53 protein-coding genes and 5 pseudogenes are annotated in these 57,064 nt (G+C 62.3%); 39 read left to right on the top strand and 19 right to left on the bottom strand.

Annotated features, from left to right (window positions below; genetic code table 11):
- Positions 1–464: 464 nt before the first annotated feature.
- Complete coding sequence (locus BFD71_RS33810) at positions 465–1,856, bottom strand: aminotransferase-like domain-containing protein (RefSeq protein ID WP_069268589.1); 1,392 nt, start codon at positions 1,854–1,856, stop codon at positions 465–467.
- A 366-nt stretch (positions 1,857–2,222) separates the two neighbouring features.
- On the opposite strand from BFD71_RS33810, the gene BFD71_RS33805 reads away from it, so the two are divergent.
- The 9 genes from BFD71_RS33805 to scpA are packed head-to-tail and all read left to right on the top strand — an operon-like array spanning position 2,223 to position 10,903.
- Positions 2,223–2,705 carry an MSMEG_0572/Sll0783 family nitrogen starvation response protein gene (locus tag BFD71_RS33805; protein WP_069268576.1) on the top strand — a complete coding sequence of 161 codons (483 nt, stop codon included), beginning with the start codon at positions 2,223–2,225 and terminating at the stop codon, positions 2,703–2,705.
- A gap of 18 nt (positions 2,706–2,723) precedes the next feature.
- The gene (locus tag BFD71_RS33800) at positions 2,724–3,758 is read left to right on the top strand and encodes a Nit6803 family nitrilase (protein WP_069268575.1); all 1,035 of its coding nucleotides are present in this window, start codon (positions 2,724–2,726) and stop codon (positions 3,756–3,758) included.
- Entirely contained in the window at positions 3,709–4,830 is a 1,122-nt protein-coding gene (locus BFD71_RS33795) for an MSMEG_0568 family radical SAM protein (RefSeq protein ID WP_069268574.1), read from the top strand. The genes BFD71_RS33800 and BFD71_RS33795 overlap by 50 nt, the downstream gene beginning before the upstream one ends.
- Positions 4,827–5,366: an MSMEG_0567/Sll0786 family nitrogen starvation N-acetyltransferase gene (locus BFD71_RS33790; protein WP_069268573.1), complete on the top strand. Its 540-nt coding sequence runs from the start codon at positions 4,827–4,829 to the stop codon at positions 5,364–5,366. Before BFD71_RS33795 ends, BFD71_RS33790 begins: the two co-directional genes overlap by 4 nt.
- Entirely contained in the window at positions 5,363–6,358 is a 996-nt protein-coding gene (locus BFD71_RS33785) for a sll0787 family AIR synthase-like protein (RefSeq protein WP_069268572.1), read from the top strand. The genes BFD71_RS33790 and BFD71_RS33785 overlap by 4 nt, the downstream gene beginning before the upstream one ends.
- A gap of 20 nt (positions 6,359–6,378) precedes the next feature.
- On the top strand, positions 6,379–6,660 hold the full coding sequence (locus BFD71_RS33780) for an MSMEG_0570 family nitrogen starvation response protein (protein ID WP_069268571.1): 282 nt from the start codon (positions 6,379–6,381) through the stop codon (positions 6,658–6,660).
- A gap of 53 nt (positions 6,661–6,713) precedes the next feature.
- Positions 6,714–7,982 carry an MSMEG_0569 family flavin-dependent oxidoreductase gene (locus BFD71_RS33775; protein ID WP_069268570.1) on the top strand — a complete coding sequence of 423 codons (1,269 nt, stop codon included), beginning with the start codon at positions 6,714–6,716 and terminating at the stop codon, positions 7,980–7,982.
- The gene (locus BFD71_RS33770) at positions 7,966–8,847 is read left to right on the top strand and encodes a Pnap_2097 family protein (protein WP_256095025.1); all 882 of its coding nucleotides are present in this window, start codon (positions 7,966–7,968) and stop codon (positions 8,845–8,847) included. The genes BFD71_RS33775 and BFD71_RS33770 overlap by 17 nt, the downstream gene beginning before the upstream one ends.
- Complete coding sequence (gene scpA / locus BFD71_RS33765) at positions 8,840–10,903, top strand: methylmalonyl-CoA mutase (protein ID WP_069268569.1); 2,064 nt, start codon at positions 8,840–8,842, stop codon at positions 10,901–10,903. The genes BFD71_RS33770 and scpA overlap by 8 nt, the downstream gene beginning before the upstream one ends.
- Positions 10,904–10,975: 72 nt before the next feature.
- Here the strand turns inward: scpA and BFD71_RS33760 are convergent, their stop codons facing one another.
- From BFD71_RS33760 to BFD71_RS33730, 7 genes are all read right to left on the bottom strand, one after another.
- Positions 10,976–11,734: an ABC transporter permease gene (locus BFD71_RS33760; protein ID WP_069268568.1), complete on the bottom strand. Its 759-nt coding sequence runs from the start codon at positions 11,732–11,734 to the stop codon at positions 10,976–10,978.
- Positions 11,735–11,786: 52 nt separating this feature from the next.
- Entirely contained in the window at positions 11,787–12,977 is a 1,191-nt protein-coding gene (locus BFD71_RS33755) for an ABC transporter substrate-binding protein (protein ID WP_069268567.1), read from the bottom strand.
- A 52-nt stretch (positions 12,978–13,029) separates the two neighbouring features.
- Entirely contained in the window at positions 13,030–13,854 is an 825-nt protein-coding gene (locus BFD71_RS33750) for an ABC transporter ATP-binding protein (RefSeq protein WP_083245615.1), read from the bottom strand.
- Positions 13,851–14,954, bottom strand: coding sequence for an acyl-CoA dehydrogenase family protein (locus BFD71_RS33745; RefSeq protein ID WP_069268566.1), 1,104 nt, complete (start codon positions 14,952–14,954; stop codon positions 13,851–13,853). Before BFD71_RS33745 ends, BFD71_RS33750 begins: the two co-directional genes overlap by 4 nt.
- A complete protein-coding gene (locus tag BFD71_RS33740) occupies positions 14,951–15,517 on the bottom strand; it encodes a carboxymuconolactone decarboxylase family protein (RefSeq protein WP_069268565.1) in 567 nt (188 codons plus the stop codon). Before BFD71_RS33740 ends, BFD71_RS33745 begins: the two co-directional genes overlap by 4 nt.
- A gap of 105 nt (positions 15,518–15,622) precedes the next feature.
- Positions 15,623–16,582, bottom strand: a complete 960-nt coding sequence (locus tag BFD71_RS33735; RefSeq protein ID WP_069268564.1) for an AraC family transcriptional regulator — start codon at positions 16,580–16,582, stop codon at positions 15,623–15,625.
- 443 nt (positions 16,583–17,025) lie between these two features.
- Positions 17,026–17,790, bottom strand: coding sequence for an IclR family transcriptional regulator (locus BFD71_RS33730; protein WP_069268563.1), 765 nt, complete (start codon positions 17,788–17,790; stop codon positions 17,026–17,028).
- A 164-nt stretch (positions 17,791–17,954) separates the two neighbouring features.
- On the opposite strand from BFD71_RS33730, the gene BFD71_RS33725 reads away from it, so the two are divergent.
- From BFD71_RS33725 to BFD71_RS33705, 5 genes are all read left to right on the top strand, one after another.
- Positions 17,955–19,229: an aromatic ring-hydroxylating dioxygenase subunit alpha gene (locus tag BFD71_RS33725; protein ID WP_069268562.1), complete on the top strand. Its 1,275-nt coding sequence runs from the start codon at positions 17,955–17,957 to the stop codon at positions 19,227–19,229.
- A gap of 102 nt (positions 19,230–19,331) precedes the next feature.
- Positions 19,332–20,114 carry an SDR family NAD(P)-dependent oxidoreductase gene (locus BFD71_RS33720; protein WP_069268561.1) on the top strand — a complete coding sequence of 261 codons (783 nt, stop codon included), beginning with the start codon at positions 19,332–19,334 and terminating at the stop codon, positions 20,112–20,114.
- A gap of 14 nt (positions 20,115–20,128) precedes the next feature.
- The gene (locus BFD71_RS33715; protein WP_083245614.1) at positions 20,129–21,091 is read left to right on the top strand and encodes a PDR/VanB family oxidoreductase; all 963 of its coding nucleotides are present in this window, start codon (positions 20,129–20,131) and stop codon (positions 21,089–21,091) included.
- Between the two features lie 92 nt (positions 21,092–21,183).
- A complete protein-coding gene (locus BFD71_RS33710) occupies positions 21,184–22,449 on the top strand; it encodes an MFS transporter (protein WP_069268560.1) in 1,266 nt (421 codons plus the stop codon).
- Positions 22,450–22,551: 102 nt separating this feature from the next.
- Entirely contained in the window at positions 22,552–23,655 is a 1,104-nt protein-coding gene (locus tag BFD71_RS33705) for a porin (protein WP_256095023.1), read from the top strand.
- Between the two features lie 389 nt (positions 23,656–24,044).
- Here BFD71_RS33705 and BFD71_RS33700 read toward each other — a convergent pair whose 3' ends face one another.
- The gene (locus BFD71_RS33700; protein WP_256095022.1) at positions 24,045–25,304 is read right to left on the bottom strand and encodes a helix-turn-helix transcriptional regulator; all 1,260 of its coding nucleotides are present in this window, start codon (positions 25,302–25,304) and stop codon (positions 24,045–24,047) included.
- Between the two features lie 176 nt (positions 25,305–25,480).
- Here BFD71_RS33700 and BFD71_RS33695 point away from each other — a divergent pair, with 176 nt between their 5' ends.
- From BFD71_RS33695 to arsN2, 10 genes are all read left to right on the top strand, one after another.
- Positions 25,481–26,191 (top strand): hypothetical protein, encoded by a 711-nt coding sequence (locus BFD71_RS33695; protein WP_069268558.1) that lies wholly within the window; start codon positions 25,481–25,483, stop codon positions 26,189–26,191.
- A 40-nt stretch (positions 26,192–26,231) separates the two neighbouring features.
- Positions 26,232–26,915 (top strand): hypothetical protein, encoded by a 684-nt coding sequence (locus BFD71_RS40975; protein WP_141710888.1) that lies wholly within the window; start codon positions 26,232–26,234, stop codon positions 26,913–26,915.
- A 485-nt stretch (positions 26,916–27,400) separates the two neighbouring features.
- The gene (locus BFD71_RS33690; protein ID WP_069268557.1) at positions 27,401–27,724 is read left to right on the top strand and encodes an ArsR/SmtB family transcription factor; all 324 of its coding nucleotides are present in this window, start codon (positions 27,401–27,403) and stop codon (positions 27,722–27,724) included.
- 12 nt (positions 27,725–27,736) lie between these two features.
- Complete coding sequence (locus tag BFD71_RS33685; RefSeq protein WP_069268556.1) at positions 27,737–28,213, top strand: ArsI/CadI family heavy metal resistance metalloenzyme; 477 nt, start codon at positions 27,737–27,739, stop codon at positions 28,211–28,213.
- A gap of 23 nt (positions 28,214–28,236) precedes the next feature.
- Entirely contained in the window at positions 28,237–28,731 is a 495-nt protein-coding gene (locus BFD71_RS33680; protein WP_069268555.1) for an arsenate reductase ArsC, read from the top strand.
- 22 nt (positions 28,732–28,753) lie between these two features.
- Positions 28,754–29,824, top strand: a complete 1,071-nt coding sequence (gene arsB, locus BFD71_RS33675; protein ID WP_069268554.1) for an ACR3 family arsenite efflux transporter — start codon at positions 28,754–28,756, stop codon at positions 29,822–29,824.
- Positions 29,825–29,854: 30 nt separating this feature from the next.
- Positions 29,855–30,577 carry an arsenical resistance protein ArsH gene (gene arsH, locus BFD71_RS33670; protein WP_069268553.1) on the top strand — a complete coding sequence of 241 codons (723 nt, stop codon included), beginning with the start codon at positions 29,855–29,857 and terminating at the stop codon, positions 30,575–30,577.
- A 142-nt stretch (positions 30,578–30,719) separates the two neighbouring features.
- The gene (locus BFD71_RS42430; RefSeq protein WP_256095021.1) at positions 30,720–30,860 is read left to right on the top strand and encodes a hypothetical protein; all 141 of its coding nucleotides are present in this window, start codon (positions 30,720–30,722) and stop codon (positions 30,858–30,860) included.
- Entirely contained in the window at positions 30,857–31,069 is a 213-nt protein-coding gene (locus BFD71_RS42425; RefSeq protein WP_069268552.1) for a hypothetical protein, read from the top strand. The genes BFD71_RS42430 and BFD71_RS42425 overlap by 4 nt, the downstream gene beginning before the upstream one ends.
- Positions 31,066–31,503 carry an arsenic resistance N-acetyltransferase ArsN2 gene (gene arsN2, locus BFD71_RS33660; RefSeq protein WP_069268551.1) on the top strand — a complete coding sequence of 146 codons (438 nt, stop codon included), beginning with the start codon at positions 31,066–31,068 and terminating at the stop codon, positions 31,501–31,503. Before BFD71_RS42425 ends, arsN2 begins: the two co-directional genes overlap by 4 nt.
- 145 nt (positions 31,504–31,648) lie before the next feature.
- Here the strand turns inward: arsN2 and BFD71_RS33655 are convergent, their stop codons facing one another.
- Complete coding sequence (locus BFD71_RS33655) at positions 31,649–31,867, bottom strand: hypothetical protein (RefSeq protein ID WP_069268550.1); 219 nt, start codon at positions 31,865–31,867, stop codon at positions 31,649–31,651.
- Between the two features lie 575 nt (positions 31,868–32,442).
- Here BFD71_RS33655 and BFD71_RS33650 point away from each other — a divergent pair.
- The 5 genes and pseudogenes from BFD71_RS33650 to BFD71_RS33635 all read left to right on the top strand — a co-directional run bounded on the left by BFD71_RS33650 (position 32,443) and on the right by BFD71_RS33635 (position 36,026).
- Positions 32,443–32,703, top strand: coding sequence for a hypothetical protein (locus BFD71_RS33650; RefSeq protein WP_069268549.1), 261 nt, complete (start codon positions 32,443–32,445; stop codon positions 32,701–32,703).
- A gap of 109 nt (positions 32,704–32,812) precedes the next feature.
- Positions 32,813–33,667: a diguanylate cyclase domain-containing protein gene (locus BFD71_RS33645; RefSeq protein WP_069268548.1), complete on the top strand. Its 855-nt coding sequence runs from the start codon at positions 32,813–32,815 to the stop codon at positions 33,665–33,667.
- A gap of 287 nt (positions 33,668–33,954) precedes the next feature.
- On the top strand, positions 33,955–34,341 hold the full coding sequence (locus BFD71_RS33640; RefSeq protein WP_256095020.1) for an HU family DNA-binding protein: 387 nt from the start codon (positions 33,955–33,957) through the stop codon (positions 34,339–34,341).
- Between the two features lie 555 nt (positions 34,342–34,896).
- Positions 34,897–35,166: pseudogene (locus tag BFD71_RS39710) on the top strand (IS66 family transposase); the annotation flags it as partial.
- Between the two features lie 134 nt (positions 35,167–35,300).
- The gene (locus BFD71_RS33635) at positions 35,301–36,026 is read left to right on the top strand and encodes a hypothetical protein (protein ID WP_069268546.1); all 726 of its coding nucleotides are present in this window, start codon (positions 35,301–35,303) and stop codon (positions 36,024–36,026) included.
- A 691-nt stretch (positions 36,027–36,717) separates the two neighbouring features.
- Here BFD71_RS33635 and BFD71_RS33630 read toward each other — a convergent pair.
- Entirely contained in the window at positions 36,718–39,081 is a 2,364-nt protein-coding gene (locus BFD71_RS33630; RefSeq protein ID WP_069268584.1) for a hybrid sensor histidine kinase/response regulator, read from the bottom strand.
- A 277-nt stretch (positions 39,082–39,358) separates the two neighbouring features.
- On the opposite strand from BFD71_RS33630, the pseudogene BFD71_RS40970 reads away from it, so the two are divergent.
- Positions 39,359–39,520, top strand: a pseudogene (locus BFD71_RS40970) (type II secretion system protein GspG); the annotation flags it as partial.
- A gap of 358 nt (positions 39,521–39,878) precedes the next feature.
- Positions 39,879–40,619, top strand: a complete 741-nt coding sequence (locus tag BFD71_RS33620; protein ID WP_069268545.1) for a sulfite exporter TauE/SafE family protein — start codon at positions 39,879–39,881, stop codon at positions 40,617–40,619.
- 690 nt (positions 40,620–41,309) lie between these two features.
- On the opposite strand, the gene BFD71_RS33615 is transcribed toward BFD71_RS33620, so the two are convergent.
- Positions 41,310–41,804 carry a bacteriohemerythrin gene (locus BFD71_RS33615; RefSeq protein ID WP_069268544.1) on the bottom strand — a complete coding sequence of 165 codons (495 nt, stop codon included), beginning with the start codon at positions 41,802–41,804 and terminating at the stop codon, positions 41,310–41,312.
- A 96-nt stretch (positions 41,805–41,900) separates the two neighbouring features.
- Positions 41,901–42,869, bottom strand: a complete 969-nt coding sequence (locus tag BFD71_RS33610) for a PDR/VanB family oxidoreductase (RefSeq protein WP_069268543.1) — start codon at positions 42,867–42,869, stop codon at positions 41,901–41,903.
- A 236-nt stretch (positions 42,870–43,105) separates the two neighbouring features.
- Between BFD71_RS33610 and BFD71_RS33605 the strand changes: the two genes are divergently transcribed.
- The 5 genes from BFD71_RS33605 (at position 43,106) to nadC (ending at position 48,346) form a co-directional block, all read left to right on the top strand.
- Positions 43,106–44,452, top strand: a complete 1,347-nt coding sequence (locus BFD71_RS33605) for an MFS transporter (RefSeq protein ID WP_069268542.1) — start codon at positions 43,106–43,108, stop codon at positions 44,450–44,452.
- A gap of 46 nt (positions 44,453–44,498) precedes the next feature.
- On the top strand, positions 44,499–45,491 hold the full coding sequence (locus BFD71_RS33600; protein ID WP_069268541.1) for an ABC transporter substrate-binding protein: 993 nt from the start codon (positions 44,499–44,501) through the stop codon (positions 45,489–45,491).
- Between the two features lie 110 nt (positions 45,492–45,601).
- Positions 45,602–46,672 carry a porin gene (locus BFD71_RS33595; protein WP_141710886.1) on the top strand — a complete coding sequence of 357 codons (1,071 nt, stop codon included), beginning with the start codon at positions 45,602–45,604 and terminating at the stop codon, positions 46,670–46,672.
- 89 nt (positions 46,673–46,761) lie between these two features.
- On the top strand, positions 46,762–47,358 hold the full coding sequence (locus BFD71_RS33590; RefSeq protein ID WP_069268539.1) for a MarR family winged helix-turn-helix transcriptional regulator: 597 nt from the start codon (positions 46,762–46,764) through the stop codon (positions 47,356–47,358).
- A gap of 142 nt (positions 47,359–47,500) precedes the next feature.
- Positions 47,501–48,346 (top strand): carboxylating nicotinate-nucleotide diphosphorylase, encoded by an 846-nt coding sequence (nadC, locus tag BFD71_RS33585; protein WP_069268538.1) that lies wholly within the window; start codon positions 47,501–47,503, stop codon positions 48,344–48,346.
- An 89-nt stretch (positions 48,347–48,435) separates the two neighbouring features.
- Here the strand turns inward: nadC and BFD71_RS33580 are convergent, their stop codons facing one another.
- From BFD71_RS33580 to pdxR, 5 genes and pseudogenes are all read right to left on the bottom strand, one after another.
- Positions 48,436–49,614 (bottom strand): Gfo/Idh/MocA family oxidoreductase, encoded by a 1,179-nt coding sequence (locus BFD71_RS33580; RefSeq protein WP_069268537.1) that lies wholly within the window; start codon positions 49,612–49,614, stop codon positions 48,436–48,438.
- Between the two features lie 16 nt (positions 49,615–49,630).
- Positions 49,631–50,962: a Rieske 2Fe-2S domain-containing protein gene (locus tag BFD71_RS33575; RefSeq protein ID WP_069268536.1), complete on the bottom strand. Its 1,332-nt coding sequence runs from the start codon at positions 50,960–50,962 to the stop codon at positions 49,631–49,633.
- Between the two features lie 304 nt (positions 50,963–51,266).
- Positions 51,267–51,693: pseudogene (locus tag BFD71_RS33570) on the bottom strand (ferritin-like domain-containing protein); the annotation flags it as partial.
- Positions 51,694–51,926: 233 nt separating this feature from the next.
- Positions 51,927–52,610, bottom strand: a pseudogene (locus tag BFD71_RS42420) (NAD-dependent epimerase/dehydratase family protein); the annotation flags it as partial.
- A 178-nt stretch (positions 52,611–52,788) separates the two neighbouring features.
- The gene (gene pdxR, locus BFD71_RS33560; RefSeq protein ID WP_069268535.1) at positions 52,789–54,204 is read right to left on the bottom strand and encodes a MocR-like pyridoxine biosynthesis transcription factor PdxR; all 1,416 of its coding nucleotides are present in this window, start codon (positions 54,202–54,204) and stop codon (positions 52,789–52,791) included.
- Between the two features lie 87 nt (positions 54,205–54,291).
- Between pdxR and BFD71_RS33555 the strand changes: the two genes are divergently transcribed.
- Positions 54,292–54,723 carry a cupin domain-containing protein gene (locus tag BFD71_RS33555; RefSeq protein WP_069268534.1) on the top strand — a complete coding sequence of 144 codons (432 nt, stop codon included), beginning with the start codon at positions 54,292–54,294 and terminating at the stop codon, positions 54,721–54,723.
- Between the two features lie 5 nt (positions 54,724–54,728).
- Positions 54,729–55,190 (top strand): carboxymuconolactone decarboxylase family protein, encoded by a 462-nt coding sequence (locus BFD71_RS33550; protein WP_218108684.1) that lies wholly within the window; start codon positions 54,729–54,731, stop codon positions 55,188–55,190.
- Between the two features lie 568 nt (positions 55,191–55,758).
- Here BFD71_RS33550 and BFD71_RS33545 read toward each other — a convergent pair.
- Positions 55,759–56,769: pseudogene (locus tag BFD71_RS33545) on the bottom strand (aminotransferase-like domain-containing protein); the annotation flags it as partial.
- A 77-nt stretch (positions 56,770–56,846) separates the two neighbouring features.
- Here BFD71_RS33545 and BFD71_RS33540 point away from each other — a divergent pair.
- Positions 56,847–57,064: helix-turn-helix domain-containing protein (locus BFD71_RS33540; protein WP_141710885.1), on the top strand; the 218-nt coding region annotated here is incomplete at its 3' end.

Genomic DNA, 57,064 nt, shown 5'->3' with positions numbered 1-57,064 from the left:
TCACCAACACGAAAGCCTGAACGTCGGCTATGGCCGATTTGCGCGCGTAGCGAGTCCGTCAGGTTCCCAGAGTACTGCGGCTATTCCAACGGCAGGTTCCCTCGCGCTTGAGAAGGGTAGTGGCCGCTCTGAGACGGCGGCTCGCGAAAGCCATCGGATGTCTCAATAAATCGTCGCGGGAAATGGAGTCGGTATGCTCGTAGGCCGGAGTGTGTCATTCTCGGGAGTCAGGTGGCTCAGACCGCTATCAATACAAGAAGACTTATCCGAATAGCAGCGTTCTGTGTCGGTTTCGCAAACTCACTTTGACCCCGCCGCCCTGCGGGGCGGCAGCGGGAGGCCCGCTAGACGATTTTCAAATTTACTTGCGCGAGCGGCCGCGTGTGATTCAACCGATTGGCATTGAGCTGTCGGTTGCCCATGTCAAGAGGGTGCGGTGCGACCAGAGATGTAGCAGCCACGACTCACAGCATGGGGGAATGAAGATTGTCCGGATGATCCAGCATGTCTGCAACCAGATGCAGCGATTCCTCCATCGCAAACGCGTCACCGGGGCCACCCAGGCAGATGCGAACGGCATTGGGCGGATTGCCGTCTGTGCTAAATGCCGCGCCGGAGACCACGCCGATTTGCTTCGTGCGCAAATGCGAAGCGAGTTCGGACGCGCTCCAGCCGGTTTCGGCGGGCACCGTAAGCCACAGATGAAAGCAGTCTCTCGACGCTTCGATTTCGCGCGACGCGAAAATCTGCGCCGCCATGTGCTGGCGCACCTCGCACTCGCCCCGAATTGCCTTGAGCATTTGTTGCGCCACGCCGCTCTCGATCCAGCGTGCCGCCAGAAATGACATATACGGGCTTGCCATCACCGTGGTCGCGCGCAGCGCACCGGAGAGACGTTCGGCATGCCGGGCGCTCGGTGCGACGACGAAGGCCACACGCAACCCCGCGCCAAAGCACTTCGACATCCCGGTGACGTAGTAGGTCAGCTCTGGTGCGAGTGTGGCGAGCGCCACGGGCGGTGTTTCAGGGAGCATGCCATAGGCGTCGTCCTCAATGATCGGTACGTTGTAGCGCAGCGCGATATCGGCGATGTGTTCGCGGCGGTTCTGCGAGAGTGTGCGTGTGGTCGGATTCTGCAGCGTGGGATTGCAGTAGAGCACGCCCGGCTTGCGCGTCTTGCAAAGCACCTCGAACGCCGTGGCACTCAGACCCTCGTCATCGCGCGGCAGCGGCGCGAGCGGCATGCCAAGCTGATTCGCGATCACCTTCAAGCCCGGATACGCGAGGCAATCGGTGCAGATCGCTTCGCCGGACTTGACGAGCCTAAGCAGCAGCGCAACGAGCGCGTTGTGTATGCCGGGGCACACCAATAGCGCATCTGCGCGGTGCGAAGGCAGGGCGTGGCGCAGCCACTGGCTCGCCATGTTGCGCTCGAATTGCGAGCCGCCGAAATCCTGATAGCGCAACATCGACCACGGGTCGGCTGCGCCAATGATCTGTGCCGCCGATTCCGCGAGCCGCGCCGTCATTTCCGGCGGCTCCGGCGGCATGTTCATGGTCATTTCGAGCGAGGTGCCCGCGCGCAGCGGCACCGCGGGCGGCCTTCCGCGCACGTACGTGCCGCTGCCTGCGCGCGAGTCGATCAGGCCGCGCTTGCGCGCCTCCGCATACCCTCGCGCGAGCGTCGTGTAATTGATCTTCAGCGCATCCGAAAGATCGCGCAGCGCGGGCAGGCGGTCGCGCGGGCGCAGACGGCCGCTCGCCACATCTTCTTCGATGAGGTCGGGAATGGTCTGATAAACGGGCTTGTTGCTTTCGGCGAGCCGTTTGAGCCAATGGGCAGTGACGTTCGTCATGGACGTGCGCGCAGGCGCCTCCAAAAGTGGGCCCATTCATTCTAGTGAGAACGGACGCCGGAAAATAAACAATTGATTGCATGTGATCGCGTTGAATGATCCGAATTGATGCATGCATGCACCTGAAGCGAATGCGCGTTGCCCCGAGCCAGGGCGTGTGCCAGATCACGACAACGCCGGGGCGCGGCGTGCATACGCGCCTGGCGGGCGCTTCACGAGAAAAAATCGTCTGGATCATTCGCGGCACGTGGCATTGATTGCCAATTGATCGCATGAAGCGTGCCGATTGATGGCATACCCGTTGCGATAAGAGAGACGCCGGCCACCGGTCGGCCACAGTCCTCAATTATTGAACGGAGTCACGCAATGCCCGCCATCACCACGCCCGCCCACAAGACCGGCGACTTCCTCGTCGATTACGAAGAGAAGGTATTCGAGGACATCAAGGCGGAACCCGGCGAGAAAGCGCTCGTTACGTTCCACACGGTCGCATTCGAAGGTTCCATTGGTTTCGTCAACATGCTGCAAGCCACGCGGCTGCAACGCAAGGGCTTCGAAACGTCGATCCTGCTTTACGGTCCCGGTGTGATGCTGGGCGTGCAGCGCGGCTTTCCCACGCTTGGCGCCGAAGCGTTTCCGGGCCATCTGAACTTCAACAACCAGTTGATGAAGTTCATGGCCGAAGGCGGCAAGGTTTATGCGTGCCGCTTTGCGCTGCAGGCGCTCTACGGCCACGGTGAGGCTGCGCTGATCGAAGGCGTGCGCCCGATCAATCCGCTCGACGTGCTCGACCTGAAACTGCTGCATCGCAAGTCGAACGCGCTCGTGATCGACACCTGGACTGTTTGAACGCACACGGGTATCGCCATGTCGATCACATCCACGAAGCGCATTGTGCGCGCGGCGGCGGTGCAAATCGCGCCGGATCTCGAATCGGGCGCTCGAACGCTCGAGCGCGTGGGCGAGGCCATCGTCGCCGCGGCGCGCGAGGGCGTGCAGCTCGCCGTGTTTCCCGAAACCTTTCTGCCGTACTACCCGTATTTCTCGTTCGTACTGCCACCCGTGCAATCGGGCGCCGAGCATCTGCGGCTGTACGAGCAGGCGGTGGCGATACCCGGGCCCGTCACGGACACGGTGGCCTCGCTCGCGCGCCAGTACGGCATGGTGATCGTGCTCGGCGTGAACGAGCGTGATTACGGCAGCCTCTACAACACGCAGCTGGTCTTCGACGCGGACGGCCAGATCAAGGTGAAGCGCCGCAAGATCACTCCCACCTTCCACGAACGCATGATCTGGGGGCAGGGCGACGCTGCAGGCCTGAAGGTCGCGGAAACGGCCGTGGGGCGCGTGGGTGCGCTCGCCTGCTGGGAGCATTACAACCCGCTCGCGCGCTACGCGCTGATGACGCAGCACGAGGAGATCCACTGCAGCCAGTTCCCGGGCTCGCTCGTCGGGCCGATCTTCTCCGAGCAGATCGAAGTGACGATCCGTCATCACGCGCTGGAGTCGGGCTGCTTCGTTGTGAACGCAACTGGATGGCTCAGCGACGCGCAGATCGAATCGATCACGACGGACCCCAGGCTGCAAAAAGCGCTGCGTGGCGGCTGCAATGCCGCGATCGTCTCGCCGGAAGGCCAGCATCTGGCCGCGCCGCTGCGCGAAGGCGAAGGCATGGTGATCGCCGATCTCGACATGGCGCTCATCACCAAGCGCAAACGCATGATGGACTCGGTCGGCCACTATGCGCGGCCCGAGCTGTTGAGTCTCGCGATCAACGAGCGGCCCGCCACGCCCGTGTTTTCTCTCGACGAGGCGAGCGTCGCCCCAGTCGTCCCCACCAGGAGTGCCCACGATGAATGCCAGCGTCAACCTGCCGGAATCGAACCTGCAACTCTTGACTGAACTTCAGTCGAGCGGACTGCGTCTGGCCGAGCCGGAGTCGACGGGCCTGTCGCGCCGCGGAGGCGCGGGACCGTCGGACCACAAGGCCGTTGTGATCGACGGCGTTGCGCTCATGGTGCCGGTCCATACGCACGGCGCGCACCGGTCTGCATTCGTTGCGGATGCGCCCGACGATGCCGGTGTGAGCGTGCTCAGGCGCGGCAGCATTCCCGTTGCGCAGATCGCCTTTGCGAAGACACCGCGCTTCTACAAGCTGCAGACGCTCGATGGTGTGCCGTACTCGCATATCGCGACGCTGCACGGCACCGATGTGCTTGCGACGACGGTGATGCAAACCTGCATCCGCTATGAGAGCCGTAAGAAGGCCTGCAAGTTCTGCGCAATCGGCCAGTCGCTCGCGGCGGGCCGCACGATTGCGCGCAAGACACCGGAGCAGCTCGCCGAGGTGGCACGCGCGGCGGTACTGCTCGACAACGTGAAGCACATGGTGCTCACGACGGGCACGCCAGCCACGCCCGACCGCGGCGCCGCGATTCTTTGCGAAAGCGCGCGGACAATCAAGCGCGCGGTCAATTTGCCGATTCAGGCGCAATGCGAGCCGCCCGACGACGACGCCTGGTTCGGGCGCATGCGCGAAGCGGGCATCGACACGCTCGGCATGCATCTCGAAGTGATCGGCGAGGCCGAACGCGCGCGCATCATGCCCGGCAAGGCGTCGGTGCCCGTGAGCCGCTACATGGAAGCATTCGAAGCGGCCGTGCGCGTATTCGGGCGCGGTCAGGTGAGCACGTACCTCCTCGCCGGCCTCGGCGACACACCGCAACGGATTCTCGATACCGCGCAGCAACTCCTGCGTATCGGCGTCTATCCGTTCGTGGTGCCGTTCGTGCCCATTGCGGGCACGCCGCTCGAAGACCACGCGCCCCCCACGCCCGAGTTCATGCGCTCGATTCTCGCGCCGCTCGGGGCGATGGTGCGCGAGGCGGGCCTGCGTGCCGACGACATCAAGGCAGGCTGCGGCAAATGCGGAGCATGCTCGTCGCTCGCTTCATTCGAAAAGGTGGCGGCATGAGTGCGTCGCACGATACCGACGAGGAGATCGTCGTGCGCTGGGCCAGCGAGCCGTGGGAGCGCGAAGAAGCATTGGCGATTCGCCGTGCCGTGTTTTGCGAAGAGCAAGGCATTTTCGAGGGAGATGATCGAGACGAAACTGACGACGCTGCGCAACTGCTCGTCGCCGTGCAAGGCGCTGGCGGCACGGCGCCTTGGGTGGTGGGCACCGTGCGCATTCATCGCGATCCCGCAGATGCATCGGTCTGGTACGGTTCGCGGCTTGCCGTGCGCGCGGATTTTCGCCGGCACGGGCGCATCGGCGCGACACTGATCCGTCTCGCCGTGAGCAGCGCCCACGCGCTCGGCTGCACGACGTTTCTCGCGCGCGTGCAGGCGCAGAACGCGCCGCTCTTCCGCCGTCTGCACTGGTGCACGCTCGACGAGGTGATCGTGTTCGGGCGCGCGCATCACGTCATGCGGGCCGATCTTGCGCACTATCCTCCGTGCGCGACGCCGTATGCGGGATTCACCATTGACCAGCGGAGGGCCGCATGACGCTCGACGCAATCGTGGAGACGATCCGGGCGAGCCGCGGCCTTGCGCACAAGACCGACATCGCGCCGATGCTCGCCGCGCTCGACGCGGGCCACGACGCATCCGTGGTGATGGCCGCCGGTGATGATTGCGCCGCGATTCCCGACGGCGACGGCTATCTGCTGTTTGCCGCAGAGGGCATGGTGAGCGACCTGATCGAGGCGATGCCGTGGTTCGCGGGCTATTGCTCGGTGCTCGTGAACGTGAGCGATGTCTGCGCGATGGGCGGCCGGCCCATTGCGGTCGTCGACGTGATCTGGAGTCAGGGCATCGCACCCGCTGCGCAGGTGCTCGAAGGCATGGCGGCGGCGTCCCGGCAGCTCGGCGTGCCTATTGTGGGCGGGCACAGCAATGCGCGCAGCGACCGCACGCAACTCGCAGTCGCGATCCTTGGCCGCGCGAAGCGCCTGCTATCGAGCTTCGAGGCACGCTCGGGCGACAGGCTGCTGATGGCGGTCGATTTGCGCGGCGCATTCGTCGAACCGTATCCCTACTGGAACGCGGCCACCGAAGCGCCGGCCGAACGTCTGCGCGGCGATCTCGCGCTGCTCGCGCAGATCGCTGAAGACGGCCTGTGCGTGGCGGCGAAGGACATCAGTATGGCCGGTATCGTCGGCACCGCGATGATGCTGGCCGAGTGCTCGCGGGTGGGCGTCGTGATCGATCTTGCCCACTTGCCGAAGCCCGACGGCGTGCCGCTCTCGCGCTGGCTTCAGATCTTTCCGAGCTACGGCTATTTGCTGAGCGTGCGCGAAGAACATGTAGCCGAAGTGATCGCACGGTTCGAGGGGCGCGGCATTGCATGCGCCGGCATCGGCGAGATGCAGCCTGAGTCCTCGGTAGACGTGCGCTGGCAGGCCGAAACGCGCACCGTCTGGCGGTTCGACGCGCAGCCCTTCATCGTGCCCGCGGACCGCCGCGCGACGCGCGCATTCGCAAACCAGTCTTCGTAGCACCCGACCAGGACCCCACCATGCCCGTCACTCATTTCGTCGTGCGCTGGCCGGACGGCACCGAAGCGCGTTGCTATTCGCCCTCGACCGTTGTCCGGGACTATCTGCAACCCGGCGACTATCCGCTTGACGCGTTTCTCGATGCGACGCACGACGCGTTGGCCGCGGCGTCCGAACGCGTGCGCCAGAAGTTCGGCTACGCGTGTTCGTCCGCGCTCGACCAGTGGGACGTGATCGAACGCACAGCACAGCCATTCCGTTCGCAACCGGCGGCGCTCGTCACTGTCGTGAGCGTCGATTGATTCACAGCGTCGTGGCGGCGTGACCGCCGCGAACGTTGCTTAAGGAGATTCTTATGTCCATTCAGGCACCTGCCGCCGAGGTCCATGTCAGCGTCGCCATTGTCGGCGGCGGTCAAGCCGGCCTCTCGATGAGCTATTACCTCAAGCAGTCCGGCATCGGTCATGTCGTCCTCGAAAAGCGCTCCGTCACGCACACATGGCGCGCGCAGCGCTGGGATGCGTTCTGCCTCGTCACGCCGAACTGGCAGTGTGCATTGCCAGACTATCCCTATCGCGGCGACGATCCGCACGGCTTCATGAAGAAGGACGAGATCATCGCGTGGCTCGACGGCTTCGTGCGTCACGTCGATGCGCCCGTGCGCGAAGGCGTGGCCGTGACGCGCGTAGCACGCCGTCCGCAGGGCGGTTTTCTCGTGCAGACCTCGGACGGCGCACTGAGCGCCGACCAGGTCGTGGTGGCCTCGGGCGGCTACCACACACCGATTGTGCCGCGCATGGCCGAGCGGCTGCCCGCCCATGTCGTACAGATCCAGTCGTCGGAATATCGCACGCCGGAAGCTTTGCCCGAAGGTGCCGTGCTTGTGGTCGGCTCGGGGCAGTCGGGCGCGCAGATCGCCGAAGACCTGCATCTCGCTGGCCGCAAGGTCGTGCTCGCAGTGGGCGAGGCGCCGCGCTGCGCGCGCTTCTATCGCGGCCGAGACGTGGTCGACTGGCTTGCCGACATGAAGTACTACGACATGCCGGTCGAGGAACATCCGCTGCGTGAGGGCGTACGCGACAACACCAATCACTACGTGACGGGGCGCGACGGCGGACGCGACATCGACTTGCGCAAGTTCGCGCACGAAGGCATGGAGCTTTACGGTGTGCTCGAGGACTATGCCGACGGGAAGCTGCGATTCGCGCCGAACCTGCAAGAGAATCTCGACAGTGCCGACGCCACGTATAACCGCATCAATGCGTCGATCGACAGATTCATCGCGCAACAGGGCATCAGCGCGCCGCCGGGCAACTCTTATCAACCGCTCTGGGCGCCGCAAGCGGAGCGCGAGTGGCTCGATCTCGCGGCGAGCGGCATCGGCAGCATTGTCTGGTGCATCGGCTTTCGGCCAGACTTCAGCTGGATCGACCTGCCGGTGTTCAACGGGCGTGGCTATCCGGGGCATGTACGCGGTGTGACGGCGCAGAACGGCCTCTATTTTCTTGGCCTGCCGTGGCAGCATACGTGGGGTTCCGGGCGCTTCTCGGGCGTTGCGCGCGACGCCGCGTATCTCGCGGACCTCATTGCCGCGCAGGCGAGGCCCGATGCGCGCGCGGCCTGAAAAGACGCGTGAACCCGTGCGCATGCAGACACAGGGCGCGTCGCGCACGCAGTACGTCGCCGGCATGCCCGAGCTGGCCTTCGCGGGCCTCTCGGAGCAGTGGCTTCTGCGCACTTGCGGGCAACTGCACTGGAACGCGCTCGCGCGGCAGGCAGGTCTCGCCTCACCGGACTTCTACGACGACGAAGGGCAAAAGTCGTATGCCGCGTTCACGGCGATCCGCGTGCGCGAGGCGCGACTCGAAGAGGTCGGCGAGCATCAGCGCTTCGCGATCGAAGCCGACGTGCAACGCATCGCGCTCGCGCGGCATTTTGGCGTCTTTCGCGTGTTCACGCCGGAGAGTGCCATCGCAAGCGTGGAGATGATCTCCACGTTTGTTCGCCGCGAGCGCAGTGGCGACAACCGTTCGGTATGCAGAGCGATGTTCGGTGGCGCGCCACCGCGTGCAACACCGGCTGCGGCGGCAGACCTCGCCGGCCAGGCGAAGCGCTTTCGTACCGGCGAGTGGACGCGTCATGGCCGGCTCGACCGGGCGGAACACGCCGCGCAGCATGTTGTCGAGTACCTGCCGTGCCCGTCGCTCGATTTCAACGGCGCGCATCTCCTTTATTTCGCGAGCTTTCAGTCGATGGTCGAGCGCGCCGAATGGCACTGGCGCTCGGCGTCGAATTCTGCGCCACCGTGTCTCGTCGAACGCGATATGGCCTTCTACGGCAACGCAAACTTGGGCGATCGCCTGATGCTTTCATTTGGAGCGCGTCACACCAGTCACGGCGGCCTTTCGCACTGGTGCTCGATAGCGCGCGCGGCGGACGGCGTGCGCATTGCCGATGTCGTTACGCACAAACGGTGGTCGCATGAATGACACGATGCCCTTGCCGCGCAAGCCGCTCTACACCGCGGCCGACCTCGAAGGCGTGCCGTGGCTCGACGCGCGGCCGGGCGAGTATCCCTATATACGTGGCGTGCACGCGACCATGTACACCGAGCGTCCGTGGACGATCCGGCAATACTCGGGTCGCGCTGACGCCGCCGTATCGAATCTCGCGTACCGGCGCGCGCTGGAGGCGGGCGCCGTGGGGCTTTCGGTCGCCTTCGACTTGCCGACTCATCGTGGCTATGACTCCGATCATGCAGATATTGCTGCGGACGTGGGCGTGGCCGGTGTCGCCATCGATTCCGTGGAAGACATGGCACGTCTGTTCGAAGGCGTTGCGCTCGACCGCGTTTCCGTTTCCATGACAATGAGCGGCGCGGTGCTGCCGGTGCTTGCGGCATACATCGTCGCGGCGCAGGAGGCTGGCGTGAGTGCGGCGCAGTTGCGCGGCACCGTCCAGAACGACATCCTCAAGGAATTCATGGTGCGCAACACGTATATTTTTGCACCCGAGCCTTCCATGCGGATCGCAACGGACGTGGTGCGATACGTGATGGAGCACATGCCGCATTTCAATGCGATGTCGATTTCCGGTTATCACATCCAGGAAGCCGGCGCGGACGGCGTGCTCGAACTCGCCCTCACGCTCGCGAATGCAAGCGAGTACGTGCGGCGGCTGGTCGGGGTAGGCGTCGATGTCGATCGCGTTTGCCGCCGGTTGAGCTTCTTCTTCGCAGCGGGGCGCGACTTCTTCGGCGAAATTGCCAAGCTGCGCGCCGCGCGCGTGCTGTGGGCCGAACTCGCACGCTCGTTCGGCGCGCGAGATCCGCGTGCCATGCAGTTGCGCATGCATTGCCAGACTGCCGGTTCGACGCTGACTGCGCGGCGCGCGCAGAACAACATCGTGCGTACCACCGTCGAGGCGATGGCCGCGGTGTTCGGCGGCACGCAATCGCTGCATACGAACGCGTGGGACGAGGCGCTTTCGTTGCCTGGTGAGGACGCAGCGGCGCTTGCGCGCGACACGCAATTGATCCTGCAGCACGAGATGGGGCTGTGCGACGTAGTTGACCCCTGGGCAGGCTCGTATCTGATGGAAGTGCTCACGGCGCGCACCGTCGAGGCGGTGCGCGAGATGCTCGCGCAAATCGCCGCGCAAGGTGGCGTGATAGCGGCCATCGAGTCGGGCTGGGTCGAGGCGCGCGTGCACAAGGGTGCGGCGCGGATTCAGGCGCAGACTGATTCAGGTGAACGCGCGGTCATCGGTGTCAATCGCTTCCGGGTGCCGCACGACGACGAAAGCGAAAGCCTCGATGTCGATGCACGGAAGATGCGCTCGCTTCAGGCCGACAGGCTCCGGCGGCTGCGTGCGAGTCGCGATCCACAGCGAGTGCGCGCCACGCTCGAGCGGCTCGCGGAGGTCGCGAGAAGCGGCGAGGGCAATCTGCTCGCGGCGACAATCGACGCAATGCGTGCGCGCGCAACGGTCGGCGAATGCACATCGGCGCTCGAACAGGTTTGGCCGCGCTGGAGCGCGCCGGTACGAGCGGACCGGCGCGCCTGGGCGCGTGCTCGTGCAGGCGATGCCGCCTGGGAGGCAGCGAAGGACGGCGTAGCAAAGTGGCGGCGATCGCGCGGCCGCGCGCCTCGCATCGTCCTGCTCAAGCTCGGCCAGGACGGCCATGATCGTGGCGTGCGCGTGGTGGCCGCCGCGCTCGCCGACGCAGGCTTCGAGACGGAGATTGGTCCGCTCTTTGTGACACCCGGACAGGCCGCGCAATGGGCGACCTCGCGCTCGCCCGACATCGTCGGCGTCTCGACCCTCGCGGGCGCGCATCTGAGCCTCGTTCCAGCGCTGATCGACGCACTGCGCGCGATTCATATCGACGCGCCAGTCGTCGTGGGCGGGATTGTCCCGCGCGCGGATCATGCGCGGCTCGTTGCGCATGGCGTGGCCGCGCAATTCGGCCCGGACACGCCACTCGAGAGCATCGTGCGCAAGCTGTTAAGCGTAATGAGACACGAGACTAACGCGCCTGCTTGAGGCCGCCGAGCACGTCTCCTGTGGCATGCCCCTCGGCGCGAAAGCGGCGTTGAACATCCGAAGCGACGTGCACTAGTCCTGCGTCGGCTGCGCACCGAAGCGGTGATAAAGGCTACGCGCCGCGTAGTCAATCATGAAGCCCAGTGCGCCGATGACGAGGACAACGGCTACGAGTTCCGGGTACGCGAGCCGGTCGCGCGTATCGAGGATGAGATAGCCGAGGCCCGAACTCACACCGAGCATTTCGGCGGGCACGAGTACGATCCACAGCACGCCGACCGCGAGTCGCACGCCGGTCAGGACGTGTGCGGCGATGCCCGGCACATAGACATGCCAGATCATTTCGGCATGCGTCGCGGCGAGACTCTCGCCAAGCTGCACCCAGCGCGTATCGATATGCTGCACGCCCGCCGCAGTGCTCATGACGATGGGCCAGATGGCGGCGAACGCGAGCAAAAAGTAGACGGGCGGATCGCCGACGCCAAGCGACATGACAGCGATCGGCATCCACGAGAGCGGCGAGATCATCCGCAAGAATTGCAGCGCAGGCGAAAGCGCGGCTTCGATCGCCCTGATGCGCCCGATCACGAAGCCGAGCGGCACGCCGAGTGCGATCGCGCATGCGAGACCCACGCCGATGCGCCGCAGGCTCGCGCAGATGTGCACAGTCAACCGGTCTTCGCTGATCAGATCCGGAAGTGCTTGCCATGCGGCAAGTGGGCCGAATTGGGCGGCGAGCGCATTGTGGCGCGCGAGCGCGGCTACTGCTAGCCACCATAACGCCACGATTGCGGCGAGACCCAGCACGCCGAGCGCGGCGCGCGCGGGCATGCTGTTTCGCCCGCGCGATTGCTTGCTGGAAAGTTCCGTGCGGGCGGGCAGGCTAGACAATTATGCTCTCCGAGCGGGCGTAGGAGTCGGGCAAGCCGAACGCCTTCATGCCGCCTGCCGCTGCGATGCTCTTCTTCACGAAGCGGTCATCGACCAGGTCACGCGCGACGAAAGCTGGATCGAGCGCCGTGATGAACTGTGCGTTGCCTTCGACCTGCGTGGTCTTGAGGCGCCGAACGAGCTCCTCCGTAAAAGCCGGGTAGGGATAGGGCTGAAAGTCGATCCGCTTCTCATGCCAGTCGCCGTGCACGATGGCGCGGTCGGCAAAGTAGCGCGCCTCATCGGCAGGCGAGGGTGCGAGTACGCTTTGCAGGATGCCGGCCGCATGCGGCGTGTAATGATTTGCACCGCTCTTCGAAAGCAATTGCGCGGCTTCCCGCGGATGCTCACGCGTCCAGACCTGCGCCTGCACGATCGAATCGACGACCCTCTGCGACCACGCGGGCCGGCCGTTCAGGTCGCGCTCGTGCATGAAGACCACGCAGCACGCGTGATCGCGCCAAACGTCGCCCGTGAAGCGCAGCACCTTGCCGACCTTTAGCGCCTCCGCCGCCGCATTGAACGGCTCGGCGACGATAAAGCCAGCGATCTGTTTCGCGGCCAGTGCGGGCGGCATGTCGGCGGGCGCCATCACGACGAGGCGCACCTCGTTGGGCTTGAGCGTGCCGTCCTTGCCGAGCACGGGCGTGAGGCCTTGCGCGCGCAGCATGTCCTGCACGACGACGTTGTGAATGGAATACCAGAATGGCACGGCGACCGACTTGCCGCCGAGGTCTGCGACCTTGCCGATCTCCGGGGCGACCGTGAGCGCGGAGCCGTTGACGTGATTCCATGCCACCACCTTCGCGGGCGCGCGGCTGCCATAGCGCGCCCAGATCGTCATGGGCGCGAGCAAATGCACGACGTTGACCTGCCCGGAGAGAAACGCTTCGACAAGCTGCGCCCAGCTGCGTAGCAGCGTGGGCTTCTCGACCGCGAGGCCCGCTTGCTCGAAGTACCCGTTGTTATGTGCGACCAGCAGTGGCGCCGCGTCGGTGATGGGCAGGTAGCCGATGCGCAGCGGCGCGTCCGCTTCGGTGGCCGCGCGCGCGTTCAGTGCGTCGAGCATCGGCGCGGCGCCCGCGACGGTAAAGAGCGATGCGAGCTTGAGCCACTCGCGGCGGGTCATCGGAAGCTGGCACATATGGCGGTCGTCCTCGTGTAATGAATTGTCGATTGCGAAGTGGGCGCGTCCGTCACGCGGCGGCCGCTGTCCTGTCCGCCACCGTCTCGCGCAGCGCGGTGACGAGGCGCACACGCAGGGCGCCTAGCGCCTCGACGTGCGCCTCGCGCGGCGTGGGAAGGCTGATGGGCAGATCGAGCGCGATGCTGCGCCGTCCCAGCACGGTCACGCGATTGGACACCAGCAGCGCTTCGTCGATGTCGTGGGTGACGAGCAGCGTGGCCGCTTGCGTGTCGTGCACGACGCGCACGAGCAAGCGCTGCATGTCGGCGCGCGTGAGTTCGTCAAGCGCGCCGAACGGCTCGTCGAGGAGCAGCGTGCGCGGCTCGCGCGCGAGCGCGCGAGCGAGGGCGGCGCGCTGCGCCATTCCGCCTGACAACTGGCGTGGCGCGAGCCGAGCCGCATGAGTGAGGCCGACGGCTCGCAGGGCGGCAGTCACGCGCGCTTCGCGCTCACTGCGTGCGAGCTGCGGCTGGCGCCGGAAGCCAAGACCGAACGCCACATTGCGTTCAACCGAGAGCCACGGCAAGAGGCAGGGGTCTTGAAACGCCAGAGCGACATCGGCGCGAGTGGTCGTCAGGGGGGAGCCGTCCACGCGCACGTCGCCCGCATGCGGCGCGATCAGTCCGGCAGCAATGCGCAGCAGCGTGGATTTGCCGGCGCCACTCGCGCCGAGGATCGAGACGATCTCACCCGCACGCACGGCGAGATCGACGCCGTCGAGGATGCTGCGTTCCTCGCGGCGCAACCCGATGCCGCGAAGCTCGATCCGCGGCGAGTGCCCGGCGTGCTCGGCCGGAAATGCGTCGGCGCCTCGAACGTGAACGACGGTGCTCATGCGGCCTCGCAGCGCCGGGCCTGCGCGAGCTGGTGCTTTAGTTGCACGATGCTCGGCGTGACGATCGGAACGAACGCGGCTTCGCGACTGCGGCGCGCCGTGCCAGTCGCGCTGGTCGAGCGCAGGTAGCCGCGCCCGCCGGCTGCCTGAACGTCAAGCCTCACGGCGGCATCGACCACGTCCGCGAGCGCGATGCGCAATTCGAACTGCGCAGCCGGCTTTGCGACAAAAGCGCCGCAGGTTACGCCTTCGTAGAGACGCGCGCTCAGCCCGTCAAGTTCGTTGCGCAAGGCGTTTGCGTCATCGGCAAGCGCGGTGCGCACGGCAGGACTGCTGAGTGCCACGGCGTCGAGCGCACGGCGCGCGAGCCCGATCGACATGCCACATTGCAGACCCAGAAAGGCGGGCCGTGCGCGGACGAGGAAGGCACGCGCATCGACATCGATCAGCGAGCCTGCGTCGAGTTCGGTGTCCGTGAGCGTGAGCGCCGCCGTGTTGCTGCCCCGCAGCGCGATCAGGTCGAGATCGTCGCTGCGTGTGACGCCGGGCGCGTTGTGCGGTACGGCGAAGATTGCGGGCGGCGCACCGTCGTGACGATCGAACGCGGCTGCCACCACGAAGCCTTCGCGGCGCAGATTGGTGATCCAGGGCAACGCGCCGTCGAGTGCGAACCGCGTTGCTTGTGCATCGCGCGCCGCCGCACGCATCTGTAGCGGCTCGATGGCGGACAGGTACTTCATGGCATTCGACAGGCCGGTCGCGCCTGCATGCTCGCCGGCGAGCAGCGCGGGCAGCCAGCGTGCACGCAATGCTTCGTTGTCGGTTTGCAGCATATATTCGATGAACGTGCGCTGGCCCCAGAACACGAATGCGCTCGCGAGCGAGTGCTGCGCGACCATCGCGATCGCCTCGATGGCATCAACGGTGGTGCCGCCGCTGCCGCCAAGCGAACTCGCCACGCCGACGCGAAAGAGTCCAGCGCGCGCAAGGCGCGGCACGATCTCGCTCGCGTGGGCGGCGCTTGTGTCGATGGCGTCGGCGTGCGCGTCGAGCCAGTCCTCGAGGTCCGACGGCAGAGCGTGGCTGTGCGCGAGCATCATGCTACGCGGGCGTGCGCTTCCCAGCGAAACGCGGCTAGTTGCGGATTGAGCTCGTTTTGCGCGAGGTTGTTCGCGAAGTTGCAAAGTGTGGCGAGACTCACGCCTAGCACGACTTCGAGCGCGTTGGCGTCGCTGAAACCCGCCGCGCGGAACGCGGCGAGCGACGTGTCGGCGACTGCGCCGCGCGTGGTTATCACGTCGCGTGTGAGCTCGGCAACGGCATCGAGGCGTGCATCGCCGCTCGTCACGCCATCGCGCAGCGCATCGACGATGGTGGGCAGCAATTGCGCTTTCTTTAGTGCGACGGCTGTATGACCGGCGACACAGAAGCCGCAGCCGTGTATGGCGGCAGCCGTGATTTGCACGGCTTCACGTTCGGCGAGCGTGAGGCCGCTGCGGCCATTGATTTCGCCGACGGTCAGGTAGGTTTCGAGCGCGACGGGCGCGTTTGCGAGCGAGGCGACAAGGTTCGGCAGAAAGCCGTTCGCGGCCTGCGAGCGCTCCAGAAACGGACGGCTTGCTTCAGGCGCGCTCTCGACGGTATGTAACGGCAGGCGGCTCATGGCGGTTCCTCACGGATTCGAAATAGTGAGCTCGATTGTGGCGATGCGTGCTGCGGCGGACAATGCGCGCGCGTCTGCGAATCATGCGGATTTGTCTCGCACCGCTCAGTGCAGCACGCCGCGAGCGCTCTCGCCAGCCGTGCGGCGCCATGCGCCCGGCTGCAGACCGGTCACGCGCTTGAACGCCTGCGCGAATGCCGACTCCGATTGATACCCCACCTGCTCGGCCGCATCGGGTGTACTCGCGCCGGTGCTCAGCATCGACGCGGCGAATTTCATGCGCACGAGCGTCACGAATTGGGCGGGCGGCTGTCCCGCGAGTTCGGCAAACTGCTTGCAAAAGCGCGCGCGCGACATATTGACGAAATCGGCCATGCGCGCAGTGGTCCAGCGTTCACCGGGCGTCGCGACGATCGCCGCTATGAGCGGCGCGAACGCAGGACGGCGCAGCAGCGCGAAGAAGCAAGGGGCGAGTTCGTCGTTGCTATCGAGTGCACGTAGCGTGTAGACGAACAAGAGGCTGGTCAGGCGCGCGATCAGCGGCGATGGCGCATGCGGGTCGAGTTGCGCTTCGGCGCGGATCAGTTCGAAGATCTGGCGCGCACCCATTTGCGTGGGCTGATCGTGGCGCGCGATGACGTGATCCGGCAGCAAGCCGAGAACGAGACCGTCGAGCCCCGATTTGAACTCGAAGAAGCCGCAGGCGAGGCCGAGGCTGCCCGGCGCTTCTTGGCCTGGTGCATCTAGCGGTGTCATCTGGCCATCGCGCACACTCTCGCGGCCCGGCGCGGGCGGTTGCGGGTCGGGAGAGAGACAGTGAGGCTGGTCATTTAGGAGGAAGACGGCGTCGCCGGCCGCGAGCGCCACGCTACGCGCGCGCCGGGTGGTTCCAGCTGGCAGATGTAGCCAGCAGCTGCCATGCAGAACGACATGAAAACTGGCGCGGCGATGGCCGCTCGTGGAGGCCTGCCAGGCGCCGCAATACTGGCCAACATGAAACAGCGTGCTGTGCAGTTCGAGATCTTCAAGCAGCCAGTCGGAAAAAGCATCGGCGTGTGACAGCATGAATTCCAGATAGCTGAGGCGTGGGCGAACGTATCGCACAGTTGCTCAGCTTAACCCGGTGTTCGCGCCGGCATAACGAACGAATTTTCACATGCTTATTCCCTGCTTTGCAGAGCGGGGCCGACGGTCACTGACCGTTTGCTGTGCGCTCTGTGCGCGCCGCGAGACTATTCACTTGGCCCGCGCGAACCTCCATAATTGTTTCTGTGTCTGGAAGAAGCAAACCGCACCGCAAGCACACCCGATCGATTAGGGCAGCTTGGCTTGCACTTCCCCGCTATGGATACGCCGCTCATTTACCGCACAAGCTATCTCTTGTTCGGTTGGGTCAACAACAGCCTGTTCATTTCGCCGGACTGACACTGTCGTTTCCTTCAGCCATCGCGGAATCGACGACGGGTATCGCTGCCCGAATCTATCTGTTGAAAGCGTTTCGTCGCCAACTAGATGGTCTTTGCCTTGTAACCGAGCGCGCGCGAAAGATTTGCGGTTTCGCGCTTGAGCAAGTCTCTGAAGAGCGCAACGCGCTCTTGTGTCACGCGCACGCTGGGGCCAAATATGCTGAGCGCACCAGCCACCTGATTGGCTCCATTGAAAAACGGTGCGGCTACCGCCACGGCGCCTTCGATCAACTCGTGATGGCTGGTCGCATAGCCCTGTTTGCGGATGGTTTCGAGATCCGCAATGAAATGCGTGACGTCATGCTGCGTATCGGATGCATAGCGATGCAGTTCCTCGGCACTGAGATGCATATGTGCCAGGATCGAGCGGCCACTCGCCCCGAGCATGAGCTTCTCGCGATAGCCGACGCCGCGGCGAAAGCTAAGGGGCTGTGGGCTCTCCATCTCCGCCACGCAAACCCGGTATACGCCCTGCGGCACGAAGAGCGCGACCGTTTCGCCCGTCTCGTCCCATAGCCGCTGCAGCATGGGTTGCGCAATCTGCGCCACGCTATGGCTGGTCATCCATACGTGCGCGAGCTGCGCGATCGCGCTGCCCAGGCTAAACCGCTGCGGCTCCCCTGCCGAACTCAGAAACCCACTTTGCTCCAGTGTACTGAGCAGCCGGTACAGCGTCGGCCGGCTGAGATCAACGCGGGTAAGCAATTGCGCCACCGTTAGTTCGGCGTCTCCTGGCCGGAACGCCAGGAGAATCTCAAGCGCTCGCTCGACGGCCCGCACATTTTCGTGCGCTTTTTTCTCTTCCATTTGAAATTTCCTGCCCATGGTCATGGTGTGCCGACTGCACATTGTAGTGAAAGTCCTGGTGCCTATTTCTTGACCAGGATCAATGTGTCCGTATAATGAGAATACTGTCTCATACAGCGGACAAGTTGGCAACACAATGAACTGATTCAGGAGAAGGAGAAAGCATGGACAAGAACATGTCTGAGACCCTGGTGCGCACGGGCCCGGGAACCGCGATGGGCAACCTGATGCGCCGTTACTGGGTGCCGATCCTGCTGACGAGCGAGATCGCCGAACCCGATTGCCCGCCGGTGCGCGTGCAGATCCTCGGCGAAAAGCTGCTCGCGTTTCGCGATTCAGAAGGCCAACCGGCGTTGATCGACGAGTTCTGCTCGCACCGCGGCGTATCGCTTTACTTCGGCCGCAACGAAGAGAACGGCATCCGCTGCTCGTATCACGGCCTGAAATTCGACCGCAACGGCAACTGCGTGGAAGTGCCGTCCGCGCCACAGGCGTGCAAGCACATGGGCATCACGGCGTATCCGTGCATCGAACGCGCGGGCATCGTGTGGGCGTACATGGGACCGAAGGACCGTCAGCCGGCACCGCCGGACCTCGAATGGTGCAACCTGCCGGAGAGTCACGTGTTCGTGTCGAAGCGGTTGCAGGAGTCGAACTACCTGCAGGCGATGGAAGGCGGGATCGACACGAGCCACGTGTCGTACGTGCACCGCTATGAAGTCGACGACGACCCCATGCACCAGGGCACGAAGGCGCTCGACTACATCAAGGCAGACGGCAACGTGATCTTCGAGATCGAGAAGCAGCCGTTCGGCCTCACGCTGTTCGGCCGCCGCAACGGCGAGCCGGACTCGTACTACTGGCGCGTGACGCAGTGGCTGTTTCCCTGGTACACGCTGATCCCACCGTTCGGTGATCACTCGCTCGCCGGCCACGTGTGGGTGCCGATCGACGATCACACCTGCTGGGCGTGGAGCATCAACTTCCGTCCGGACCGCCCGCTCGATGAGCAGGAACTCGCCGACCTGAACGCCGGCAAGGGCATCCACTGCGAATACGAAGAGGGTGGCACGTTCCGTCCGAAGGCGAACAAGGACAACGACTACCTGATCGACCGCCAGGCGCAGAAGGAAAAGCGCGCGTACTCAGGCGTGTTCGGCTTCGCGATGCAGGACGCGTCGCTGCAGGAAAGCATGGGGCCGATCCAGGACCACAGCAAGGAAAAGCTGCTGCCGACCGACCGCGCGATCGTGATGGCGCGTCGCATGATGTACGAGGCAGCGACGGCTCTGGTGCCCGACACCGATCCGCCCGCGATCGACGCCGATCAGCAGCGCGTGCGTGCTGCCGGCGTGCTGCTGCCGCGCGATCAGAAGCCGCAGGAATGGGCGGTGATCCATCTCCACGACGGCAAGGACCAGCCGATCTACTCGATCTGAGGCCTGGCGGGGCCGGCTTTAGCTCCGCAACGCTTGTCGTCGTCCGATCCATCTGGACATTTGCCAATCCGTACAAGGAGGCCGGACTCGCGCCGGCATGCAATGCAGCAACGTAAAAGACTTGAGGGCAAGGTCGCGCTGATCACTGGCGGCGGAGGCGGCATCGGCGCCGCGACCGCGCGCGTGTTCTGCGCGGAGGGGGCCGCGGTAGTGCTCGTCGATGCGAACCCGGACGCGCTCGCTCGCGTCGTGGAAGAACTGAAGGCGGCCGATCCGTCCGCGCGTGCCGAGACGTTCGCGGCCGACGTGTCGCACGAAGCCGATGCGACGCGCGCGGTTCAGCTAGCCGCCAACGCGTTCGACCGGCTCGACGTGCTGGTGAACAACGCGGCGATGCGCAACTACAGCGCGCTCGCCGACGCGACGCCGGCTGAGTGGCAGGCGATGGTGTCGGTCAATCTGATTGGCACATCGAACTATTGCCGGGCGGCGCTGCCGTTCCTGCGCCGCGCGGGCCGCGCGAGCATCGTCAACGTGTCGTCATGCTATGCCGAGACCGGGCGCAAGGGCATGGGTCTGTATGACGCGACCAAGGCCGGCATGCTCGCGATGACCCGCACGCTCGCGTTCGAGGAGACTGCGAACGGCGTGCGTGTGAACGCGGTGTGTCCCGGCTCGACGCTCACCGAATTTCACGTGAACAAGGCCATTGCATCGGGCAAGAGCGTCGAAGTGCTGAAGACGCAGCGCCAGGATACGTCGTTGATGGGCCGGTGGGCGTCGCCCGAAGAGATTGCATGGCCGATTCTGTGGTTCGCGAGCGACGAGGCGTCATACATCACCGGCACAACGCTGATGGTCGACGGCGGCCTCTCGGCGATGTGAGTGGAGGAGGCCGCATGAACATGACCGATTCCACGTTGATGGTGCGTGTCGCCGCGCGACGTGAGGAGGCCGACGGGATTGTCGGATTCGACTTCGTCGACATCGATGACCGCGATCTGCCGCCGTTCGACGCTGGCTCACACATCGACGTCTACGTGCCGGGAGGGCCCGTGCGGCAGTACTCGCTGTGCAATGCACCTGCAGAACGCCACCGCTATCAGATCGCTGTGCTGCGCGACGCCGCTTCGCGCGGCGGATCGCAGGGGATACACGATGCTGTAAGCGAAGGCGACGCGATTCGCATCGGCGTTCCGCGCAATCATTTCCCGCTCGCACGGACTGACGCGAAGCCGCTGCTGCTGGCGGGCGGGATTGGCGTGACGCCGATTCTCTGCATGGCGGAGCAACTGGCAGCGGCGGGCGAAGCGTTCGAGATGTACTACTGTGCGCGCTCGAAGAGCCGTGCAGCGTTCACTGAGCGGATCGCCGTGTCGATGTGGGCGGATAATGTGCAATACCACTTCGACGACGAGCACGGACGGCTTGATCTGAACGTGCTGCTGGCGGGCGTCGGCACAGAGCGGCATCTGTACGTGTGCGGGCCGCAGGGCTTCATGAATGCGGTGCTCGACACGGCGCGCTCGCTGGGATGGAGTGACGATCGTCTCCACTACGAATACTTCGCGGCGGGGCAGTCGTTGGGCGATGGCGCTTCGTTCGATGTGCGGCTCGCGCGCTCTGGCCGCGTCGTTTCGATTGCAGCCGACTGCACGGTGACGCAGGCGCTCGCGGCAGCAGGCGTCGACGTGCCGGTGTCGTGCGAGCAGGGCATCTGTGGCACCTGTATCACGCGGGTACTCGAAGGCGAGCCTGATCATCGAGACCTGTTCCTGTCGCCTGAAGAACAGGCGCGCAATGACCAGTTCCTGCCGTGCTGCTCGCGTGCGAAGTCGAGGGTGCTCGTGCTCGATCTCTAACGATCATCGACGGTCTCGCTGTTTCGCGCGGCCGTCGCCATCCATCAGAAAGAAAACGGGCGGCTACTGGCACGTCCGGTATTGGAGGAGTCATGGAGAAGAATCTGGCATCGTCGGAGGGCATGCCCGTGAGCGTCCGCGCCCGCACGGGCAACGTTGCGCAGGCGGCGAATAATGCCGACGTGAGCCCGTATCGCTGGGTCGCACTGTTCATTGTCTGGGCCGCCTTTCTGCTCAGCTATGTGGTCCGCGTTGCATGGAGCACAGTGGCCGCGCCCGTTGGCGCGTCGCTCGGCATCAGCGTGTCGATGCTCGGTGCGTTCGTGACCGCGTTTTATGCTGGCTATGTGGTCGCGAACGTGATCGGCGGCATGCTGACGGATCTGCTGGGCGGCCGCGCAATGCTGACGCTCGCACTGCTGCCGCTCGGTGTGCTCACGTTCACGTTCGGCTACACCCATTCGCTCGCGTTCGGTATCGTTATCCAGGCCGCGATGGGCTTCGCGGCGGGCGCTGACTACTCGGCCGGCATGAAGATCATCCCCGCGTGGTTCACGCGCGACCGCGGCCGCGCAATGGGCCTCTACACCACCGCGACGTCGCTCGCCGTCGTGATCGCGAACGCGGTCGTGCCGTCGTTCTCCGCGCGCCACGGCTGGCCGAACGCCTTCCACATGCTCGGTATCGTCACGTTCGCGTGGGGCATCGTAGCGTTGCTGCTGCTGAAAAACCGCCCATCGAGCGAACCGAAGCCGGCGCGCAACAGCACGCAGGAAATGCTCGGCCTGTTGCGCAACCGCAATCTGATCGCGCTCTCGGTCGCAGGCTGCGGCGGATTGTGGGCGACCGTCGGCTTCGGTGCATGGGGCAACGCGCTGATGACACGGCAATACGGCATTTCGCCGATCGTAGCCGGGTCGATCGTCGCTTCGTTCGGCATCGGCGCGGTGATCGCGAAACCGACGCTCGGCTGGATTTCCGACTTGCCCGGCGTGTCGCGACGGATGATGTCGATCGGTTGCCTGGTCGCATTCGCGATCACGCTACTGGCGTTCGGCTACTGCTCGACGGTGCACGAGTTCTATCTGGTCGCGCCGATTCTGGGGGCTTTCGCGTTCGGCTATCTGCCGGTGCTGATGGCACAGGTCAGCGACGCTTCCGGAAAACGTCTCGCGGGTGCAAGCGCCGGGTGGACAAATGCGATCTGGCAGACCGGCAGCGCAGTGTCGCCGATCGTGGTTGGCTCGCTGTATGGTGCGAGTCATTCATTCATGCTCGCGGTGATTACGCTCGCAATCGGACCTGTTATCGCGGTCGCAGCGATGCTTTTTGTCAACCCGCATATTGCGCGCGAATAGCCGGTTCCCTGGAAGCCGGCTCGCCGGATTCCTTTACAGGATTCATCGCGAAATTACTATTTCGTAATACTAAAGAATATATTTTAAAACTGGAGACACGTGGTGAAACACAAGCCTTTCGCCGGGACATCGAAGGTCCTTTTTGCATGCGGCATCGGTATCGGCATCAGCGGCGCGGCGCAGGCGCAGTCGTCGGTCACGCTCTATGGCATCGTCGACTCGGGGGTGACATACGTGACACACGCCGCCACGGCGCAGGGAAAGTCGGGCGCGCAGGTCGCGCTCGGCTCCGGCAACCGGCTGAATTCACGCTGGGGTTTCACCGGCAAGGAAGATATCGGCAATGGGTTGCGGGCGATCTTCACGCTCGAATCCGGCATGGCGATGAATACGGGTGCCCTTCAGCAAGGGGGGCGGCTTTTCGGCCGCCAGGCGTTCGTCGGACTGGAATCGAACACCTACGGCGCGTTGATGCTCGGCCGTCAGATGACGCCGATGTACCGTTACTTCCTCGCGCTCGATCCGCTCGGCTATTCGAGTTACGGGCTTTCGGCGCAGGACGCGCAGTTCGTCGGTCGCGCGGACAACTCGGTTTCGTATCTCGGTCATGTGGGACCGTTCGAGCTGAATGCGTTGTACAGCTTCGGCTATGACGCGGTGACCTACAGCGTGCCAGTGGCCGGCTCGTTCCGCGTCAGCAAGCAGTACGACATCGGCGGGCGCTTTTTACAAGGTCCATTAAACCTCACGTTCGTGTACGAGCAGCGGCAAGGGTCGGTCATCGCGTCTTCGGGTGACAGCGAACGGCGATACGTGGTTGGGGGTTCGTATCAGATCGCCAAGGCGACACTGTACGGAGGCTATGAACTGCTGCTGAACGACGTCAAGTCGACGCTCGCGGCTTCGCCGCCGCAGTCGATGGCGTTCGCGGGCCTGCGCTACCAGGCGACCCCGGCGCTGGACGTCTCAGCCGCGGCGTACTACCACTCGTATCGAGATGTCGACGCACACGCACTGAGCACCGGTCTCAATGCGGATTACTGGCTGTCAAAGCGCACGGCGCTGTACACCGACATCACGTATGTGATCAACAGCTCGAAGGCTGCGCTGAGCGCGACGGGTTGGGCGACGCCGGTCGCGACGACGACCGTGGCCACTGGCTCGAACCAGCTGGCGGTTGCGATCGGCGTGCTGCACAAGTTCTAAAGTTAGCCGAACGCCGTGGCAGCGGGGACAGGTAGTGACGACGCAGCGCGCACTTTGCAAGCCAGCGCACGACGATGCACGGCTCATCGTCGTGCGTTTCCATTTTCTGGAAAGCGGTGAAGCGGCTTCCGGAAACGACCCCCGAGCGGTCCTTCGACCAACCGTCCCGTTGACGTCCGCTCTCAAAGCGACGGATAGGGGTAGGAAACGGCGATCGCCGTTTCCCACCCCTATTCTGCGACCCTGAACAGCCACTCGGGCCTTCGGGATACCAGTGTCCGTTTTTCAAGGTCCAGCGGCTGTTCGGGTACGCCCGCCGGCATCGAACAAAACGATGTAAGACTCGCGATAGCGCATCTAGCCTCTTACAACTCTCGGTATCGCATCACTCATCCTTGTCGCTCGCATTCGCTGGTTTTGCCCGTAAGGTGACTCACACGTTGCGTGAGGACCCATACCATCAGTCCTACTGCCTCGGCCTGAGAACGCGTCCGGGTTTTCTCGAAAATTGCCCGAAGCTGGGTCCGAACGGTCGAGATGCTGATTGAGTTGCGTTCAGCGTATTGGTCAGGCGACCTTCCCTCGATCAGCGCTTCGGCCACCTTAGCCTCGGCGGTACTCAAGTTGAATGCCTGGCGTAACTGGTCGGCGGTTGCGAGTGGGGTACAGCCACGACGACGTGCCATCACAAGCAATGACGCTCCTGCACATTGCCGGCCGAGAGCGTCGCGCGGCAATACGCTGATTCCGAGAAAAATCTCGAAGTGTCCAGTCGTTTCCTCGCATAAAACTACGGTTTCACCGATACGAGTTTTGAGCACCCGTGCGAGGGCCCCCTGCAAGCGATCATTCTGTTTCGAAGATGTCGCGGCCAGCCGGCCATGCTGCAGCTTCAGACAACCCGTCGCGCGAAGCATGGTTTCAGCCTCGCGGTTAGCCGAAACTGTCCGAAAATTCTTGTCTAGCGCGAACACCGCCACATTTAGCTGTCCAGCGAGTTCGGCACCAGTGGCGGCGTCATGATGTAACACTAACGCGTCCTGCCAGAGCCGGATGGCCCTTTGCAGGTGTCCGCTGACAGACGCCAGTTTTGCACGCTCCCGCGCTTCAAACGGCGTGCGGCCCGCAGCCCGAACAAAGGCTACAAGCACGTCGTCCCGGCCGCTTGTTGCGATGCGGGTCCCAAACATGTAGCGCAATCCATTTGGAATCAGAAAATCCTGGAAGAATTCGCTACGGGAAACGTAGGGATCGTCAAAGTGGTCCTGGCAGGCGAACCAGGTCTGGGCCGGTTGGCTGTTTACAAGATCGACTCGAGGGTCAAGGGCCCGGTAGTATTGGACATAATGGCCAATCATTGCTTCGAACGTGGTCGCGGCAGACGAGTAGTGCGAAAAATGTGGCACATCCCTTACGGCGTCGACGCTGTACATGTGGAAGATGTCCGCGCCAATCCATTCTGCCATGTGCTGGACCACCTCAAAGAAGCCGTCCTGGCGGAGAGCGGATTCATATAGATCTCCAACGAGCCCATCTTTCTTGTCCATTGCAATGTCCCCGTCGTAACGGACGCTGACGTGGTGCTCTCTGTCATAAGATCGCCCGGCGTCCGGGAGCCGCTTGGAGGGCTCGCCGCCTTTCTTGCTCATTACGCACTGGGCAAGTTGCTCCGCAAGTTTAGGATTTTTCGGAATGCCCCATGTTCGCCAGCGCACATTTCACGAATATTTTCATCCATTTGAGTGATGCAACAACGCCAGCCTCGGCACTAAGACATCCTTCAATGGACCGTCTTCAATTTCAGGCTGACTTGTCGGAGGCATAAATGAACAGATCAATTCCGGCCGCCGTTGTCGTGTGCCTGTTTTGCCCGATGATCGCCAACGCGCAGTCCTGCGATTTTGACAAACCTGTCGGCACCTGCACGGCGAGCTACAGGGTGCAAAGTATCCGGAACGACCCTGCAAAGATTAACTCGGCCGCAGAAATTAAACTGACCGTCCCGGGAGCGCAGTGTTCAAAGGTCACCTTTTACGTTGACTCCACGCCCTACATTTCGGTTTTTGATCACAAGACAACTGTCATTGAGCAGATTTTCGGAACAACGACAATCACAGATCAAACGGTGTCGATCGATAGCTGCCAAACCTACGCGATGAAGGACGACCGTAAAAAAGATGGTGATGGCTCAAAGGACCCCAACGCGGCTGATGGCGACGTAGCGAAGATGTTCAATGACGCTGCAATCAATCCAGCTTTCGATCCGACGGAATCTGGCGCCTCATTCGATCAACTGGCAGATGGCGCCGCGTCTTCCGATGAGGGTTTTGGAATGATTCTGTCGGTCCTCGGTGGCACGACGCAAGCAATATCTGCGAATCAAGCTGCCACCGGCGCGCGCGCCGCAGCCGCCGCGATGATAGCAACCCCAACTGTTACGGGAAACGCCGCGATGAAGCCGAGCGATAACAATCCGAGGCCTATTAATTGCACGTACGGGCCGACCACGGACGCGCGCTATGCTTGCGCACATTAATTAAACATCAACGTGCGTCAATCTCCGGAGAGGAAATCATATGCGTGCAGGCATTCAATGTCGGGCGATGGCGGCCGCTGGTCTTTGCATCTTGGTCCAGGCGTGCGCAGGGCCGCCAGTGCCGCCGCAAGTGAGTATGGACGACGGAGTCATTCCTACGCAGAAACCCCAGTCAAGAGCCAAAAAGGTGTTGAATGGGCCAAATGCCCGACTGGCGGTCATCCTGAGCAAAAACTCGATAGCTAATGTTCGGTACCTGAGAGACTATAAGAAGTTCTGCGAGGATGGCGAAGGCAATCCAATATTGAAAGATTCATTGCGAAAAAGCTGCGCGGAAAAGAGCGACCCCAGCTATTTTGTCCGATGGATTACAAAATCGCTGACCAGTAATTTCGGGGAGGTCATGTTTTATGAAAATGTCAGTCAGGCAAAGAATAGCAAGCCGGATGATTTTGCCGTTGTTAATATATTTTACGATCCATGGGGCGATACAGAGGTCGCAGACATAAAAATCGAGTTTTTCGATCACAATTTCAGTTATGTTGCGACTGCACAGGGAGCAGCCAATGTCCCTTCGGATAGATGGAGCGGATCAAATGCCTCGGATTACATTCGGATCGATAAGCGACATGCCCAGATACGCACTGCGGCGCTGATGGAACTGGATCGTTCGCTATCTGCCAACCTAGTCAAGCCCGTTAGCTGGTACTCGGCGAAACCATGACGACCGGCAGGTAGCGACGTTCGGAGGGGCGGACCAACGATTCCGAGCGAACAGTGGACCAGCTATTTAGTTCGATTGCGCACACTCGCTGCCGTGTGTGGCAACGCGCAACATTCAGCGCGGTGACTCACTCGTTCGGTTACATATTAAACGCATCGGAATGCACTGATCGGCGCCGCTCATGCGTCAGGTTTCAGAGTGATGCGGCCGCTCCGATGGCAGAATCCCAACGTAGCCGAATGGCAGTTGCCGCCGACTGTTGCCCGAGGCGGTTGGCTGAAGTCGACCCTGTCCTTCGACCACCACCCCGTTGACGTCCGCTCTCAAAACGATAGCCGCCGCTGACCTCATTTGCGTCGGCGTTGCCACGCGTTGTTTCTAGCTAGCACGGCGGTTTGGCCGCGCATGGAAGTCAGAGAGTGTATGTTCCCGGCGAACCGCCGCAGTGGCTTGCTTTCACGTAACATTTCGAATATATTGGAATTATGGAAGATAAAGACGTTATCCGCGCCCTTGCGGCGCTCGCCCACGAACTGCGCCTGCGCGTGTTCCGCATGCTGGTTGTCGCTGGCCCGACCGGCTTGACGCCGGGCGCCATGGCGGAACAGCTCGACGTTCCCAATGCGACGCTCTCCTTTCACCTGAAGGAGCTGATGCACGCGGGGCTCGTCACGCAGGAGCGCGACGGTCGCAGTCTGATCTATCGGGCCGCCTATGACCAGATGAACGCGGTCCTTGGTTTCCTGACCGAAAACTGCTGTCAGGGGCAGCCTTGCCTTGAACCTGGCGCGGCCTCATGCAAATGCTGACGGAGAACCACCATGAAGCGGTTTCACATCCACGTCCACGTTGACGACCTCGCAGCCAGTATCGCGTTCTATTCGAAGCTGTTCGCCGCAGAACCAGCGCGCGTCGAGGTGGACTACGCGAAATGGATGCTGGACGATCCCCGCGTGAACTTTGCGATTTCAACACGCGGTACGAAGGCCGGCGTGGACCACCTCGGCTTCCAGGTGGACGATGCGGCCGAGCTTGCCGAACTCGCAACGCGGGCGGAGGCGGCGGACATGGCCCTGCTCGACCAGGGCGAGACAACCTGCTGCTATGCGCGCAGCGACAAGCACTGGGTTCTCGATCCGCAGGGGATTGCCTGGGAGCACTTTCATACGCTGGACGGCGCTCAGGTATATGGCGAGAGCAGGCAAACATCGTCGTCGACAGGGGCAACGTCCTGCTGTGCCCCGAGCGGCAAACCCGTTGGTTTCCCTGTTAAACCTGCCGGTTCGGCCTGCTGCTGATCACGCTGCCCACAGACAACACCATGACCACAAACGTACTCATCCTCTGCACGCACAATTCCGCGCGCAGTGTGCTTTCCGAAGGCATGCTGAACCACTGGGCGAAGAAGCTCGGCAAGGACGTCCGCGCGTACAGCGCGGGCAGCGCGCCGAGCGGTCGCATCAATCCGTTCGCGCTCGAAGCGCTGACGAACGCCGGTATTGATACGGAAGGCTATCGCAGCAAAAGCTGGGATGAATTCGCGCAGGATGGCGCGCCCGAGATGCGCATCGTCATCACGGTCTGCGACAGCGCTGCGGCCGAACAGTGCCCGTTCTGGCCGGGCAGCCCTGTCAAGGTCCACTGGGGCTACGCCGATCCGTCGAACGCGCCGGGCGGCGATGAAGCCAAACGGCACGCATTCGAACTCACGCGCGAAGCGATCGGCTATCGCATGCTGCAACTGCTCGCGCTCCCGCTCGAAAGACTGGACAACGCCCAACTGCAGCAGGCGCTAAACGACATCCTTCAGAGCTGAATCCTCTCCATCAAGTCACCCCATGAACACCCCCAATGTTGCCGCTTCGGGGAAGCCGGCCGCGAAACCGGCCATCAGCTTCTTTGAGCGATACCTGACCGTCTGGGTCGCGCTGTGCATCGTCGCCGGCATTCTCCTTGGACAGGTGCTGCCTGGTGTCTTCCAGATGATCGGCCGGTTGGAATATGCGCACGTCAATCTGCCGGTCGGCGTGCTGATCTGGGTGATGATCATCCCGATGCTCGTCAAGGTCGACTTCGGCGCGCTGCATGAGGTGCGCGAGCACGTCAAGGGCATCGGCGTGACGCTCGTCGTGAACTGGCTGATCAAACCATTCTCGATGGCATTGCTCGCATGGCTCTTCATCAAGCACCTGTTCGCGCCGATGCTGCCTGTAGAGCAACTCGACAGTTACGTCGCGGGCCTGATCCTGCTTGCCGCCGCGCCCTGTACGGCGATGGTATTTGTCTGGAGCCGGCTGACCGGCGGCGATCCGTTGTTCACGCTTTCCCAGGTCGCGCTGAACGACAGCATCATGGTGGTCGCCTTTGCGCCGCTTGTCGGCCTGCTGCTTGGCATTTCCGCGATCACGGTGCCGTGGGCGACGCTGCTCACGTCTGTCGTGCTCTACATCGTGATTCCGGTCATCCTCGCGCAGATCCTGCGCAAGGTGCTCCTTGTCAAGGGGCAGGCGGCATTCGATGCAGCGATGGCAAAAATAGGCCCGTGGTCCATCACCGCGTTGCTGGCGACGCTGGTGCTGCTCTTCGCGTTCCAGGGCGAGGCCATCCTGAAGCAGCCGCTCGTTATCGTACTGCTCGCTGTGCCGATCCTCATCCAGGTGTTTTTCAATTCGGCTCTTGCATACGGGCTCAATCGCGCGGTCGGCGAGAAACACAACATTGCCTGTCCGTCGGCGCTGATTGGTGCGTCGAACTTCTTCGAACTGGCTGTCGCCACGGCAATCGGTCTGTTCGGATTCAACTCAGGGGCCGCGCTCGCAACGGTCGTGGGCGTGCTAATCGAGGTGCCGGTCATGCTGCTCGTGGTGCGCATCGTCAACCGCTCAAAGGACTGGTACGAGTGCGCCTGAGGAATACAGAAACGATCACAGAGGGCAAACGTGTCCGATCTCACGACTGACCTCCCGCAGGTGGACCCGGCACTGTTTCGCGTGCCCGATATCAATCGCCTGCAGCCTGCAAAGGCGTCGCCGCATCCGCCGCGTTTCCTGCTGCTCTATGGTTCGCTGCGCGAGCGCTCGTTCAGCCGCCTGCTGAGCGAGGAAGCTGGACGCCTGCTCACGGCGATGGGTGCAGAAGTGCGCACATTCAATCCGAGCGGCCTGCCGCTGCCGGACGACGCGCCGGACAGCCATCCCAAGGTGGCCGAGCTGCGCGAGCTGGTGCTGTGGTCGGAGGGCATGGTCTGGTGCTCGCCCGAGCGGCACGGCGCGATGACCGGCATCATGAAGGCGCAGATCGACTGGATTCCGCTTTCGGTTGGGGCGGTGCGGCCGACCCAGGGCAAGACGCTTGCCGTGATGCAGGTCAGCGGCGGCTCGCAGTCGTTCAACGCCGTCAATCAGATGCGCGTGCTCGGACGGTGGATGCGCATGCTGACCATCCCCAACCAGTCGTCGGTGGCCAAGGCGTTCACGGAGTTCGACGACGCCGGCCGCATGAAACCTTCAGCCTATTTCGACCGCGTCGTTGACGTCATGGAGGAACTGGTCAAATTCACGCTGCTGACGCGCGACATCGGTCCGTATCTTGTGGACCGGTACAGCGAGCGCAAGGAGAGCGCTGAGGAGCTGATGAAACGCGTCAACCAGACAAGCATCTGACCCATGGCGCCCCCCGCTTCGGATCGTAAGCCAGGCGAGAACACCGCGACATGGGCGCTGGCCGTCGCCCAACTCGTCGCATGGGGAACGGTCTATTACGCCTTTTCGCTCTTCGTCGTACCGGTTGAACTCGAGCCTGGATGTGAACCTTCTGGTTGCCGGTACATCGCGTGCGGCGTTGATCCTGTTCGCGCTGATTTATGGTGGCTCCAACGACATGATGACGATCTTGCGCGGAACCATCGTCCAGAACATCCTCTGGACGGAAGGGTACGCGCGGTGAGCGGCCTGCTTTCGATGCCGGCGAACATCGCGAAGGGCATCCCGCCGATCCCGGCAGCGGCAGTCTGGACAATGACCGGTAACTATCTTCGCGTCGAATGGGCGGTCCCGGGCGTGGCGCTGGTATCGGCGTGCGCCTTTATGTTCATCGCGCGCTCGACGGTCGACGCATCAAGGAAGGTTGCGGCACGGGAACGGAGCATGCCATGAAAATTAGGTCCGCCAAAGATGACGATCTCGTCGGGATCAAAAGCCTGCTGGCAACGTGCGAGTTGCCAACAGAGGACGTCACGACCGCGCTGCTACCGGGGTTTCTCGTTGCAGTCGACGAAGGGGCAGCGATAGTCGGAAGTGTCTGTCTGGAACCTTTGGGCGCTGACGCGTTGCTCAGATCGCTGTCTGTCGCCTTGCATCTTCGAGCAACGGGCCTCGGCACGTCCCTGCTTCTGGCCATCGAACGGGAAGCCAGGGCGAGCAACTATGGCAGCTTGTGGTTGCTCACAACGAGCGCGCCACAGTTTTTCGGGAATCGCGGCTACAGCGCAGTCAAGCGGACCGAAGTGCCGGATGAGATGCGTGAAACGGCACAGTTCATGCGGCTCTGCCCATCTACCGCAGTGTGCATGAGGAAGCACTTCGCGTGAGCGCAAATTGATTCAAAAGAGCTCGCGAAAACCACAGGATCGGTGATCGAAAGGGGACGACCCGAGCCCGACGGGGCGCAGCAGCAACAGTCGCGCCCGATTCAACGTCACGGTACGCTTACAATTCGGCCTTGTGGCCCGGGGACTATCGATGACTGCGCCTGATTTCCCGGCTGGCATACACAGCTAGCAAGGCGCCCGCCGTCACTGCAGACATCGCCAGCGATTCATCAAGAGAGCCGCCGGGTTCCGATGATCTCACATAGATCCCGATGCCGATCCCAACCATCATCAGGATCACCCCCAGAATCAGCCCCCAAACCGGCCCGGCCGAATCAGACTGCATGCTGTGAGACATTTTCATAGCCGTACCCTCGAAACACGCTGGCTGATCGCCACACCATTCGTGAAGCCCACAATCGATGCCCGACTTTCGCGATGGGCGGCTGCGGTCGTGGCTTCAGATACCAATGAACTCCCGACCATAAGGCTTGTGCGAAAGCGCAGCGCGTCTGCCAGACTGCTGCATCTGGCAGACGCCTATGATCAGATTCTAGCGAGCGCAATGGCAACGAGCAGCAGGGCGATGAGTGCAGCAAGCCATTTCAGCAGAAGAATCAGACTTCCTACTTTCTCGTCAAGCGCCCGGACCACCCCGGGTTCCTCTGTGCCGTCGCGCACCTGTAGCGCGTCATCAGGACGTGTATCGTCCGCCGACGCTCACGCAAGAATAGTTGTCTATCGCGTCAGGGCAGTTCTGAAAGCCTGATCGAACTGCCGCGCGCGCCTGACCTCATCTCCATGGGGTAAATAGAAGTGGTGACGAGGGACGCGTGACGGAGGTTATCGTGGGCGGGTTTGTGCGGTAACGCACACTGAGCCAGATTCGTGTAAGGATATGCGTGCAAACTTCCAAGTTGAGCTTGCGAGGAGGCCACCATGACAAGCCAGCTTACCGAGTACAAGCCCGGGATTGAGATCTATGCCAACATCTCGAACTCTCCGGGTCAAGCGACCTTTACTGGCTGGATCGTGATCATCGACAAGACCAGGAGCGACCAGATCAGGGATTCCCGGGTTTCGCCGCGGTGGACCACGCCTGCAAAAACCCACGAGGAGGCGTGCCGTATCCTGACCCAGTTCGGCAGAGACGTGCTCGAAGGTCGTGCCACGGGCGGCGATTTCGTCAACAACGGCTGAGTCCATTTTCAGTCTTACGCAGGTAACGTGTCGCGCATTCATCGTAGGTGTGACTTAAGTCGCGGCGACGAAAAAGCCGGGCCAGAGCAGGGCGCCGTCGGCGTCATAGGTGAACACGGAAAAGGTCGCAGAACTCGCCCGGACGGTGGAGCTCGCGCAAACGGGGCAGCAAGACGCGGCCATTGCCCTGGTGCGGACGGACGAAGGCCGGCGATACATGGACACCCTTCGTCGTGATCTCGGCCAGCTGCTCGACGAGTGGCGGCAGAAACGTGTTGCGGCCACGCGCGACGCACATGCGAGACTGCTGCTGGGAACGGTAGCGTTGGCCATCACGGCTTTGCTGGTCTGCGCGCTCGCAATCTATGTGCAGTTCGTGCAGCGTCGTGCGTTCGCCAGAATTCACGCACGCTCAGCTGTACTCGACAGGCAGGCGGCGCAGGATCCCCTGACAGGCCTGCCCAACCGTCGCAGGCTGCTTGCGGCCGTTGCGGCCCTGGAGGAGCAACCGGACCCGGGACGCGTGGCGCTCCTGTACATGGACATCGACGGATTCAAGCGCGTCAACGATGCCCTGGGGCACAGTGCCGGCGACGCATTGTTGCGCCGCCTCGCGGTGTCGCTTCGCAGCGTGACGCGGGAGACCGATGGGCTTGCAAGGGTCGGCGGGGACGAATTCGTGCTGCTCGCCAGTGACTGCGGCGATGACGGCCAGCTTCGCGAACTCGCGGCGCGGCTGATCGACCGCGTACGTTCTTCGGGAGAGCACGAGTACGGCGGCCGGTTTCCGGTGGGTATGAGCATCGGAATCGCGACGTTGCCGGACTGCGTGCAGGACGTGGACGAACTGCTCGATGTCGCTGATGCAGCGATGTACGTGGCCAAGCGTACCGGCCGCTCGACCTATGCCTTCGGCTCATCATCTGAAATGCTGGGTACGAATGTGGTGCCGTTCAGGCGATAGGACCGGCCTCGAGTCAGCAAGACGGCCAGAACACGATCAGAGCCTGCGGCAGCAAGCCGCACACAAGAAGACCAGCACCCCGTGGCCGGTGGCATCCGGTACTGGCTTCAGTTTGAGGCTGGGACAGGATTCGATTCCGGTGGGCCACTTTCCTTGTCGGGGAGGGAAGTCGGCGATGTGATGCCCGATGGCTTCAGTCCCGCCGTACTGCTGTTCATTCTGCCGGGCCCGGTCGCCATCCGTAAATCCAGCGTGCGCGAATATTTTCCGGCGCAACGGCGACAGCAATGCCAAGGCGCGTTTCGGCCAGCTACCCGCGTGGCCGCGAATTTGCCAGCGTAAGCAAGGATGCGGTAGGGTGCCTGTTCCACCATCAGACGGGAAAGGCCATGACCAAACAGGAACTGATTGACGCAGTAGCCGCTAGCACGGGCGACAGCAAGACCGCTACGTCCGACATGGTGAACGCCGTACTTAGCCTCATCACGCACGCGCTCGCCGACGGCGGCACCGTGCAGCTGGTCGGATTCGGTTCGTTTTCGGTGGGACACCGCGCGGCGCGCACCGGTCGTAATCCGTCGACCGGCGCAGAAATGCATATCCCCGAGGCGAAGACCGTGAAGTTCACCGCCGGCAAGGCGCTCAAGGAGGCGGTAAACCTACCGCCGCAATGAAGCCAGAGACTGCGCGTGACCATTTTCCGGGCTCGCGGAACGCCGGTGCGGTGGTGCCGCGTGCAACGAGAATTAGCGGCGCAATAGTGGCAATGGGCAGGTCGGTCTTGCGCGCGCAGGTTGCGAGCTGCCACTCATAGCGAATGTCGCCGAAGACCCGGCTCGCCGTTTTGGCCGACGGGTGCGCCGCGTCAATCTGACAGACATGTTCGCCGGCTGCTGCAGAATATTTTACCGAAGGTCTCTGGAAGTTTGTCGGATCGACGTCTAGCCCGGATGCCCTCAACTCAGTCATAAGGACTGCAAGGCAACTCGGCATGTAGCGCGATAGAAGTTGTGATCGAGCGCTGCCATTCGTCGCAGTGGTTATCCTGGCTGCCCGCGCGACGAGAGTGACCGCCGAGCAGCCGTGCTCGACGGCCCTGGCGGCATACTAGTCGCAATGTGCCGACTCCGGCTATGGCCAACGCAACATGTCTGTCTAACCGGGAATGCCGATCAATGTCACGACCACTGCCGAACTGTTGATTGAGCATCTGCCTGCCGTCGTGCCGGCGGTGGCACAAGCTGAGCCGCTACATTGAGAACGGCGACTATCCGATCTCGAACAACGCCTGTGAAAACGAGATTAGGTCGTTCGTCGTTGCACGCAAGGGCTTCCTGTTTGCCGATACAGTTGCCGGTGCACATGCGAGGGCGAATCTTGACTCGCTTGTCCAGTCGGCAAAAGCCAACTGTATGGCCCCGTATCGGTACCTCGTCTGGCTGTTCGCGAAGTTGCCTTTCGCGAGCACCACTGACGACTATGCAGGGCGACTGCCGTGGAGCACTTCTGGACAACGACACGCCCGGGCAGGCATCATGACACTCAAATATCCGCGCGGACAACGAAGCGAAACGCCTGCGATTTTCAAACCGGACAGGGTTGAAGCCAAGAACCCAAATACAAGGGGACACCCATGAGAACGCTGGCACAGTACAGCTTCGTACTGCGCGACGGTGGCAAGGTTGCTTTTCACATTCACAACGACGGTTATGCCGAGGGTGCTGCAGCGTATTTCCTGTTTGCGCATTTGTCGTCGGCCCGCGGCTCATTCGCTGATCGTTTCCATCGTGCCAACGAACGAGCAGAGATTTGCTCGATGGATTCGGATCAGGGCGTGCTTTTTCGGTACGCGGTTGCAGATGACGGCTCGCTGGTGGCGCGCCGTCGCGTGCGCAACGATAGAGGTGATGCAGTCGACAAGTGGGTCGTGTTTTTCCGGGGGCACTACGCCGAATTTATCAATCGCTATGCGCTGCCAGCCGACCTGATTGAGGGACCGCTCAGACTGATCTACACGCCGCGCCGCGCTGTGGCTAGCGAATGGGTTACACGCGCGCAACTGGAACGACGTCATACCATTGCCCTGGCGAAGTTGCTGGATTACCGTGATCGCTACCCCGAGATGACTGTGAACATCGAGATCCAGGAGGCCGAGGTCAGGGAGCTTTGGCGAGCGATTGAACAATTCGATGGGCAGGTCGTGAGACCGTCAAACTCGAAGGCGGGACCGCTCCAGTCCCCGCGCGGAAAACCGTTTCATGCTTCGATGCGGGTCAGCGGATACGCGGATCACCGTCGCGCGAACCCGAAAGAGCAGCTGAACTTTGTGTTGCCACTTGCGCGGCGCTCTTGTAGATGATCGCCTCACCGTCGACCATCGTTTCCGTTCCCGTGTGGAAAAACAGCAACTCGCTGCCCCACCAGAAGTAAGCATAAGCCGTTCGGGGGCAGCCATTGTGCCGCGTTACCGCGAATTCATAACCGGTGCCATTCAACGTGCCGCGCCGCACGTGTGTCCACTGGATCATGGGTTGACTCCTCATGATCCGGTAACACCAGGCTTGCAGGCGCTTACCGTTACGCGTCACAATTCCGCGACGGTCCCTCGCGTAGCCGACGAACTCACTCATGTTCGTGATCTCCATTGGGCTTGCTCTGATCTTTCGTGCAGGCGCTGCCCGGACCACAGTTCACCGACGCGCCTCGCGCAGGCAGGACGGCCACGCCGGCTGTGTCGGCGACCGCGAGTCCTACGCCGCAACAACCACGTGCAGCATCAACAGCACACACCCGCCCACAGTCCGACCGTCGACGGTCCCGTCGGCCCTCGATCGCATCCCCTTGCCACAAGCGGCACGCATAACGAATTGCCGGTACCAGACAGGCGGTCAGCTGTGCCGTGAGGGCATGCAATTCCGGCAGCAAAAACCACAATTTAAGCCGTCCGATAGTGCGCTTCTATTTCTCTCGACTCAGCGCTTGGCTTTCCGCTGCGTGAGCCACTTGTTGAGAGCTGGCAAAAATATTTCCTGACATCTTCGGAGAGCACATCAGCTGACAGTGGTCTGCAGGGCGACGCGCAGTTGATCGAGCGTATAGGGCTTGCGTAAGGCGGTCCACTTGAACGCAAAAATTCGATTCCCGGGAACAGGATTTCCCGAAGCGAAAATGATCCCGATTCCCGGACGGATGGCGAATGCGCGCTCGGCCAATTCGAACCCGGAAATATGGGGCATCACGACGTCGGTGACCAGAACGTCAAATCGGTTTGCCGTGAGCGCGTCAAGCGCGGCCGCCGCGCTTGACGCGCGCTCGGGATCGACTCCGATCAACGCCAGCAGCTCGCAGGTAGCGTCGAGCGACGCAACGTCGTCTTCGACAACAAGTACGCGCATGCCTCCCGGGTTCCAGTTCCTCCGACTTTCATCGGCCACCAGGGTATCTGTCTCATTTCCCGGGGTTTTGCTGTCCGTGCTTCCGAGGACCTGCCGCACTTTGGCAGCAAGTTGATGACGGCTGTATGGCTTGCTCAACAGTTCCACACCAGGGTCAAGGCGGCCACCATGGACGATCGCGTTATGGGTATAGCCCGACGTATAGAGTACCTTTAGCGCGGGCGCCATCCGGACTGCCCTCCGGGCCATTTCCGTGCTGCGCAACGCACCAGGCATGACCACGTCCGTAAAAAGCAGATCGATATGGACACCGCTCGCAACGACGGCCAGCGCCTGCTCTGCGTTGCTCGCCTTGAGCACCGCATAACCCAGACCGGCCAAAAGTTCGACGACTGTCGACTGAACCTTCGGATCGTCTTCCACGACGAGGACAGTCTCGTTCCCGTGCCTCACTTCCCCCGCGCTGCCCGGGGCGATTTCCACCGCCGTTTCGGTAGAGCGGGGCAGATAGATCCTGACGGACGTTCCGTGGCCGATCTCGCTGTAGAGCCGGATATGACCTCCACTCTGCTTGACGAAGCCGTAAGCCATGCTGAGGCCAAGCCCTGTACCACGACCTTCCGGCTTGGTGCTGAAGAATGGGTCAAATGCACGTTCCATTACTTCCGGGCTCATACCTGTCCCGGTGTCTGTGACGGCAAGCATCACATACTGTCCAGCAGCAACGTCGGGAAGTGTCGATACATACGCGTCGTCGAGTGTTGCATTCGAGAGTTCAAGCGTGAGCTTGCCGCCGTGTGGCATCGCATCGCGCGCGTTGATCGCCAGGTTGAGGATCACGTTTTCAAACTGGTGGGGGTCGACCATGACGTTCCACAGCCCGCCCGTGACCACGGACTCGATCTCGATTGCTTCGCCCAGGGCCCGGCGCAGGAGTTCATCCATCGCGTGGAGCCGGCGTGCCGGATTGATGACGATGGGTGCCAGAGGCTGCTGACGGCCAAACGCCAGCAGCTGAGAAGCGAGCTTCGCACCGCGCTCCACGGCGTCAACGGCGTTGCCAAGCCGCGCGGCGGCCCAGGCGTCACGGCCATACCGGCTTTCGAGCAGCTCCAGATTGCCACGCAAGACCTGCAGCACGTTGTTGAAATCGTGTGCCACCCCGCCTGTAAGTTTTCCCAGGGCCTCCATTTTCTGCGCCTGGAACAAGGCCTTTTGCGTCTGCTCCAGAACTTCGGCTGCGCGCCGTCGTTCGGTAACATCCCGCGTGATCTTGGCGAATCCGACAAGCTCGCCATCTTCCCTGATGGCATCGATCACAACGTGCGCCCAGAAGTGGCTTCCGTCCCGCCGAACGCGCCAGCCCTCCGCCTCAAAGCGTCCCTCGCGTCTCGCCGTTTCGAGGCCCCTGAAGGGCACACCAGCTGCGACGTCTTCGGGTGTGTAAAACCGGGAAAAGTGCGAACCGATGATCTCCTTTTCCGTATAGCCCTTGATCCGCCGGGCGCCGGAGTTCCAGCTCGTGATGTGCCCATCGGGCGAGAGCATGAAGATGGCGTAATCGCTGACGCCCTGAACCAGCAGTCGGAAACTCCGTTCGCTTGCAAGTACAGCCTCGTGAACGGCCTTCTTGTCACTCATGTCCTGGATCACCTTGCCGAAACCGACCAGTTCGCCATTGCCGTCGCGTAACGCTGTTATGACCACGTGCGCCCAGAACGTGGTGCCGTCCTTTCGCACGCGCCAACCCTCCGAGACGTGACGCCCGGCATCCAGCGCGGCGCGGAGCGCCGCTGCAGGTGCACCGGAGGTGCGTTGGGCCTCGGGGTAAAAAAGGGAGAACGGCCGTCCGATGACTTCTTCGGGGCGATAGCCCTGAATGCGTTCACCGCCCGGGTTCCACGTCAGGATAGTGCCGTCAAGCGAGACGGCGAAGATCGAGTAATCTTCGGTCGAGCCAGCCCACAGCCGGAGCCAGGCGGAGCTGAAATCCTCGGACGGAATGGGAGCGTTGTTCATCTGTTCAAATGTGTTGGTGTCTGAGTCCTGACGCGGCTGTCGGGACGTGGCAGTGGCAGCAGCAATTATCAGGCCACGAGGCGACGCGACCTGTCGGTCTTCCAATATCGTCCTGACCGCTTGGCCGTGCTGCTGCATCCCCTACAGCGGGCAGGTCCCACGCGGTCTAGCGACCGCGCCAAGGCACCGTTTGGTCGCTGGTACCGGTGTGGATGTGAGCGATGGCATGTACACAGCCGCGAGTGGGGCGACCGCCATCGTGATGGTCATTCTGGGGAAGGAGGGCGGCTATCTCCAGCGATTGCCTAACGATCCATGGGGCAACGCGTATCGGTATCTCAATCCGGGTGTGCATGGTGAGGTCGACGTATTCAGCTATGGCGCCGACGCAAAGCAAGGCGGTGAAGGCGACGACGCCGATATCGGCTCGTGGGAATAGTGGGCGCCCTTTCACTGCGTCCCGATGCTTAACCGCGGTGGTACCCGTCGATCCGGCTACGTGTGCTGTGTCGTCATGTGTGGATTCTGTGCAAAGGCGAAACGCGACCGACGTGGGGGCGGAGCCGACGTTCGAACGTCCGCGCGGAGGTGCGGGGCAGCACCTGTGGGTGACTAAACTCGGAGGTCCATCGACAGCTTGTGCGCAGCAGATCGCCTTGGTCGATGAATTTCTGTAGTCGGCCCGCCGTCGCCGGTCTATCCTGCGTACGGAAGAATGCCGCTACTGCACGTAGAGCGGGCACGCAGCCAGTTTCCGGTGCGTTACTGTTGCTCCAACATCCCGACTAACACGCGCGATGATTGATTTCCAGACACTGCTGATCTACGGTGCGTTTCTGGCGGTTGCGTTGCTCTACGCCAGCACAGGGCAAGCTGGCGCTTCCGGTTACATCGCCATCATGGCGCTGATGGGATACGAGCCCCACAGCATCAAGCCTACCGCGCTTGTCCTGAATATCCTGGTCTCTCTGGTTGCAAGCTGGCGCTTCATACGGGACAGTCATTTTGACTGGGAGTTGTTCTGGCCATTTGCATTGCCGGCCGTACCGATGGCGCTATTAGGTGGCTATATGACGCTCCCGAATGCAGGGTTTGAATATTTACTTGGTGCACTGCTGTTGATCGCTGGAACGCTGTCGCTGGCGCGTAGGCCATTGAACGACCAGACTGTGCGGCCGCCTCCTAAGTCCGTCGCGCTCGCTTGGGGAGCAATTATCGGATTAGCTTCTGGGCTGACCGGAGTTGGTGGGGGCGTCCTGATAACGCCGCTCCTGCTGTTTTGTAGATGGTCATCGGTGCGCACTGCTGCATCCGTTTCCGCGCTGTTCATCCTTTGCAATTCCATCGCGGCGCTGGCGGGTGATTGGACAGCCACAAATCACCTTCCACATGGGATTGGTCCGCTGGCGTTGATGGTGCTTGTGGGGAGTTGGTTTGGGGCATATCTTGGCAGCCGCTGGCTGTCGCCTCGTCAAATTCGTAGCTTGCTGGGCATTGTGTTGATCATTGCCAGCTTGAAACTGCTCTTGCCCGCTTGAATTAGCGTAGCTGGCCACATCATCGGCGATGGCACGACGCATATAGCGAACGCGCGAATACGGCGTACTGCGACGTATGATTGCAGTCATCGTCCGAGCAGCATGCCGGCAGCTAAACTGCTTGCTCGCTAGCAAGTAGCGGCCGTTCGAATGCCTCAAGCAGGATGCCGACGACTGTCTCTTGTTGTCCCGATCTCGGAAGTCCATCGGAGACGTACGCGCAACGGATCGCTTTGATCGGCGAACTTGCGTATTCGACCCACGCCAGCCGTTGGAGTCACCGCGAGGCGAATATCTGCTCGCAAAGGTGAAGCGGTCATTCTTGACATGATAACGGCTCGTTTCCCGACGCTTTTTCATCCACTTTGTGAGCCAATTTTCGTTCTCGGCAGAAATCGCGTCCTCGTACGGCTTGACGAAGCTGGACCACGAGCGGCGCGTGCTTTTCGGAAGAAAGTGCCACTCATCAGCAGGTTCTTCGAGTCGGCGTGGGTACGACCAGGATATTGTCGAGGTGGCCGGAGCCACCGGCGATGGGTTGACACATACGCATGAACGAGCCTCTTCTAACGTTTCCGCGGGAACACCCTCTCGAAGGACGCTAAGTGAGCTCCCAAGTCCTGATGCAATTTCCATCGCGTCGCGACGGGTTTGCACCCTGATCATCGTCGGCCATGTTTTCACGCGCAATCAAATCGATCGTCGGAACACGACAGGCTTGCCGCCCATTGTCTGCTTCGTCATCCATGCCGCAAGCGCCGAGTCCAGATAGTCCGCGTGACCAGAAAACCACTCGAAAAGGCGCAGGCCGAGATCTCGCGCCAGTTCCGCGCCGGCTCGTCCTTCTGCGACCGCAGCCTTCACGTCACCGACCGACTTCAGTACTGCCGCATGTTCTTCGATGTGGCAGTCGCGTGGCGGGAAGTTCGTCGTACGCATCCACTCGTCTTCCTGCTCGAAATGGCTAACGGCGTGCTGTTCGAACAGCTCTAACGCTGCTGCGGCCGTCGCGTCCGAGCACGTCACCAGGCGCAGCGCAAACGTATAGAAATCCTTGTGAACGTCGTCCATCGGCGTGAAGCCGAGTAGTCGCGCGTCGTTCCAGGCAAGACTATTGTCGCTGACCGGCGCCGGGGCTTCTGTGTCTCTCGTCGGAGTCGTTCGTGGAGAAGTTTCGTCCGTCATGTTTGATTACTCCTGCTGTTTCGGTGTGCTGCTGTGCTCTGCAAACGATAAGAATGCGTCGAGCGGTGCCCGACGCATTGTTCCTCCCCGCGGTACTCAAAGATCGAGAACCAGCTCCGCGGATTTCGCACGCGACACGCAGACCATGATCTGCGTTTGTTTCTCGTCGTCGCGCAGCACGAGATCCCGATGATCCGCCTCCCCTGAGCACAACACTGTCTTGCACGAGCCGCAGGTGCCGCTTTCGCACGAACTCGGCACGCGCACGTTCGCGTCGCGCAGCACCTCGAGGATCGAGCGATTGGCGGGAATGTCGAACGACGTGCCGCTGCGCGAAAGCCGCACAGTGAAAGGCGTGCTTTCGCGCGCATTCGCATTGCCTGCACCGAAGCTCTCGAAGTGAACGGTGCCCGACGGCCAGTGGCCGGTCATGTCCCGCACGGTGTCCATCAGCGCCAGCGGTCCGCAGCAGTACACGTGTTGCGCCGACTTCGACCTCTCAAATACGGGCCAGAAGTCGAATGCTTTCGACGGGTCGCCGTGATCGTGGTGAATCTTCACGTCCGAACGCCATTCTTCGCTGCTCAGTTCATCGAAGAACGCCGTGCCTTCCGGATCGCGGGAGAGGTAGTACAGCTTGAACGAGCGCAGGCCTTCCGCCCGCAACTGTCGCGCCATCGACAGCATCGGCGTGATACCGATGCCGCCCGCGACGAGGATGAATGACTTTGCGCGCTCATCGAGGGGAAACTCGTTGCGGGGCAAAGAGACGTCCACGGCGTCGCCCTCGGCCGTATCATCGATGAAGCTCATCGAGCCGCCGCGTCCGTTGCTGTCACGCTTCACCGCGATGACGTAGCGATTGCGCTCCTGCGAGTCATTGCACAGCGAATAACTGCGTCGCGAGCCGTTCGGCACCACGACGGTCAGGTTCGCGCCCGCCTCGAACGGCGGCAACGGCGCGCCCTTCGGGTCGGTCAGTTCAAAGCGCCAGATGTCACGGGCGATCTTCGCCTTGCCTGCGATCTTCAGACGAAGAAAACCGTCTTCCTGGGGGGGCGTCATATCTGTCTCCTTCTGACCGATCCGGTTTTGTACTGTGTCAACATGAGTGCATGGTATTACTAGATCTCTAATTATGCAAGTCGAGAAAACCGCTTCTGCGCGACCTTGTTCTCGGTAAAAACCCGTGCTTGCAAGCGGCGTGAAGTCCCCGTAAGCTGAAAATTAGAGCTCTAATTATGTGGCGAGAGGAACCCTGTTCCGCCAGTATCCAAAGTGAAATTCGGAGACATTCAGTCATGGCACATTCAACGTTGCACTCCGGGGATTTATCCCTGTCTGCCGCAGCCGACTCGGCGGCGGAGGAGGCGACCTACCGCAAGATCACGTTCAGGTTAATGAGCTTTCTTTTCCTGTGCTGGGTCCTCAACTATCTCGATCGCGTGAACGTCAGCTTCGCGCAGCTGCAACTGAAGCACGATCTTGGGTTGAGCGACGCGGCGTACGGGCTCGGCGTGAGCCTGTTTTTTATCGGCTACATCCTGCTCGAAGTGCCGAGCACACTGTTGCTGCGGCGCATTGGCGCCCGCAAGACCGTCACGCGGATCATGCTGCTCTGGGGCGCCATCTCAACTGCCATGGCGTTCATGACCGCTCCATGGCAGTTCTATCTTGCCCGCACGCTCCTCGGCGCGGCTGAAGCGGGCTTTTGGCCCGGCATCATCCTCTATCTCTCGTACTGGTACCCGTCGAAGCGCCGCGCCCGGATCACGTCGCGGTTCCTGCTGGCGATCGCGGTCGCGGGGATTGTCGGCGGCCCGCTTTCCGGGTTCATCCTGCAACACTTCATGGACGTCTGGGGCTTTCGCAACTGGCAGTGGCTGTTTTTCCTTGAAGGCGTGCCCGCCGTGATTGCCGGTGTCGTTGCTTACTTCTATCTGATCGACAGGCCTCAGGATGCGAAGTGGCTGACCGACGAGCAAAAACGAATTGTCATTGGCGCGCTGGACGAGGAAGGTCGCAGCAAGCCGCATAGCTCGCCGAGCACGCTCCTTGCGGCGCTGCGCGACCCGCGCGTATACGTGATTGCCGCGGGCTGGGCCACAGTGCCCATTTGCGGAACCATCCTCAACTACTGGACGCCCACGATCATCAAACAGGCGGGCGTTTCCAACCTGTTGCAGATCGGCTTCCTGTCGGCGCTGCCTTATATCGTCGGCGCCGTTGCCATGCTCCTGATCGCACGCAGCTCGGACCTGCGGCTCGAGCGCCGCTGGCACTTCGTACTGTCGACCACAGCGGGCGCCACGGGCGCGGTGCTCCTGACGGTTCTGACGCACAACCCGGTTGCCGCTATTGCGTGCCTGAGTCTCGTTTCGGTGAGCTATTTCGCGGCCGCAGCCATTATCTGGACCATTCCGCCGAACTATCTGAAGGGCGCGGCGGCCGCCGGTGGCATCGGTGTGATCAGCAGCCTCGGTCAGGTGGGCGCTTTCTTCGCACCAATCGTCCTCGGCTGGGTGAAGAGCGTGACCGGCAGCTTTTCGGCCGGCATCCTGCTGGTCGCGGCGCTGGTTTTCATCGGCGGCATCGCGGTCTTCTTCGGCGTGCCGCGCGAGCGGCAGGCACCGCAATCCGACGCGTGACGATGCACGCGACGGCCAGAATTTCGACAGTCAAACAGGAACAGGAATGAGCAAGCTTCAACTATCCATCGCGGTGGGCAACTACGACAGGATGCGGCCGCTGATTGACGGCGACGTGCAGATCGATGGTGTCGATCCCGTGTTCATGCTGCAGGACCCGGAGGAAATCTTCTTTCGCGCGTTCCGGCACGCGGATTACGACATTTGCGAGCTTTCGCTCAGCAGCTATTCGGTGAAGACGGCAGCGGGCACCTCGCCCTACGTCGCGGTGCCGGTCTTTCCGTCGCGCGCGTTCCGGCATAGCTCGATTTACGTGCGTTCCGACCGCGGGATCGACCGGCCCGAGGACCTGAAGGGCAAACGTATCGGCGTGCCGGAATACCAGCTCACCGCCAACGTCTGGGTGCGGCTCTTTCTCGAAGAGGAATATGGCGTAAAGGCGTCGGATATCCGCTGGGTGCGGGGCGGCTACGAGGATCCGACGCGCGTCGAGAAGATCGCGCTCAAGCTGCCTGAAGGCGTTGTGCTGGAAAGCGCACCCGAAGGGAAAACGATCTCGAATCTGCTGGCCGACGGCGAGATTGACGGCGTGATCGGACCGCGCGCGCCGTCATGCTTCGATCGTGGGCATCCGAAGGTCAAATACCTTTTCGACGCTCCGCAAAAGAGTGCCGCCGAATGGTACGAGCGCAGGAAGCTCTTCCCGATCATGCACACGCTCGGCATTCGCAAGACGCTCGCGGATCAGCATCCCTGGCTGCCGGGCGCAATCGCGAAGGCGTTCGAGCAATCGAAGGAAGTCGCGCTGGCCCGTTTGAGCGATACCTCGGCGACCAAGGTCACGCTGCCGTTCATCGAGGACCAGTTGCGCAACGCCCGGCGTCTGATGGGGCACGACTTCTGGTCGTACGGATTCGCAAACAATGAGCACGTGATCGACCGCTTCCTGGCGCAGCACCATGCCGAGGGATTGTCGAGCCGTCGCTTGCAGCCTGCCGAACTGTTCCACCCGGCCAGCCTGGAGCGGTTCAAGATCTGACCGCCTCGCGGCGGTTGCTCCTGCCGTTGCGCATCCGGCAGCCGCTGGGTGCGCGGCGGATGCGCGGAACGGGAAAATAAATCCAATACACTCAGTAGTCCATAATACAGATGAACATGAAGAGACACACATTCCCGCTCGCCTGCGGCGGGTTGCTGACGCTCGCCTGCACGGCGGCCCATGCGCAGAGTTCGGTCACGCTCTACGGCATCGTCGATGCGGGCGTCGAGTACGTCAACCGGGTGCACCAAGGCAGTCAGACGGGTTCGGTGATCCGTGAACAGTCGGGCAATCTCGCCGGATCGCGCTGGGGGCTCAAGGGCTCGGAAGATCTTGGCGGCGGCTACAAGGCCGTATTTACGTTGGAGGGCGGGTTCAACGTGAACACCGGCGCGCTCGGTCAGAACGGACGGCTGTTCGGCCGCAAGGCATTCGTTGGCGTCTCAACGCCGTACGGCACGCTCACGCTCGGACGTCACCAGAACCTGCTTTATGAGCTGATGTACAAGTACGACGCGCTGACGTTCAACCCCAGCTACTCGGCGCAAAGCATGGACAGCCAGTTCGTGAACCGCGCGGACAATTCGGTGCGCTATGGCGTGCAACTAGGCGGCGTCACGTTCGCGGCACTGTACAGCACCGGCTTCGACGCGACGATTCCGAACGGTGCGAGCGTGCCCGGCGCAACGAAGGTGGGTCGCGAAATGAGCGCGGCGGTCCTGTATGACCGCGGGCCGTTCAGCATCGGCTTGACGTACGACCAGTTGCAGGGCACCTCGATCGCGACGCAGAGCAATGCGCAGCAGCGCGCGCTGCTCGGCGTGTCGTACGACTTCGGGCCGGTCACGACGCTGGCGGGCCTGCGCTGGCTGAACACGCGCAACACGGATGTGCCGCCGAGCTCGCTGCTCTATTGGGGTGGCGTGACCTGGAGGGTGAATGCGCCGCTTTCCGTCTCCGCCAGCGTCTATCACACGCAGTTTCGCAATCCGCACGGCGGCCCAACGATGGGGGCATTGCTCGTCGACTACTCGCTATCCAAACGCACCGATGTGTTTGCGGAAGGGGCGTACGTCGCCAATCGTTCATTTTCCAATGTGGGTATTCGGGGCACGGGCGTAGACATTGCGTCAGGCATGGATCAGGCGGGCGTGACCGTGGGCATTCGCCACGCCTTCTAAGCGGCTTTGGCGATGTGCTGCAGTGCCTCTCGCGCGGGCTAAAGCGCTATGATTGTCACCTGTCTGGTCACAATAACTGCGAGGAAGGCATGGCAGCAGCACGTACTTCGGGCAAGGGCAAGGGCGGGGTCGCGAGCGAGGACCCCATTCTGCGGCACTGGCGCGAGGCGGTTCCGGATGATCGTCTTGCTCACCTGGTGAAGGATGCGGGCCGCGCAATGATTCGCGGTCTGCAAATGCGCCTGGCGCAGCACGAAGTCTCGTTCGGCCACTGGGCGTATCTGCGTGTGCTATGGGTCACCGACGGGCTCACGCAGAAGGAGCTCAGCGACGAGACCGGCACCACCACGCCGACCACGTTCAGTGCGGTGTCGGCGATGGAAAAGCTCGGGTATGTCGAGCGCCGCTACGAGCCCGGCAATCGCAAGAACACGCACGTCTATCTGACGCCGCGCGGCCGGAGCCTGAAAAACAAGCTCGTCCCGCTCGCGGAAGAGGTCAACGAAATTAGCGTCAGGGGCCTGAAAACCACCGAGATCAACGTCGCGCGGAAGGTCCTGCTGACGATCATCGAGAACATGGCACGCGACGAATCCGAGTCGGATAACCCGGCGCTGCGCATCCCGTCGACGCGGGAAGTGGGTAATCTGATCGCGGCACGCGGGGAAGAAATCGATCAGGAATGAGGCGCGGCTCGGCGCTTCAGGTCATTCCAGAGTAGCATATTAATTATAGATCTAATAATATTGACGGACGTGCCAGGTCCACGACAGGCACGACGGCAGGCCACGGCATGCCGCTCTTTCGCTCAAAAAATACGGATCTGAAATGGATGGAATGACCCGCGCGGCGATGTCGCGCAACGTCCGCGATGCGCTCGCGGAAGATGTCGGCGAGGCCGACTGGACGTCGCTACTGATCGACCCCGACGCTTCAGCCGAAGCGGTCCTGACCGTACGCGAAGCCGCCCTGTTGTGCGGCAGACCGTGGTTCGATGAAACACTCCAGCAGGTCGACCCGCACATCACGATCGAATGGTTTGTCGGAGAGGGCGAACGGATGCACGAAGGGCAGAGCGTCTGCCGGATCGCTGGCCCGGCGCGCGGTATCCTCACCGCCGAGCGCACCGCGCTAAACTTCATTCAGTTGCTTTCTGGCGTGGCCACCGAGACAAGCATGATGACGCGGATCGTCGAAGGCACGACCGCGCGGATTCTCGACACGCGAAAAACGCTTCCGGGATTGCGCCTCGCGCAAAAATATGCAGTTCGTGTTGGCGGCGGCGAAAACCATCGTCGGGGGCTGTACGACGGCATTCTGATCAAGGAAAACCACATTGCGGCGGGCGGCGGCATTGCATCGACGCTTCGCGCCACTCAGGCATTGGGTGCGGGCGTGCCCGTGCAGGTCGAGGTGGAGACGCTCGATGAGTTGGAGGAAGCGTTGGCTGGGGGCGCCGCGGCGATTCTGCTCGACAATTTCTCGATTGAGACGATGCGCGAGGCTGTGCGTGTCACCGCAGGGCGCGCCGAGCTGGAAGTCTCGGGCGGTGTGACCGGGCAGATGCTGCGAACCATCGCCGAAACCGGCGTGGATCGCATTTCGTTAGGGAAGCTGACGAAGAACGTCAGGGCGATTGATTTTTCGCTGCGTTTCGCGGCGTTCGCCGGATAGGGGGATCGGGGCGCACGTGTGCGCCCCTTAATTGTTGACGGATTCGCTCAAGCTCCTGTTTACGCGCGCTTTTAGACCGCCAACAACAACTATCGAAGCGTTACATCTGCGCCCGTTTCGCTCGACTTCAGAATCGCGATACAGATTTCCAGCGTGCCCTTCGCCCATTCGCCATCGTGAAGGGGTGAATGTCCGTTGACGACCGCGCCATGCAACTCGTCGATCACTTCGGCGCGCGGCACGGCGGGTGCAGGCAGCGGCAGCGTTTGGCGCTGCTCGTCGCCGTAGACGACGATCGAATCGGGCAGTGGACGCAGGTCTGCGCGTTCGCACGAGACGATGACCGGACCGAAATGCTGATGAAAGCGCGGCGGCTCGTCCGCGTCGGCCGTTGGCGGCTTGTATGCGGATCCGCCGTAAGTGCCGGCCGCCTTGAGTCTGGCCTCCTCGTCCGAGGTCGCGAGCGTCTCCAGACGGCGGCGGGCGCTTCCGTACGTGTCGGGGCTCGTTCGATCGCCCATTTCGCCGATCCAGCCGCTCCATTCATCGGTGTTGAAGTGGCCATAGCCGTTGTACGAGAGCGAGGCATAGGCACCGCTCTCGAACCAGATCAGCGCAGAATAAGCGCCTTCGGTCGGGCGAGACGGATCCCACCGTCCCACACTCGCGCGCAGCCGCGTCGCGCGCGAGCCGGCGAGCATTCGCACGATGTCGACCTGGTGGGCCGCCTGGCTGAAGACGGCGCCGCCACCTGCAGCCGTGGCCAGCTCCTCGGGTCGGCGCGGGCGATACAGGTAGTCGGTGTAGTTGACGGCCTGGATCATCTTCACCGCGCCGAATTCGCCGCGACTGATCAATTCGCGCGTACGCAGGTACGGCGTGTCGAAACTGTGGCAATGGCCGACAATCAGATGCACGTTCGCCGCGCGGCAGGCAGCGATCATGCGGTCGCAGTCCGCGGCGGCGAGCGCCATCGGTTTTTCGACGAGTACGTGTTTGCCCTTTGCCGCAGCAATTTCAGTGTGTTGCGCGTGGAACTGGTGCGGACTCGCAACGTAGATGATTTCGACGTTGGGGTCATCCGCCAACTCCGCCACGTCCGCATAGGTGGGCGCCGCGAAGTCGGCGGCGAACTGCCGCCGCGCTTCGTCACGCGGATCGCACGCAGCGACGAGCTGGACTCTGGGGTCGCGCAGGAAGGTCGGCAGCATCAGCGAGAATGCCCGTCCCAGTCCTGCGACCCCGATGCGCAAACGGTGCTGCTCCATGGCCGTGTGCCTCCCGTTATTGCTTGACCTGGTAGTCCGTTGCGAGCGCGGACGGCTGATCTGCGGGTTCCGGATTCTTCTTGCTGACGTAACGCGCGGCATACGTGCGCCAGTCGATTTCCTTCGGCACGACAGCCTGGTACGAGCACACTTCCCGGGAAATCGCCTTTGCACCCGTGCCAATTGCTTCGCCATCCTTCTCGAATTCAGCGATCGCATCGATCATGCGGCGACGGAATTCGACGATGGCGAGGTCGCTCGCGCCGAGGCGCTCGTCCGAGCGGTTCGCAATCGGGCCCATCGTGACCCACATGGCGATATCCTGGTTCGGGAAGCCCGAAATGCCAGTGAAATTACCGGCCTTCATCGCCTGGCGGTCCTGCCAGAAGCGATTCTCGTGATTGCGCAGCGGTCGATAATACTGGTCGAGATCAACACCGACCTGCTGACGCAGGAACTTGCGCCACGTTTCGTTTTCCGGCGTCGTCTCCGGATCGCCCCAGGCGATGAAGTAGAACGCCGTGTTCGTGTCGTCCATCGGCACGTTGATGTTCGCCACGTTGTAGAGATTGTTCGGCGGAATCAGCACCGTTCCCGGCGCCACGAATACCGTGGAGCGCACGTAGTCGTGCGTGTTGGCGTTGAAGATCGGGCGGCGCAGCGCGGCGTAACGGAAGCCGTAGTCGGTGCGCTCGACCTGCAGGCGCGGGGCCTTGTCGGTGGATGGGCGCAACCAGTTCTTCCCGGTCGCTTCGGCGCCGCCGACGCGTGCCGGCACGAAGTCGGACGAATGCAGGCTGGAGCTGTGCGCGGAGTCGATCGCGCCTTCGAGGATTTGCGCCCAATTGCACGGCAGCAGTGCCTTGGCAATGCTCACGCGGGTGTCGGCAGTCGGCGCCCAGGCCGGCGGCACGAATTCGGGGATGGCGTCCTGCGGGCCCATATACGCCCACACCATGCCTCCCCATTCCTGCACCGGGTAGGCCTTGTGCTTGACCTTGTCGGTCATGCAGCTCGCAGCCGGCTCGGACACCATTTCAAGCACGTTGCCCGAGACGTCGAACTTCCAGCCGTGATACAGGCAGCGCAGGCCGGAGTCTTCATTGCGGCCGTAGACGAGCGATGCGCGGCGGTGCGGGCAGTACTCGTCCAGCACGCCAACGCTGCCTTCCGAATCCCGGAATACGACGAGGTCCTCGCCAAATACGCGCGCTTTGACAGGCGCGCCATCCGGCTCGCTGACTTCTTCGATGAGGCAAACCGGCGTCCAGTGCCGGCGCATCAGTTGTCCCATCGGGGCATCGGCTTCAACGCGGCACAGCAATTCGTTTTCTTCGTGGGTCAGCATGTAATGTCTCCCGGCGACAGGTCGCCTTCATCAACAGGTGTTGCTCAACTATATTAGAGATCTAGTTAAATTGGCAAGAACCTTTCGGGACATCCGGGAAAGTACGTATGGCCGGAATTGCCGCTGGCAGAACACCAGGATTTAATGTGCGAGACGAATCACCGTTGATCAGAGGCTCGGGATCCCCATTGCGATTTCCCTGCTACGCATCGCGGCGATTGCGGTGTTTGGCGTGTTTCGGGACACGCGACGGCATTGCGGAGCGCGAATGCGCTGCGGCTTCGCTCTGCGACAGCGTGCGTTAGATATGCTTGATCACCGGTTCCGAGTGCCATTCGGCCCCACGGCGATACCAGTGATTCAGGCGGATCTCGCCGCAGAAATGCAGCATCAGCGTTTCCAGCGGCGGGGCCGGGTCGAACTCGAAGCGCACGGCGTGCAGTTCTTCCTCGGTCGGTACCAGGTCCGGGCGGAAACAGCGCAGGTACTCCATCAGCACCAGCGAGTGCTTCTGTTCCTCGAAGCCAGATGCTCATGAACGCCGAAATGGCGGTTGTCGAGTAGGAACATCTCCGTGGCGGGCGGGGCCGACCATTCGGTGATGGCATTCATGCGGATGGCCTTCGCCTGGTCGCCAGTAAGCAGGCTGGCGTCGAAGGTATCCAGGGGATGTCCTTGTCCATATGCCAGCGGACCGCCTCCAACGATTTGGACAGTTCGGGGTGGAGCATCGGTTCAGGCATCCTTCCAGAGCAACGGCCGCGGCGCGAAACCGAGTTTTTCCCTTCGCTGCGCGATTCGAGGCACCACTCAGGTGGGTGTGGTAGTACACCGCTTCTTCGCCAGCGGCCTCGCGGGCAACTGCGACGCTTACGCTGGCGGGGGCGGGCGCATCGACCCAGCGAGCGAATGCAGGCATCCACGTGGCGACCGGAAGCGGATCGTCATCGACCACGTTGTATACGCCGGCTTCGGCCGTCAGTGACGCTACTGTTGCCGCCACGGCATCGTCGAGGTGGACGAACGACCAGACCGCGTTGCCGTCGCCGATGATCGCCATCCCGCCTTTTCGCGCCCGCTCCGCAATGGCGCCGTCGAGCCTGTACGAGGTACCGGGACCGTAGAAGAAGCCGTAGCGCAGGACTACGCCTTCCAGCGCGATCGAGCCCGTGACGCGATTTTCGTAGGCGCCAATGACCCGCGCACTATCACCAATCTGGCCGGGCGCGTCGTAGCGGAGCGCGGCTGTCTCGTCGGCCAGCGAGCCCTGCGGGGCTTCGAGGTAGAAGCCACGTGATTGCAAGACGTAGCGTTTGACGCCCAGCGCCTTGGCAGCGGACAGCAGATTGGCGCCGCCTTCGCGATGCAGGCGCGTATCGTTGGGCATAGACTTGACGATGTCGGCAGGATTCGCCGGAAGCTACGTGAGTTGGTCGATGACCACATCGGGCGACGCCGTCGCGATGGCATCCTTCACGGACTCCGCATGAAAGGCGTCCGCCAGGGTCACGCGGGCGCCAAGCGCGCGAAGCTTGGCGTCACCCGCGCCGGCGCGAGTCATCCCCGTTACCTTATGACCCTGCGCGCAGAGCACGCGCACCAGCGGCAGTCCAACGGCGCCGGTGGCGCCTGCAACGAAAATCTTCACGATTCCTCCTAAGACTGCGTGGCGACGCAGTGCAGCGGTGATTTAACGATATGGCTCGGCGCAACGTGACGCGCCAGCCGGTGAACGGCATCGTGTCCGTTCACTGGTCGTTAAAAAAGTACCAAAAACCGGAAGAAATGGCGTACCAGCTGGCCCAAGACCTGCCGGCGCTTTCGCATCAGCTCAACTTGCGGATCAGCTGATGCAAGCGATCGCAGGCCGCTGGAATCTGTTGTTCGATCGCCGGCGCAACGCCAAGCAGCAGCCCCGAGCGCTGCGTGGACTCGGAGCAGTACCAGATCGATAGCGGCGCGGGCGCGATCCCGTAGGCATAGGACTCCCGTGCGATCCGCTTGTCGTCGGCGCCATCGGCGAGCCGAACCACCACTGCCAGACCAGCCGGATAGGCGTCGAATCCCCTGGACTCGAGCGCGGTCATCAGTGCCTGGCTGCGGCCCGCGTAGATGCGTTTCATGCGACGCAAGTGCCGCATGTAATGCCCGTCACGCATGAACTCGGCCATTGCCATCTGTACTGCCGGCCCCGGCGCGGAAGACAGGCACGCTGCCGCTTCATCGAAGCGGGGTACCAGGGCGGGGGGCACCACCACAAATCCCAGTCGCAGCGTTGGGCTGATGGTCTTGCTGAACGTCCCGATGTGAATGACACGCCCCGCTCGATCCTGCGACGCCAGCGCTGGCGCCGCGCGGCGTTTCAGCTGCAGCTCGCCCAGATAGTCGTCTTCGATAATCCATGCCTGCGCCCGGGCCGCCCACTCCAGCAGTTGCCGCCGGCGCGCGAGCGACAAGGTCGGACCCAACGGCGCCTGTTGTCCCGCGGTGACCAGCGCCAACGCGGCATCCGGTGCATGCGTTTCGCCGAAGCCGACGTCAATGCCTTCTTCGTCGACGGGAATCGGAACCGTCGTGATCTGGCCAATTTCCAGGGCCTTGCGACTCAGCAAATATCCGGGATTCTCGACCCATGCCTTGCGGCCTTGGGCCTGAAGCACGAGTAGCGCGATACCGAGCGCCCCCGAGAATCCTGCCGTGATGTAGATCTGCGAGGGCTGGCACTCAATGCCGCGTGACAAGGCCAAATGCGCGGCGATTTCCCGGCGGAATTCATGTTCGCCGCGCGGGTCCGGGTAGGATGCGGGCGCTTCAACTTCATCGCGTGCCGCCCGGGCGCGCAGACGTGCAAACAACGTGTTTGGAAAACAGTCCGATGCGGGCACGCCCATCTGGAACACCGCAGGGCCGGGCAGGAAGTGCTGGTATAGCGCCGACTGCAAATCCGTCTCTATCGATCGCGCCCGTTCCGCGATGGGGCTCACGGTGGGTGTGTGCTCGGAGACCCTGGTCCCGCCCGCGCGCGACGAGACAATCAACTGCGCATCGGTCAGCCGCTCATAGGCGGTCTTGACGGTGCCGCGCGCCACACCAAGCTGCGCGGCAAGATCCACCCACGACGGCAGCCTGGCGCCTGGGGCCAGTACACCACTCTCGATGACGCCAGTAATCGCCAGGCGTATCTGTTCCGCAAGTGCTGTCTTGGAACCACGGTCGAGCTTCAGATCCAGAATATTTGTCATGGTGGGTGGTGCATCAAGTTTTCGCGTTCTTGGTCCTTTTTCGTGGACCATAGCCGATGCATGATTCTAGCCACCAAGGAGCTGATCATGAAAATTTCACGAACCTTACTTTCTGTTGTTGCCGCTGGCAGCCTGGCCATGTCCGGGGTTGCCGCGGCGCACGGCGCCGCTGACCATGGCGCTGGCGATATCGTCAAGCCGAACTTCTCGCACGCAATTCCAAACATTCCGGGCAAATCGGTGATCGCCGTGGAAGTCACTTACCCGCCCGGGGGCGCTTCGTTGCCTCACACCCACGCGAAGTCGGCGTTCATCTATGCGTACGTAGTCTCAGGCAGCGTCGCCAGCAAGGTGAACGACGAGCCGGAACGCGTCTACAAGGCCGGGGAGGCATTCTTCGAGGAGCCCGGCTCGCGCCACCCGGTCAGCCGCAATGCGAGCAAGACCAAGCCGGCAAAACTGCTGGCCGTGTTTGTCGTCGATTCGAACGACACAGCACTGACAACCAACGACCAGTAAGGAGCTTGAAAATGAGATTGGACTACGCCAAGGCATCGCCGGGCGGCGTGAAGGCATTTGGGGGGGTATATGGCTATGTCAGGCAGTCGGGCCTGGAAGACGTCCTCGTCGAACTGGTCTATCTGCGCGTCAGCCAGATCAACGGGTGCGCCTTTTGCCTCGACATGCATACCCGCGACCTGATCAAGAAGGGCGTCACGCCCGCGAAACTGGCGCTTGTGCAAGCCTGGCATGAAGCGGGTGCGTTGTTCAGCGATCGCGAGCGCGCCGCTCTGGCGTGGGCGGAGTCGGTCACCCGCGTGGCCGACACCCATGTACCCGACGAGGACTTCCAGCTTGCCGCGACGACGTTCAGCGAGAAGGAGCTAGCGGACCTTACGATGGCCATCAGCCTGATGAATGCCTACAACCGGCTTGCCATCAGCTTCCGCCGGCCCCCCGACTCCGCCGTGGCTGCGGAACGCTGAAGCGGTCGCCTCGTGGAATCGAGCGGAAGCGGTCAAAAGAACGCGCCTGTCCGGCGCGCTTTTCCTAAACTTGTTGCTGCGGCCGGCCTTAGCGTGCCATTAGCAGCAGCGCCGCATCGGTCAGCATGCCCACCGTCCCATCGTCGACGTCCCAGCTCTTCATCATTTCCGCGATTGACTTGGGTACTTGGTCGCGATCGCGGTGCATGGCCGTCCTGACGCGAATTGCCGACGACTCCCCATCTGAGCGAAAACCCCGTGAAGAAGCCGTACAACCGGGCCCAGAGGCTCCGGGATTGGTTAAGGTCTGGATTCGCGCTCGGCGAGCATATCGATCGGTCTGTCGCCTCGTGGAAAACGATAGACCGTAGCAACTTAAGGTGTCCGCGGTTCGTGGGTAAGATCAGTTAGCCTGAAATACGTTCGAGAAGGGCCACCCACGGTGGCATGGCGACGGCGATCTTGCCGGAAAAGCGCCTCCCCGTTGCTAACAGTTAGCAGCTATACAGCTGCGCTTTTCGACGAAACTGCACTTATGCTAATCAGGCAACGCCGGGTGACCCGTTGGTCAGCAGTACCCTTCAATGATCTCGAACAATCGTTGGCACGATTTGGCAAGGTGTTGTTCGGGCGCGGTCGCAACCCCGAGCAAAAGGCCTGGCACCGTCCACGATGGATTTGCGAACCACGCGGACAAGGGTGATGGCGCGATGCCCGCAGTCATTGCCTCGCGAACGATTCGCACATCGGGGGCGCCCTCTGGGAGGCGAAGAAGCACGGCGAGGCCCGCATTTACCCATTGCGCGTTTCGGCTACACAACTCCGCTGTCAGAGCATCGCGCTGCGAGGAATAAAGACGCTTGAGCCGGCGCACACGTCGGATGTAGTGGCCCTCCCGCATAAACTCCGCAGTGGCGACTTGAATGACCGGTGACGGCGCGGGAGCGAGTGTCGCGGCCACCTCCGCGAATGCATTGACGAGGTCGGCCGGGACAACAACGAAGCCAAGCCGAAGAGCAGGGCTAACAGTCTTGCTGAAGGAGCCGATGTGGATGACGTGCTTGCCTTCGCCAAAAGATGCCATGGCGGGCGCCGGCCTGCCTTCCAACTGTAGTTCTCCAAGGTAGTCATCTTCAATGACCCACGCATCGTTTGAAGCCGCCCACTCAAGCAGTTGAAGGCGCCGTCTCAACGACAAGGTCGAGCCTAGAGGCGCTTGCTGACCAGGAGTTAAGACCGCTAACGCGGCGTCCGGCGCTGTCTTGATGCCGTAGTCGACGTTGATACCGTCTGCGTCTACCGGGATCGGCACGATATTCAAGCGAGCCAGTTCCAGCCCCTTACGGGTGAGCATGAAACCGGGCTCCTCCATCCAGACCTTCTGGCCTTCCAGACCTAGCACCCGAAGTGTCAAGCCTAAGCCAGCGCTGTATCCGGACGTCACGAAAACCTGCTCCGGATGACAGTGGAAGTTTCGCGCGATGGAGAGATTGCCTGCGATCTCTCTGCGCAGGTCGAATTCGCCTCTCGGATCAGGATAGAGCAGCGACGACAGGCCGGCCGTTTTTAGCAGGTTTGTATGGACCGGAGACATGGGTAACAGGTGTGCGGGGACATGGGTAACACTTCGGGCGAGTGATTCGCCTGGAGCCGTTCATGCCCTGGAACCCGAGAAACACCATGAACCTGCGTCTGGAATTCGTGAATCTGGCCCTGCAGGACGGCGCCAACCGGCGTGAACTATGCCGGCGTTTCGGCATCAGCCCGAAGACCGGCTACAAGTGGCTTGCCCGGCATGCACAGGATGACGGCGCCACGGCGTTGGCGGACCGCTCGCGCCGGCCCCTGCAGAGTCCGGCGCGCACCATACCCAC

The organism is Paraburkholderia nodosa (assembly GCF_001718195.1).
Lineage (GTDB): Bacteria > Pseudomonadota > Gammaproteobacteria > Burkholderiales > Burkholderiaceae > Paraburkholderia > Paraburkholderia nodosa_A.
The sequence above is the reverse complement of the archived record's forward strand: the minus strand, read 5'-3'. Positions and strand labels throughout refer to the sequence as shown.

Coding starts and splice junctions, on each gene's coding strand:
- BFD71_RS33810 (WP_069268589.1), bottom strand. CDS start 1,856: ATGACGAACGTCACTGCCCATTGGCTCAAACGGCTCGCCGAAAGCAAC.
- BFD71_RS33805 (WP_069268576.1), top strand. CDS start 2,223: ATGCCCGCCATCACCACGCCCGCCCACAAGACCGGCGACTTCCTCGTC.
- BFD71_RS33800 (WP_069268575.1), top strand. CDS start 2,724: ATGTCGATCACATCCACGAAGCGCATTGTGCGCGCGGCGGCGGTGCAA.
- BFD71_RS33795 (WP_069268574.1), top strand. CDS start 3,709: ATGAATGCCAGCGTCAACCTGCCGGAATCGAACCTGCAACTCTTGACT.
- BFD71_RS33790 (WP_069268573.1), top strand. CDS start 4,827: ATGAGTGCGTCGCACGATACCGACGAGGAGATCGTCGTGCGCTGGGCC.
- BFD71_RS33785 (WP_069268572.1), top strand. CDS start 5,363: ATGACGCTCGACGCAATCGTGGAGACGATCCGGGCGAGCCGCGGCCTT.
- BFD71_RS33780 (WP_069268571.1), top strand. CDS start 6,379: ATGCCCGTCACTCATTTCGTCGTGCGCTGGCCGGACGGCACCGAAGCG.
- BFD71_RS33775 (WP_069268570.1), top strand. CDS start 6,714: ATGTCCATTCAGGCACCTGCCGCCGAGGTCCATGTCAGCGTCGCCATT.
- BFD71_RS33770 (WP_256095025.1), top strand. CDS start 7,966: ATGCGCGCGCGGCCTGAAAAGACGCGTGAACCCGTGCGCATGCAGACA.
- scpA (WP_069268569.1), top strand. CDS start 8,840: ATGAATGACACGATGCCCTTGCCGCGCAAGCCGCTCTACACCGCGGCC.
- BFD71_RS33760 (WP_069268568.1), bottom strand. CDS start 11,734: ATGCCCGCGCGCGCCGCGCTCGGCGTGCTGGGTCTCGCCGCAATCGTG.
- BFD71_RS33755 (WP_069268567.1), bottom strand. CDS start 12,977: ATGTGCCAGCTTCCGATGACCCGCCGCGAGTGGCTCAAGCTCGCATCG.
- BFD71_RS33750 (WP_083245615.1), bottom strand. CDS start 13,854: ATGAGCACCGTCGTTCACGTTCGAGGCGCCGACGCATTTCCGGCCGAG.
- BFD71_RS33745 (WP_069268566.1), bottom strand. CDS start 14,954: ATGATGCTCGCGCACAGCCACGCTCTGCCGTCGGACCTCGAGGACTGG.
- BFD71_RS33740 (WP_069268565.1), bottom strand. CDS start 15,517: ATGAGCCGCCTGCCGTTACATACCGTCGAGAGCGCGCCTGAAGCAAGC.
- BFD71_RS33735 (WP_069268564.1), bottom strand. CDS start 16,582: ATGCTGTCACACGCCGATGCTTTTTCCGACTGGCTGCTTGAAGATCTC.
- BFD71_RS33730 (WP_069268563.1), bottom strand. CDS start 17,790: ATGGAAGAGAAAAAAGCGCACGAAAATGTGCGGGCCGTCGAGCGAGCG.
- BFD71_RS33725 (WP_069268562.1), top strand. CDS start 17,955: ATGGACAAGAACATGTCTGAGACCCTGGTGCGCACGGGCCCGGGAACC.
- BFD71_RS33720 (WP_069268561.1), top strand. CDS start 19,332: ATGCAGCAACGTAAAAGACTTGAGGGCAAGGTCGCGCTGATCACTGGC.
- BFD71_RS33715 (WP_083245614.1), top strand. CDS start 20,129: ATGAACATGACCGATTCCACGTTGATGGTGCGTGTCGCCGCGCGACGT.
- BFD71_RS33710 (WP_069268560.1), top strand. CDS start 21,184: ATGGAGAAGAATCTGGCATCGTCGGAGGGCATGCCCGTGAGCGTCCGC.
- BFD71_RS33700 (WP_256095022.1), bottom strand. CDS start 25,304: ATGAGCAAGAAAGGCGGCGAGCCCTCCAAGCGGCTCCCGGACGCCGGG.
- BFD71_RS33695 (WP_069268558.1), top strand. CDS start 25,481: ATGAACAGATCAATTCCGGCCGCCGTTGTCGTGTGCCTGTTTTGCCCG.
- BFD71_RS40975 (WP_141710888.1), top strand. CDS start 26,232: ATGCGTGCAGGCATTCAATGTCGGGCGATGGCGGCCGCTGGTCTTTGC.
- BFD71_RS33690 (WP_069268557.1), top strand. CDS start 27,401: ATGGAAGATAAAGACGTTATCCGCGCCCTTGCGGCGCTCGCCCACGAA.
- BFD71_RS33685 (WP_069268556.1), top strand. CDS start 27,737: ATGAAGCGGTTTCACATCCACGTCCACGTTGACGACCTCGCAGCCAGT.
- BFD71_RS33680 (WP_069268555.1), top strand. CDS start 28,237: ATGACCACAAACGTACTCATCCTCTGCACGCACAATTCCGCGCGCAGT.
- arsB (WP_069268554.1), top strand. CDS start 28,754: ATGAACACCCCCAATGTTGCCGCTTCGGGGAAGCCGGCCGCGAAACCG.
- arsN2 (WP_069268551.1), top strand. CDS start 31,066: ATGAAAATTAGGTCCGCCAAAGATGACGATCTCGTCGGGATCAAAAGC.
- BFD71_RS33655 (WP_069268550.1), bottom strand. CDS start 31,867: ATGAAAATGTCTCACAGCATGCAGTCTGATTCGGCCGGGCCGGTTTGG.
- BFD71_RS33650 (WP_069268549.1), top strand. CDS start 32,443: ATGACAAGCCAGCTTACCGAGTACAAGCCCGGGATTGAGATCTATGCC.
- BFD71_RS33640 (WP_256095020.1), top strand. CDS start 33,955: ATGCCAAGGCGCGTTTCGGCCAGCTACCCGCGTGGCCGCGAATTTGCC.
- BFD71_RS33635 (WP_069268546.1), top strand. CDS start 35,301: ATGAGAACGCTGGCACAGTACAGCTTCGTACTGCGCGACGGTGGCAAG.
- BFD71_RS33630 (WP_069268584.1), bottom strand. CDS start 39,081: ATGAACAACGCTCCCATTCCGTCCGAGGATTTCAGCTCCGCCTGGCTC.
- BFD71_RS33620 (WP_069268545.1), top strand. CDS start 39,879: ATGATTGATTTCCAGACACTGCTGATCTACGGTGCGTTTCTGGCGGTT.
- BFD71_RS33615 (WP_069268544.1), bottom strand. CDS start 41,804: ATGACGGACGAAACTTCTCCACGAACGACTCCGACGAGAGACACAGAA.
- BFD71_RS33610 (WP_069268543.1), bottom strand. CDS start 42,869: ATGACGCCCCCCCAGGAAGACGGTTTTCTTCGTCTGAAGATCGCAGGC.
- BFD71_RS33605 (WP_069268542.1), top strand. CDS start 43,106: ATGGCACATTCAACGTTGCACTCCGGGGATTTATCCCTGTCTGCCGCA.
- BFD71_RS33600 (WP_069268541.1), top strand. CDS start 44,499: ATGAGCAAGCTTCAACTATCCATCGCGGTGGGCAACTACGACAGGATG.
- BFD71_RS33595 (WP_141710886.1), top strand. CDS start 45,602: ATGAACATGAAGAGACACACATTCCCGCTCGCCTGCGGCGGGTTGCTG.
- BFD71_RS33590 (WP_069268539.1), top strand. CDS start 46,762: ATGGCAGCAGCACGTACTTCGGGCAAGGGCAAGGGCGGGGTCGCGAGC.
- nadC (WP_069268538.1), top strand. CDS start 47,501: ATGGATGGAATGACCCGCGCGGCGATGTCGCGCAACGTCCGCGATGCG.
- BFD71_RS33580 (WP_069268537.1), bottom strand. CDS start 49,614: ATGGAGCAGCACCGTTTGCGCATCGGGGTCGCAGGACTGGGACGGGCA.
- BFD71_RS33575 (WP_069268536.1), bottom strand. CDS start 50,962: ATGCTGACCCACGAAGAAAACGAATTGCTGTGCCGCGTTGAAGCCGAT.
- pdxR (WP_069268535.1), bottom strand. CDS start 54,204: ATGACAAATATTCTGGATCTGAAGCTCGACCGTGGTTCCAAGACAGCA.
- BFD71_RS33555 (WP_069268534.1), top strand. CDS start 54,292: ATGAAAATTTCACGAACCTTACTTTCTGTTGTTGCCGCTGGCAGCCTG.